46 protein-coding genes and 4 pseudogenes (2 of these 50 only partly in view) are annotated in these 57,671 nt (G+C 70.2%); 27 read left to right on the top strand and 23 right to left on the bottom strand.

Annotated features, from left to right (window positions below; translation table 11 throughout):
* From lysA to ACFMQL_RS21415, 3 genes are all read right to left on the bottom strand, one after another.
* Positions 1 to 198: the start of a diaminopimelate decarboxylase gene (lysA, locus tag ACFMQL_RS21425; RefSeq protein ID WP_364060908.1), read on the bottom strand. 1,185 nt of this gene lie to the left of the window's left edge; the window shows 198 of its 1,383 coding nt (coding positions 1-198); it begins with the start codon at positions 196 to 198; its stop codon lies beyond the left edge, outside the window.
* Between the two features lie 120 nt (positions 199 to 318).
* Positions 319 to 930, bottom strand: coding sequence for an anticodon-binding protein (locus ACFMQL_RS21420; protein ID WP_364060905.1), 612 nt, complete (start codon positions 928 to 930; stop codon positions 319 to 321).
* Positions 931 to 1,204: 274 nt separating this feature from the next.
* Entirely contained in the window at positions 1,205 to 3,055 is a 1,851-nt protein-coding gene (locus tag ACFMQL_RS21415; RefSeq protein WP_364060902.1) for a glycosyltransferase family A protein, read from the bottom strand.
* Positions 3,056 to 3,127: 72 nt separating this feature from the next.
* On the opposite strand from ACFMQL_RS21415, the gene ACFMQL_RS21410 reads away from it, so the two are divergent.
* Both ACFMQL_RS21410 and treS read left to right on the top strand, forming a co-directional pair.
* On the top strand, positions 3,128 to 4,765 hold the full coding sequence (locus ACFMQL_RS21410; RefSeq protein ID WP_378786764.1) for an asparagine synthetase B family protein: 1,638 nt from the start codon (positions 3,128 to 3,130) through the stop codon (positions 4,763 to 4,765).
* 264 nt (positions 4,766 to 5,029) lie between these two features.
* Entirely contained in the window at positions 5,030 to 6,793 is a 1,764-nt protein-coding gene (gene treS, locus ACFMQL_RS21405; protein ID WP_378790190.1) for a maltose alpha-D-glucosyltransferase, read from the top strand.
* Here treS and ACFMQL_RS21400 read toward each other — a convergent pair.
* Genes ACFMQL_RS21400 through ACFMQL_RS21390 form a run of 3 tightly spaced genes read right to left on the bottom strand, consistent with a single transcriptional unit; the run spans position 6,780 to position 10,275 of the window.
* Positions 6,780 to 9,047: an FtsX-like permease family protein gene (locus tag ACFMQL_RS21400; RefSeq protein ID WP_378786763.1), complete on the bottom strand. Its 2,268-nt coding sequence runs from the start codon at positions 9,045 to 9,047 to the stop codon at positions 6,780 to 6,782. The two genes, treS and ACFMQL_RS21400, sit on opposite strands and share 14 nt — an antisense overlap.
* Positions 9,044 to 9,772, bottom strand: coding sequence for an ABC transporter ATP-binding protein (locus ACFMQL_RS21395; protein ID WP_364060892.1), 729 nt, complete (start codon positions 9,770 to 9,772; stop codon positions 9,044 to 9,046). Before ACFMQL_RS21395 ends, ACFMQL_RS21400 begins: the two co-directional genes overlap by 4 nt.
* Complete coding sequence (locus ACFMQL_RS21390) at positions 9,769 to 10,275, bottom strand: PadR family transcriptional regulator (protein ID WP_364060889.1); 507 nt, start codon at positions 10,273 to 10,275, stop codon at positions 9,769 to 9,771. Before ACFMQL_RS21390 ends, ACFMQL_RS21395 begins: the two co-directional genes overlap by 4 nt.
* A gap of 130 nt (positions 10,276 to 10,405) precedes the next feature.
* On the opposite strand from ACFMQL_RS21390, the gene ACFMQL_RS21385 reads away from it, so the two are divergent.
* The 9 genes and pseudogenes from ACFMQL_RS21385 to ACFMQL_RS21345 all read left to right on the top strand — a co-directional run bounded on the left by ACFMQL_RS21385 (position 10,406) and on the right by ACFMQL_RS21345 (position 20,683).
* Positions 10,406 to 11,653: an ABC transporter substrate-binding protein gene (locus ACFMQL_RS21385; protein WP_364060886.1), complete on the top strand. Its 1,248-nt coding sequence runs from the start codon at positions 10,406 to 10,408 to the stop codon at positions 11,651 to 11,653.
* Positions 11,654 to 11,660: 7 nt separating this feature from the next.
* Positions 11,661 to 12,985: pseudogene (locus ACFMQL_RS21380) on the top strand (ABC transporter substrate-binding protein).
* A gap of 12 nt (positions 12,986 to 12,997) precedes the next feature.
* Positions 12,998 to 14,374 carry a carbohydrate ABC transporter permease gene (locus ACFMQL_RS21375; protein ID WP_378786760.1) on the top strand — a complete coding sequence of 459 codons (1,377 nt, stop codon included), beginning with the start codon at positions 12,998 to 13,000 and terminating at the stop codon, positions 14,372 to 14,374.
* Positions 14,371 to 15,282 (top strand): carbohydrate ABC transporter permease, encoded by a 912-nt coding sequence (locus tag ACFMQL_RS21370; protein ID WP_364060882.1) that lies wholly within the window; start codon positions 14,371 to 14,373, stop codon positions 15,280 to 15,282. Before ACFMQL_RS21375 ends, ACFMQL_RS21370 begins: the two co-directional genes overlap by 4 nt.
* Positions 15,283 to 15,751: 469 nt before the next feature.
* Positions 15,752 to 16,429, top strand: coding sequence for a uracil-DNA glycosylase (locus tag ACFMQL_RS21365; protein ID WP_364060879.1), 678 nt, complete (start codon positions 15,752 to 15,754; stop codon positions 16,427 to 16,429).
* A gap of 10 nt (positions 16,430 to 16,439) precedes the next feature.
* Positions 16,440 to 16,766, top strand: coding sequence for a hypothetical protein (locus ACFMQL_RS21360; protein WP_364060876.1), 327 nt, complete (start codon positions 16,440 to 16,442; stop codon positions 16,764 to 16,766).
* 655 nt (positions 16,767 to 17,421) lie between these two features.
* A complete protein-coding gene (locus ACFMQL_RS21355; protein WP_364060873.1) occupies positions 17,422 to 17,712 on the top strand; it encodes an MTH1187 family thiamine-binding protein in 291 nt (96 codons plus the stop codon).
* A gap of 1,377 nt (positions 17,713 to 19,089) precedes the next feature.
* A pseudogene (locus tag ACFMQL_RS21350) lies at positions 19,090 to 19,656 on the top strand (FAD-dependent monooxygenase); the annotation flags it as partial.
* 19 nt (positions 19,657 to 19,675) lie between these two features.
* Positions 19,676 to 20,683 carry an FAD-dependent monooxygenase gene (locus ACFMQL_RS21345; RefSeq protein WP_378790189.1) on the top strand — a complete coding sequence of 336 codons (1,008 nt, stop codon included), beginning with the start codon at positions 19,676 to 19,678 and terminating at the stop codon, positions 20,681 to 20,683.
* 92 nt (positions 20,684 to 20,775) lie between these two features.
* On the opposite strand, the gene ACFMQL_RS21340 is transcribed toward ACFMQL_RS21345, so the two are convergent.
* From ACFMQL_RS21340 to glgX, 4 genes are all read right to left on the bottom strand, one after another.
* The gene (locus ACFMQL_RS21340) at positions 20,776 to 22,137 is read right to left on the bottom strand and encodes a hypothetical protein (RefSeq protein ID WP_378786757.1); all 1,362 of its coding nucleotides are present in this window, start codon (positions 22,135 to 22,137) and stop codon (positions 20,776 to 20,778) included.
* 191 nt (positions 22,138 to 22,328) lie between these two features.
* Positions 22,329 to 24,092, bottom strand: a complete 1,764-nt coding sequence (gene treZ / locus ACFMQL_RS21335; protein WP_378786755.1) for a malto-oligosyltrehalose trehalohydrolase — start codon at positions 24,090 to 24,092, stop codon at positions 22,329 to 22,331.
* A gap of 25 nt (positions 24,093 to 24,117) precedes the next feature.
* Complete coding sequence (gene treY, locus ACFMQL_RS21330; RefSeq protein ID WP_378786753.1) at positions 24,118 to 26,265, bottom strand: malto-oligosyltrehalose synthase; 2,148 nt, start codon at positions 26,263 to 26,265, stop codon at positions 24,118 to 24,120.
* A complete protein-coding gene (glgX, locus tag ACFMQL_RS21325; protein WP_364060858.1) occupies positions 26,258 to 28,351 on the bottom strand; it encodes a glycogen debranching protein GlgX in 2,094 nt (697 codons plus the stop codon). Before glgX ends, treY begins: the two co-directional genes overlap by 8 nt.
* Before the next feature lie 875 nt (positions 28,352 to 29,226).
* On the opposite strand from glgX, the gene pip reads away from it, so the two are divergent.
* Positions 29,227 to 30,192 carry a prolyl aminopeptidase gene (pip, locus tag ACFMQL_RS21320; protein ID WP_364060852.1) on the top strand — a complete coding sequence of 322 codons (966 nt, stop codon included), beginning with the start codon at positions 29,227 to 29,229 and terminating at the stop codon, positions 30,190 to 30,192.
* Here pip and ACFMQL_RS21315 read toward each other — a convergent pair.
* A complete protein-coding gene (locus tag ACFMQL_RS21315) occupies positions 30,123 to 30,734 on the bottom strand; it encodes a phosphatase PAP2 family protein (RefSeq protein ID WP_364060849.1) in 612 nt (203 codons plus the stop codon). The two genes, pip and ACFMQL_RS21315, sit on opposite strands and share 70 nt — an antisense overlap.
* Positions 30,735 to 30,817: 83 nt before the next feature.
* The gene (locus ACFMQL_RS21310; protein ID WP_364060846.1) at positions 30,818 to 31,075 is read right to left on the bottom strand and encodes a hypothetical protein; all 258 of its coding nucleotides are present in this window, start codon (positions 31,073 to 31,075) and stop codon (positions 30,818 to 30,820) included.
* Positions 31,076 to 31,199: 124 nt separating this feature from the next.
* Between ACFMQL_RS21310 and ACFMQL_RS21305 the strand changes: the two genes are divergently transcribed.
* Complete coding sequence (locus ACFMQL_RS21305) at positions 31,200 to 31,994, top strand: universal stress protein (RefSeq protein ID WP_364060843.1); 795 nt, start codon at positions 31,200 to 31,202, stop codon at positions 31,992 to 31,994.
* Here ACFMQL_RS21305 and ACFMQL_RS21300 read toward each other — a convergent pair.
* Both ACFMQL_RS21300 and ACFMQL_RS21295 read right to left on the bottom strand, forming a co-directional pair.
* Entirely contained in the window at positions 31,991 to 33,109 is a 1,119-nt protein-coding gene (locus ACFMQL_RS21300) for a glycosyltransferase (protein WP_378786750.1), read from the bottom strand. The genes ACFMQL_RS21305 and ACFMQL_RS21300 overlap by 4 nt on opposite strands.
* A gap of 152 nt (positions 33,110 to 33,261) precedes the next feature.
* Entirely contained in the window at positions 33,262 to 33,516 is a 255-nt protein-coding gene (locus tag ACFMQL_RS21295) for a hypothetical protein (protein ID WP_364061404.1), read from the bottom strand.
* Here ACFMQL_RS21295 and ACFMQL_RS21290 point away from each other — a divergent pair.
* Both ACFMQL_RS21290 and ACFMQL_RS21285 read left to right on the top strand, forming a co-directional pair.
* On the top strand, positions 33,412 to 34,299 hold the full coding sequence (locus ACFMQL_RS21290) for a Gfo/Idh/MocA family oxidoreductase (RefSeq protein WP_364061379.1): 888 nt from the start codon (positions 33,412 to 33,414) through the stop codon (positions 34,297 to 34,299). The genes ACFMQL_RS21295 and ACFMQL_RS21290 overlap by 105 nt on opposite strands.
* Positions 34,289 to 35,395, top strand: a complete 1,107-nt coding sequence (locus ACFMQL_RS21285; protein ID WP_378786748.1) for a zinc-binding alcohol dehydrogenase — start codon at positions 34,289 to 34,291, stop codon at positions 35,393 to 35,395. Before ACFMQL_RS21290 ends, ACFMQL_RS21285 begins: the two co-directional genes overlap by 11 nt.
* Before the next feature lie 9 nt (positions 35,396 to 35,404).
* Here ACFMQL_RS21285 and ACFMQL_RS21280 read toward each other — a convergent pair.
* The 3 genes and pseudogenes from ACFMQL_RS21280 to ACFMQL_RS21270 form a co-directional block, all read right to left on the bottom strand.
* Positions 35,405 to 36,583: pseudogene (locus tag ACFMQL_RS21280) on the bottom strand (hypothetical protein); the annotation flags it as partial.
* Positions 36,580 to 37,365, bottom strand: coding sequence for a sugar phosphate isomerase/epimerase family protein (locus ACFMQL_RS21275; RefSeq protein ID WP_364060834.1), 786 nt, complete (start codon positions 37,363 to 37,365; stop codon positions 36,580 to 36,582). The pseudogene ACFMQL_RS21280 and the gene ACFMQL_RS21275, both read right to left, overlap by 4 nt.
* Before the next feature lie 2 nt (positions 37,366 to 37,367).
* Complete coding sequence (locus ACFMQL_RS21270) at positions 37,368 to 38,396, bottom strand: zinc-binding alcohol dehydrogenase (protein ID WP_364060831.1); 1,029 nt, start codon at positions 38,394 to 38,396, stop codon at positions 37,368 to 37,370.
* Positions 38,397 to 38,640: 244 nt separating this feature from the next.
* Here ACFMQL_RS21270 and ACFMQL_RS21265 point away from each other — a divergent pair, with 244 nt between their 5' ends.
* The 5 genes from ACFMQL_RS21265 to ACFMQL_RS21245 are packed head-to-tail and all read left to right on the top strand — an operon-like array spanning position 38,641 to position 43,739.
* A complete protein-coding gene (locus ACFMQL_RS21265; protein ID WP_378790188.1) occupies positions 38,641 to 39,399 on the top strand; it encodes a sugar phosphate isomerase/epimerase family protein in 759 nt (252 codons plus the stop codon).
* A 32-nt stretch (positions 39,400 to 39,431) separates the two neighbouring features.
* Entirely contained in the window at positions 39,432 to 40,799 is a 1,368-nt protein-coding gene (locus ACFMQL_RS21260; protein ID WP_364060825.1) for an extracellular solute-binding protein, read from the top strand.
* Positions 40,796 to 41,755: a carbohydrate ABC transporter permease gene (locus ACFMQL_RS21255; RefSeq protein WP_378786746.1), complete on the top strand. Its 960-nt coding sequence runs from the start codon at positions 40,796 to 40,798 to the stop codon at positions 41,753 to 41,755. The genes ACFMQL_RS21260 and ACFMQL_RS21255 overlap by 4 nt, the downstream gene beginning before the upstream one ends.
* Positions 41,742 to 42,587, top strand: a complete 846-nt coding sequence (locus ACFMQL_RS21250) for a carbohydrate ABC transporter permease (RefSeq protein WP_364060819.1) — start codon at positions 41,742 to 41,744, stop codon at positions 42,585 to 42,587. The genes ACFMQL_RS21255 and ACFMQL_RS21250 overlap by 14 nt, the downstream gene beginning before the upstream one ends.
* A gap of 3 nt (positions 42,588 to 42,590) precedes the next feature.
* Positions 42,591 to 43,739, top strand: a complete 1,149-nt coding sequence (locus tag ACFMQL_RS21245) for an ROK family transcriptional regulator (protein ID WP_364060816.1) — start codon at positions 42,591 to 42,593, stop codon at positions 43,737 to 43,739.
* A 79-nt stretch (positions 43,740 to 43,818) separates the two neighbouring features.
* Here the strand turns inward: ACFMQL_RS21245 and ACFMQL_RS21240 are convergent, their stop codons facing one another.
* A complete protein-coding gene (locus tag ACFMQL_RS21240; RefSeq protein ID WP_378786744.1) occupies positions 43,819 to 44,571 on the bottom strand; it encodes a helical backbone metal receptor in 753 nt (250 codons plus the stop codon).
* 98 nt (positions 44,572 to 44,669) lie between these two features.
* Here ACFMQL_RS21240 and ACFMQL_RS21235 point away from each other — a divergent pair, with 98 nt between their 5' ends.
* Complete coding sequence (locus ACFMQL_RS21235) at positions 44,670 to 45,473, top strand: SAM-dependent methyltransferase (protein ID WP_364060810.1); 804 nt, start codon at positions 44,670 to 44,672, stop codon at positions 45,471 to 45,473.
* Between the two features lie 4 nt (positions 45,474 to 45,477).
* The gene (locus tag ACFMQL_RS21230; protein ID WP_364060807.1) at positions 45,478 to 46,383 is read left to right on the top strand and encodes a TIGR03619 family F420-dependent LLM class oxidoreductase; all 906 of its coding nucleotides are present in this window, start codon (positions 45,478 to 45,480) and stop codon (positions 46,381 to 46,383) included.
* A gap of 319 nt (positions 46,384 to 46,702) precedes the next feature.
* Here the strand turns inward: ACFMQL_RS21230 and tpx are convergent, their stop codons facing one another.
* Both tpx and icmF read right to left on the bottom strand, forming a co-directional pair.
* Positions 46,703 to 47,203, bottom strand: coding sequence for a thiol peroxidase (gene tpx / locus ACFMQL_RS21225; protein WP_364060804.1), 501 nt, complete (start codon positions 47,201 to 47,203; stop codon positions 46,703 to 46,705).
* Positions 47,204 to 47,555: 352 nt separating this feature from the next.
* On the bottom strand, positions 47,556 to 50,768 hold the full coding sequence (gene icmF / locus ACFMQL_RS21220) for a fused isobutyryl-CoA mutase/GTPase IcmF (protein ID WP_364060801.1): 3,213 nt from the start codon (positions 50,766 to 50,768) through the stop codon (positions 47,556 to 47,558).
* Between the two features lie 123 nt (positions 50,769 to 50,891).
* On the opposite strand from icmF, the gene ACFMQL_RS21215 reads away from it, so the two are divergent.
* Positions 50,892 to 51,941: a glucose 1-dehydrogenase gene (locus ACFMQL_RS21215; RefSeq protein ID WP_364060798.1), complete on the top strand. Its 1,050-nt coding sequence runs from the start codon at positions 50,892 to 50,894 to the stop codon at positions 51,939 to 51,941.
* Between the two features lie 22 nt (positions 51,942 to 51,963).
* Here the strand turns inward: ACFMQL_RS21215 and ACFMQL_RS21210 are convergent, their stop codons facing one another.
* Positions 51,964 to 52,254, bottom strand: a complete 291-nt coding sequence (locus ACFMQL_RS21210; protein WP_378786740.1) for a hypothetical protein — start codon at positions 52,252 to 52,254, stop codon at positions 51,964 to 51,966.
* Between the two features lie 63 nt (positions 52,255 to 52,317).
* On the opposite strand from ACFMQL_RS21210, the gene ACFMQL_RS21205 reads away from it, so the two are divergent.
* A complete protein-coding gene (locus ACFMQL_RS21205; RefSeq protein WP_378786738.1) occupies positions 52,318 to 52,476 on the top strand; it encodes a hypothetical protein in 159 nt (52 codons plus the stop codon).
* Between the two features lie 65 nt (positions 52,477 to 52,541).
* Here ACFMQL_RS21205 and ACFMQL_RS21200 read toward each other — a convergent pair.
* Together ACFMQL_RS21200 and ACFMQL_RS21195 are read right to left on the bottom strand one after the other, a co-directional pair.
* Positions 52,542 to 52,883: pseudogene (locus tag ACFMQL_RS21200) on the bottom strand (CHAP domain-containing protein); the annotation flags it as partial.
* A 172-nt stretch (positions 52,884 to 53,055) separates the two neighbouring features.
* Entirely contained in the window at positions 53,056 to 53,826 is a 771-nt protein-coding gene (locus tag ACFMQL_RS21195) for a protein phosphatase 2C domain-containing protein (protein WP_364060795.1), read from the bottom strand.
* A gap of 76 nt (positions 53,827 to 53,902) precedes the next feature.
* Here ACFMQL_RS21195 and ACFMQL_RS21190 point away from each other — a divergent pair, with 76 nt between their 5' ends.
* The 3 genes from ACFMQL_RS21190 to ACFMQL_RS21180 form a co-directional block, all read left to right on the top strand.
* A complete protein-coding gene (locus tag ACFMQL_RS21190) occupies positions 53,903 to 55,732 on the top strand; it encodes a class I SAM-dependent DNA methyltransferase (RefSeq protein WP_378786736.1) in 1,830 nt (609 codons plus the stop codon).
* A gap of 40 nt (positions 55,733 to 55,772) precedes the next feature.
* Positions 55,773 to 56,663 (top strand): serine/threonine-protein kinase, encoded by an 891-nt coding sequence (locus ACFMQL_RS21185; RefSeq protein WP_364060789.1) that lies wholly within the window; start codon positions 55,773 to 55,775, stop codon positions 56,661 to 56,663.
* 173 nt (positions 56,664 to 56,836) lie between these two features.
* Positions 56,837 to 57,671 carry the 5' portion of an extracellular solute-binding protein gene (locus ACFMQL_RS21180; protein ID WP_378786734.1) on the top strand. Its footprint extends 461 nt past the window's final position, so only the first 835 of its 1,296 coding nucleotides appear in the window; the start codon lies at positions 56,837 to 56,839; its stop codon lies beyond the right edge, outside the window.

The following is a 57,671-nucleotide window of genomic DNA, read 5'->3' as shown; positions in this document are numbered from 1 at the left end:
GTAGAGCGGGGTGCCGTGCTCGCGGGCCAGGTCGCGTACGTCCACCCCGCCAACGGTCAGCGCCCCGTCGGTCCGGCTCGACGTTCGGGGCCAGATCGCGGGGTTGATCCGGTTGAGGTCGGCGGGCGCCTGCGGCGGGCGCTCCTGGGGCAGCATCTCGGCGTGCCGGTCCCCTGCGGGATGGGCGAATCGACTCACCCGATCGAGGCTATCGGAAGCGCAAGTAAGCCATGACCCTGTGACCACGTATCGAGACGCGATCAAGCTCTGGCAGGGTAATTTTTACTCTTTTTCGCCGTTTTACCGGATATCTTCTGCTCAGAGGCGGTCGGGGCCGGGAAGCACGATCCGTACCACATCCGCGACCCGCACCCTCGCGGCGTGCTCGGGCCCGGGCGCCTCGTCCCCCACGGGCACCGCCGGCGCGCGCTCATGCGCGTCGTGGTAGGCCAGCGCCAGCCGCGGCAGGTACGCCTCCCACCCCGGATCCCTGCTTCCCCGCCGCCCCGGCAGCTCGGCCAGCACCCTGAGCACCTGCCGATGCGCCGGATCGCCTGGCACGCCCGCCTGGCTCCTCGGCACCCCGAGATCGGCGGCCCACCGCAGCACGGCGCAGGCGCGCGCACGTGCGTAGCGCACGACGAAGCCCGGGTTGTCCCAGGTGCGGGGAAAGTCGGGCCAGGACGGCTCGTACGGCACGGGCGCGGCCTCGACCAGCTCGAACGGGTCGTCCACGACGATGCGCAGGAACCCGTTCCGCCGCACCTCGACGGAGACCACGCCGTCGATCCCGCGCACCCTGCCGGCCAGGTCCTCGGGCGGCATCCGGCGGCGCAGCGCGGCCGCGGAGACGTAGCCGAACTCGCGCTCCCACGTGCCGTCGGGCACGGGCGGCTCGCCCAGCGCGGCGGCCAGCTCATCGAGCGTCATCGCGACGACCTTACGCGAGGGAACTGCGGCATGCGGGCGGATCGTCTCCCTCTGCAGGGGAAAGCGGGGTAAAGGGGGACGGCTTGGCGGCCGAGATCGATCTGGGCGTGGCTGCTCATCGCGTGGAGTCCGTGGCTCGCGCTCGCCGTCGTCGCCGAAGCCCTCGCCCAGGCGAGGTTCCGCCTCGGCACGGCGGCCAGGACCGGGGCCGGAGTGGTCGGCGGCTTCGCGTTGACGGCCCTGGCGCTGGTGCTCTGGCTCGGCTGAGTGCGGCTCAGATGAGGGCGTGCGGCTCGGCGGAGCCGTACTCGACGAGCTGGGCCGCGCCGAGCAGCCAGCGGTCCTCGTCGCGCACCCGCACGTACCCGAACCTGTCGGCGGAGAAGACCTTGACGCCGTCGGCGCGGCACTGCCGCATGAGCACCTCGTCCCAGCCCTCGGTCAGGTCGGCGAAGCCCAGCTCGCGCATCGCGTTGCGGCGGGCGAGCAGGGTGCCGCCGGCGATCTCGGGCAGGTAGGTGTACTCGGCCTCCGGCTGCTTGAGCAGCGTGGCCTGCGGCTTGCGCAGGTGGGCGTAGAAGGCGGCCTTGCCGACGATGTCGGCGGTGGTGAACAGGAACGCCCTGCGCAGGTCGGACAGGTAGTGGGGGCCGTAGACGTCGCGCGGGTCCATGACCGCGACGAGATCGGCCTCGCACAGGTCGAGCCCGGCGTTGAGCATCGCGCCCTCGGTCATGGACGGCGACGGGCGGCGGTAGACGACCTCCACGTCCGGCAGCACGTCGCGGGCCCGCAGCTCGGCCTCCGGCGGCCCGATGATGATGAGCTGGTCGACGCCCGACTGCCGGGCGACCTGCGCGAGCGCGTGCTCCATCGAGTACGGGTCGCGGATCGGCAGCAGCACCGAGGTGTTGAGCGTGGGCCGCGCGCTGGGCAGGCCGATCGCGTCCAGCATCTCGTCGATGCGCTCGCTCATCGTGCCCATCGAGTACGCCCGCCGCAGCGCCACGTGCGCCCGCCGCGAGTCCGGCTCGGTGCCGATGGGCGTGCCGCAGGCGGCGATCTCGGCGAGCCGCCACTGCGGGGTGCCCGGCGGGCAGTCGGCGGCGGCAGGCCAGCGGTAGGAGGTCAGCACGTCCGGGTACGACAGGTGCTCGGGCAGGAGCTGGTCGAGCGTGAGCACCCGGTCGATGCGGCCGCCGGACAGCGGCAGCGGGTTGTGCACCCTGGGCTGCACACCGAACTGCAGGCGCGGCCAGGCCACGGTCAGGTCGGCGGTGAAGCGGTGCTCGAACAGGTCGGCCGCCGCCGCGTACGCCGACACGTCGCCCTTGGTGTGCCAGAAGACCGTGCGGATGCCGCGCTCGGCGCACCAGGCGAGCAACGCCTTGAGCCCTTCGCCGGGCTCGCCGATGATCTCCTCGGCCCACGGGCCCTGCGTGACCGACTCCACGACCAGCAGGTGCGGCACCTCCAGCGGGAGCACCCTGGCGAAGTCGCGGGGCGTGAAGCCGGTGGTCTGCCGCCACTCGTAGCGCAGCAGCGCCTCGGCGTGCGGGTCGGCGATCACCGCGGCGGTCAGGTGCGGCCGGGTGTTGGGGCCGGTCGGGACGCGGAACGGCTTGAGCTTGAACGAGGTGCCTTCGAGCGTCCTGGTCGACGTGGTCGCCTGGTAGGCGGCGCCGGGACGCTCCTCCTTGGGCTTGTTCGCGGTGGTGGCCACCGGCTTGCGCTTGGGCGCCGTCGGGCGCTTGACCGGCTTGGCCGCGCCCTTGATGCCCTTGGCCAGGCGCACCGGGTTGCTCTTGCCGCTCTTGATGGCGTCGCCCAGCCGGTTCCAGCGGGCGACCTTGATCGACGAGAGCTTCCAGTTGGCCACCTCGGCCTGGAAGCGCTGCTCGGCCAGCTCCTTGCGGAGCTTGTCGGCGGCGGCCTGCTCGGCCGCCAGCCGTTCCTCCGTCTCGCTGAGCTTCTCGGCCAGCGCGTCGGCCTGCGCGGCGCGCTCCTCGGCCGCGGCCAGCTTGGCCTGGGCGTCGTCCAGCAGCCTGGCCAGCTCGGCGGCACGCTCGGCATGCGCGATCGCGTCGCGCAACGCCCGGCGCGTACTCTCCAGCTCAGTCGACAAACCGGACCTCCACTCTCTCAGCCCGGCAAAGGATACTCTTTTGCGGGAAGCGTCTCGAAGGGATGAGATCCGGTGCAGTTCAACGTACGGCCCTACGTCTGCGGCGCTCTCGGCCGGATCGATACCGCCCTGCTCGGCAAGCTGACCGCCGCGGGGCCGAAGGTCTGGCCGGCGTTGCAGTCGGACGAGGCCGCGCTGTTCAGCTCCACCCCGCTGCCGCCGTACCACAGGTCCGGTGACGCGTACGCGTTCGCCTGGGGCGAGCGCCTGCCGAAGACGGCCGAGGAGGACTGGATCACGGTCGCCGAGACGTACGAGACGCCCGGACTGATCGGCGACGGCCGCCGGGTGGCGCTGCACACGGGCGGGCTCGGCCTGGTGGACGTCTACTACGTGCGCCTGGACGACGCGGTCTACTTCTCGTCGCTCATCCAGCCGCTGCTCACCCTGGTGCCCATCGAGATCGACTGGTCGGCGTGGGCCTCGATCCTGCAGGTGACGTTCCCGCTGGGCGAGGCGACGCCGTACACCGAGGTCAAACGGCTGCCGGGGGCGAGCGCGCTGGTGTGGGAGCACGGCAGGCTCACCACCGAGCGGAGGCTGCCGCGCTGGCTGCGCACGGAGCCGTACGAGCGGTGGATCAGCCCGCAGGAGATCGTCGACCTGCTCGACCACGTCTACTCCGAGTACGACGGCCTGCCGCTGCTGGTGCCGGTCAGCGGCGGCTACGACTCGCGGCTGCTGGCCAGCGTGGCCAAGGCCAGGGGCGCGGACGTCGAGTCGTGGACGACCAGCCCCGACGACGGCACCGACACCGACATCGACTTCGCCAGGGCGATCACCAGGGAGCTGGGCATCCCGCACCGGGTGATCCCGCAGGACCCCGCCTCCTATCCGTCCGACGCGATGGAGGTGGCGCGCAGGCTGGAGTACCTGACGCCGCACCACGCCTGGTACGCCCCCTTCGCCAAGGAGGTGCACGGCGCGGGCCGGATCCTGGTGGACGGCCTGGCGGGCGGGCCGCTGCTGAAGAACTTCATGGTCAGCGGGGCCGCGCTGGAGGCGAGGACGCAGGCCGAGCGGTCGGCGGCGGTGCTGGGCTCGCTCTCGCTCGGACGGCCGTCGCAGCCGTTCCTGTCGAAGTCGGCGGCGGAGTGGATGGAGGAGACCGTACGCGAGCAGTTCCTCGCGACGACCTCCATGTTCCACGGCCACCGGGCGGAGCTGCCGCTGTCGGTGCTGCACACCAGGACCGTGCGGGGCATCGCGCGCTCGGCGGTGAACCTCGTGGGGCCCGAGGCGTCGTTCCTGGCGCCGTTCATCCACCCGGAGTTCTTCGACGCGGCGCTGTCGGTGGGGGTGGCCCGCAAGCACCAGGGCAAGTTCTACCGCGAGGTGCTGCACGCCGCCAACCCGAGGGTGGCCGCTCTGCCCTCGACGAACGTGATCAAGCAGCCGCTCAGGAGGGTGCCGCTGCGATCGACGGCGGCTCCCGCCCGGAGCTACTCGCATCGGATGCTGGAGATTCTGGCCGACCGGATACCGGCCCTGCTGTCGGACGAGATGCACGAGGTGATCGCCGGTGGTCCCGACGCTCTGACCAGGTTCAACGGCTGGAACGACCGGTTCTGGGTGCGCGGTCTTGTGCTGTTCGGCCTGTGGCTGAGCGACTTCGAGAACGACCTCTCGGACCTCGCGCCACCTTTTTAGTGAACTCTGGGTAACAGGGCGATTACATACGGATCTCTCGGGTATTAACGGTCGCACAGCAGAAGCGGGTTCCGGAAAGCCAACGGGCTGGTAGTGTTCGGCCCGTAAGCGCCGCAACAAACGGGCACCAGATCACAAATCCGGTCCCGTCCAGGGCAGTGGGGTTCGCAGGGATGACGACCCCACGCGGCGCGGTCACCAATCAACAACGCCGGGGTAACCGGTGACTTCGTCCTGCCCACATCTCTTCCTGTGAGCGACATCATGATCAACGCATCCCCAACGCCGGAGCCGGTCTCCGAGGACTTCATCTCGGAGGATCCGCTCTGGTACAAGCGGGCGGTGTTTTACGAGGTTCTCGTCCGGGGGTTCAAGGACTCCAACGGCGACGGGACCGGTGACCTTCGCGGTCTCATCGAGAAGCTTGACTACCTCAAGTGGCTCGGTGTCGACTGCCTGTGGTTGCTGCCGTTGTACGAGTCGCCGCTGCGCGACGGCGGTTATGACATCTCGGACTACATGAAGATCCTTCCGGACTTCGGGGACCTGGGGGACTTCGTACAGCTGGTCGAGGCCGCCCACAGCCGCGGCCTGCGGATCATCACGGACCTCGTGATGAATCACACCAGCGACCGGCATCCCTGGTTCCAGGCATCCCGGCATGACCCCGAAGGGCCGTACGGCGACTTCTACGTGTGGGCCGACCACCCCGGCGGCTACCCTGACGCGCCGATCATCTTCGTCGGCGCCGAGGAGTCCAACTGGACGTACGACCCGGTGCGTAAGCAGTACTACTGGCACCGTTTCTTCCACCACCAGCCGGACCTGAACTATGACAACCCGGCGGTGCAGGAGGCCATGCTCGAGGTCTTGCGGTTCTGGCTGGACCTGGGCATCGACGGGTTCCGCCTGGACGCGGTGCCGTACCTGTTCGAGCGTGAGGGCACGGCCTGCGCCGGGCTGCCGGAGACGCACGCGTACCTGAAGAAGATCCGGGCCGAGGTCGACCGCCTCTACCCCGACCGCGTGCTGCTGGCCGAGGCCAACGGCTGGCCTGAGGACGTTGTGGAGTACTTCGGCGACCCGACGACGGGCGGCGACGAGTGCCACATGGCGTTCCACTTCCCGTTGATGCCGCGTATCTACATGGCGGTGAAGAAGGAGACCCGCGAGCCGATCTCCGAGATCATGTCCCGCACCCCCAAGCTGCCCGAGAACGGCCAGTGGGGCATCTTCCTGCGCAACCACGACGAGCTGACGCTCGAGACGGTGACCGAGGAAGAGCGCGACTACATGCACAAGGAGTACGCCAAGGACCCGCGCATGCGGGCCTACCTCGGCATCCGGCGGCGTCTCGCCCCGTTGCTCGACAACGACCGGGACCGGATCGAGCTGTTCACGGCGCTGCTGCTGTCGCTGCCCGGCTCGCCGATCATCTACTACGGCGACGAGATCGGCATGGGCGACAACATCTGGCTGGAGGACCGCGACTCGGTCCGCACGCCGATGCAGTGGAGCCCCGACCGCAACGCCGGCTTCTCCACGGCCGACCCTGGCCGCCTCTACCTGCCCGCGGTCATGGACCCGATCTACGGGTACCAGGCGGTCAACGTGGAGGCCCAGCAGCGGCACGAGGGGTCGCTGCTGCACTTCACCCGCAGGATGCTGGCCATCAGGCGGCAGCACCCGGTGTTCGGCGTGGGGGCGTATACGGAGATGTGGTCGTCCAACCCGTGCGTGCTGACGTACGTGCGCGAGGACGGCGACGACGTGATGCTGTGCGTCAACAACCTGTCGAAGTTCCCGCAGCCGGTGGAGCTGGACCTGCGCCGCTTCGAGGGCTGGATCCCGGTCGAGGCGCGCGGCGGCGTGCAGTTCCCGCGCATCGGGGAGCTGCCCTACCTGCTCACGCTGCCGGGGCACGGCTTCTACTGGTTCGCGCTCAAGAAGGACGAGCAGACGGCGCAGTCAGGGCAGTCCGCGTCTGAGGCGCGTGAGGGCGAGCTGGAGACGGTCAGCGGGAAGTGACCGGCACCTGGGCACGGGCCGCGCGGCGCGCAGGGATCAGCGCGACCGCAAGGGCCGTGCCCACGGCCACCAGTACGGTGACCGCCAGCGTCAGCGGCGACGGCGCGCGGCCGATGCCCGCGCCGACGCCGCTGTTGTGGCCCTGAAGGTCGATCAGACCGGTGACGACGCTGACCCCCGCCGCCGCGCCCACGCCCACGCCGAGCACGACCAGCAGGCCCGTGCCGGTCACGAGCGTGGCCATGACCTGGCGCGGGGTCAGCCCCATGGCCTTGAGCACGGCCAGGTCGAAGGCGTGGTCGCGCAGGCCGAGCGCGCTGGCGGTGAGGAGGTTGGCCAGGCCGATGAGGGCCAGCACGGCGATCATCGCCACGATCACCACGCGGATGATCGACAGCCGGTCCGCCGGGTTGACGGCCACCTGCACGTCGAGGCTCTCCCCCGACTCCGCGAGCAGCCTCCCCCGCACCTCGCCGGGGTCGGCGCCGGGCTTGAGCGCCAGCGCGTAGTACTCGGGCGGCACGGAGTCCTTGGCCGCCAGGCTGTCGATGCCGACGGAGAGCACCTCGCCGTCCTGTTCGGGCTCGACGGTCCTGCCGACGATCCTGACGATCAGCGGGGTGCCGCCCACCGTGAGCCGCACCCGGTCGCCGATCTTGACCCCCAGCAGGTCGAGCAGGCCCTGACCGGCCACGGCCTCGCCCTGGCGGTCGTACATGCGGCCCTCGACCACCGGGAACGGGTAGGGGTCGGTGGAGCTGCCGATCGCCCGCACCCTGACCGAGCGGGCCTCTCCGGGGGCGAGCGCGTTGACGTCGGTGCCCGCGTAGACGGCGCTGACGTCGCGGTCCTGCTGCGCCAGCCGCTCGGCCGCGGCGGGCTCCATCTTCCCGGGGCGTACGTAGAGCGCGGCGTGCTGGCCCACCTGCTCGGGGTGCGCGAGGAAGTTGTCCAGCGTGGCCCACACGCCCAGCCCGATGGTGATCATCATCATCGGCACGGCGAGCCCGAACGCCGTCAGGAACGCGGGCACCCTGCGGGTGAAGGCGTCACGGGTGCCGAGCACGAGGGCGGGCGGGAGGCGTACGAGGAGGGCCAGGCGGGCCAGCCTGGACAGGTGGCCCTGGGGCGGTGCCGCGGGCGCGGCGGGGATCGGCGGCGTACGGCCGCCCCGCCAGGCGGGCACGCCGACGGCGGCCAGCACGAGCAGGGCCGTGCCCGCCACGATGGCCAGCACGGGGACGGGCGCGACGGAGGTGGGGCCGAGCAGGGCGACCATCAGCGCCCAGCCCGCCACCGTGCCGACGGCCACGCCGAGCAGGCCGAGCGCGCCGTGCTCGACCATGAGCAGCAGCGCGATCTGGCCCCTGGTGAAGCCCATGGACTTGAGCGTGGCGAGGTCGCGGAGCTGCCCGAGCACCCGGCCGCCGGCGGCGTTGGCCAGCGCGAGCGCGGCGGCCACGATGCCCACCACGCCGAAGAGCGCGAGCAGCGTGCCCAGCAGGCGGTTGTCCAGCTCCATGGCGGCGCGTACCTCGCGCCAGGTGTAGACGCGCTGGAGGCGGTCCTCCAGCATGACCACGACGCGCTGGGAGACCACCTGGGAGGCTTCAGGGTCGTCCAGGCGCAGCCCGGTCACCCATTCGCTGCGGCCCAGCATGGGCTCGATGCGGTCCAGCATGAGCGGCAGCACGTACGCCAGGCCCGGCGTCCACTCGGGGTAGAAGCCCTGCTCGGCGGAGTCGGCGATGCCGCGTACGTACAGGGTGTGCCGCTCGCCGCTGAGCGCGATGATCGTGAACGGGGCGCCGATGCGCAACCCCAGCGACTCGGCGAAGGAGCGCTCGACCACCACCCCGTCGGGCTGGGACGGATCGAGCCACCTGCCCTCGGAGACCACGGGATGCGCGACAGCGGGCGGGGTGGCCGGCATGGCGCGCAGCGCGGCCGGCTCCTTCTTGCCGTTCTGCGCCACGGTGACGGGAGCCGACCGGTAGGGGCCCGCGATCTGGGTGACGCCGTCGATGCCGCCCAGGGCGACCTGGGGGCTGTCCTTGGTGTAGAGCCACACGTGCGCGCCGTCGGTCTGGGCGAACAGGCTGCGCCACGGGTTCGTGCCCTCTTCGAGCAGGGTCGCCGCGGTGATCAGCGCGGCGACGATGCCGGCCACGACCAGCACGGTCAGCGCGGCCTGGCCCTTCCTCGCCCGTAGATCGGCCCTGATCCACCGGCTTCCGGCCAGTGACGCGCTCATCGGAGGTCGATCACCTCGCCCGCGGTGCGGGTACGGCGGCGGGCGATGCGGCCGTCGTCGACGATCTCGCCGTCGAACAGCGACACCACCCGGTCGGCGAGGCTCGCCACGCGGGCGTCGTGGGTGACCATGACGATGGTCTGTCCCTCCTTGTGGACCTTGCTGAGCAGGTTGAGCACGTCACGGGTGTTGCGGCTGTCGAGGTTGCCCGTGGGCTCGTCGGCCAGCAGCAGGCTGGGCTGGTTGGCCAGCGCTCTGGCGAGGGCCACCCGCTGCTGCTCGCCGCCGGAGAGCTGGGCGGGCGCGGCGTCGGCCTTGTCGCTGAGGTTGAGCGCGGTCAGCAGGGTCTCGCGGCGCTCGCGCGCGACCTTGGGCGAGGCCCCGGCCAGCAGCGCGGGCAGCTCGACGTTGTCGCCGACGGTCATGTTGGCGACCAGGTTGAAGAACTGGAAGACGAAGCCGATCTTCTTGCGGCGCAGCAGCGCCCAGGCGCTCTCCGACAGCGTGTCGACGCGCTTGCCGTCGAGCCAGATCTCCCCGCTCGTACGCGCGTCGAGCCCGCCCAGCATGTGGACGAGCGTGGACTTCCCCGAGCCCGACGGCCCCATGATGGCGACGAACTCGCCCGGCTCGACCTGGAGGTCCACCCCGCGCACCGCGGGAACCGGCACCGCGCCATCCTGGTAGATTTTGACCAGATTGACCGTTTTCACAACCGAGCTCATGCCAGATCCTCCTGGCACCTCTCGAGCCAGTCAAGATCCGCCTGCAGATGCAGCATGGCTCCTTCGATGAGCAGCATCGCCACGCGGTCCGTCGGCGAGGTGGCGGCCAGGAGGTCGTTGAGATCGCTCATGAGTGACAGATAGTGGCGGCGCTGGCGGTTGATCAGGACCATCCGGTCGGCGATGCCGGTGAGGGGGGCGAGCACGAGCTTCATGAAGAACTCGTCGCGCACCCGGGGACCCTCGGTCGGCTCGTCGACCCAGGCCTCCAGCACCTCCCGGCCCTTGGCGGTCAGATAGTAGACCTTTTTGTTGGGCCGGTTGGACTGCTCGACGTCGACCGACCGGACCAGGCCGTCCTTCTCCAGCCTGCCGAGGGTGACGTAGATCTGGCCGATGTTGGGGGAGGGATAGGCACTGCCGAAGGTCTGCTCCAGTGCCTGTTTGAGCTCGTAGCCGTGAGCCGGCTCTTTGGCCAGGAGCGCCAGCAGGTGAAGCCGCACCGCCACCTCCCCGCGTCCTGTTACGTAGGCGTTACGAAGCAATCCGTTGACCTACAGATTACAGGTGTGCATAACATGAATCCATCTACCTAACACGTATGTAAAACACTCTGAACACGGAGGAAACAGGGTGCTTCGTCCGCTGCCGCTGCTCCTGGCCGTGCTCCTGGCGGCCGGCTGCGCGGCGACGGGCGATGCGGGCGGCGGCGAAAAGGGAACGAGCGGAACAGGCCCGATCACCTTCGCCACCGGACGCGACACCACGGCGTACCTGCAACCCCTGCTGGATCGCTGGAACCAGGCCCACCCGGCCGAGAAGGTGACGCTGCTGGAGCTGCCCGAAGCCGCCGACGAGCAACGCGCTCAGATGGCGGCGAACCTCCAGGCCCAGAGCAGCCGGTACGACGTGCTCGGGCTTGACGTCTTCTGGACCGCCGAATTCGCGGAGAACGGCTGGATCATCCCCCTGGAGCGCGGGTTGTTCCCGCTCGACAGGTTCCTGCCGCCCGTCGTGGAGACGGCGATCTATAAGGACAAGCTGTGGGCCGTCCCGTTCACCAGTAACGCGGGGCTGCTCTATTACCGGAAGGACCTGGTCAAGAAGCCGCCCAGGACATGGGCCGAGCTACGCGACCAGGCCCGCCAAATCACGAAAAAGCACAACATAGGAGGCTATGCCGGGCAGTTCCTGGCCTACGAGGGGCTCACGGTCAACTTCTCCGAAGCCGTCCAGTCGGCCGGCGGCGAGATCGTCAACCGCGACGGCACCGAGGTGACCCTCGATCCGGCCAAGGGCGCGACCGCGATCGAGTTCCTGCTCCAGGGCCTGCGCGAGGGATGGATCCCCCGGGAGTCGCTGAGCTACAAGGAAGAGGAGTCCCGCCTGGCGTTCCAGGAGGGACGGCTGGCCTTCGCCCGCAACTGGCCGCACGCGTACGGACCGGCCAGGGCCAAGCTGGGCGACAAGCTGGGCGTGACCCGGCTGCCCGGGCTGAACGGCCCCGGCTCCAGCACGCTGGGCGGCGCGAACCTGGCGGTCAGCGCCTTCTCCAAGCACCAGCAGACCGCGCAGGAGTTCATCCGCTACTTCACGAGCCTGGAGAACGAGCGCCGGGTCCTCACCGAGGGCTCGTTCCCGCCCGTGTGGGCCGAGCTCTACGACGACCCCGCGCTGATCAAGCGCTTCCCCTACCTGCCCGTGCTCAAAGAGAGCATTCTCGCCGCCCGGCCACGGCCGGTGAGCGCCAACTACAACCAGCTGAGCCTCGTGATCGCCAGTTCGGTCGCCGAAGCGCTCAGCAATCCCTCCCCCGGGGCCGCAGACGACGTGGCGGCCTCCATGAAATCCGAACTCGAAGAGATCATCAGAACCCAGTGAGGCAGCCATGCGAAAAGGCAGAGCAGCAGCGATCCTGGCCGGGCTCGCGGTAGCCGTCGCCGCCTGCGGCAACGCGCCGACCACCACGGAGCCCACGGCGTCGGAGTCGGCCTCCGCGTCCGACGGCGGCGCCAAGCCGCTCCAGGGCGTGAAGCTCGAAGTCGCCGCCAAGTGGACCGGGGCGGAGCAGAAGAACTTCGAGCAGGTGCTCAAGGCCTTCTCCGACAAGACCGGCGCCGAGGTCACCTACGCCTCCACCGGTGAGGACACCGGCGCCTACCTCGGCCCGCGCATCCAGGGCGGCAGCCCGCCCGACGTGGCCATCCTGCCGCAGCCGGGCCTGGTCCAGCAGTACGCCGAGCAGGGCGCGCTCAAGCCGCTCACCGACGACGTCATCAAGGAGATCGACGCCAACTACACGCCGTACTGGAAGGAGCTCGGCTCCGTCGACGGCAAGGTGTACGGCGTGCTGGTCAAGGCCGCGCACAAGTCGCTGGTCTGGTACCGCTCGCAGGCGTTCGAGGACGCCGGCGTGCAGCCGCCCACCAACTGGGACGAGATGGTCAAGGCCGCGCAGACGCTGGCCGACTCCGGCACCCCGCCGTTCTCGTTCTGCGGCGCCTCCGGCTGGACGCTCACCGACCTCTTCGAGAACGTCTACCTGTCCACCGCCGGCCGGAGAACTACGACAAGCTCTCCAAGCACGAGATCCCGTGGACCGACGACTCCGTCAAGACCGCCCTGGAGAAGATCCAGCAGATCGTCTCCAAGAGCGAGTTCCTGGTCGACGGCACCTCCGGCACCATGCAGACCGACTTCCCCACCTGCGTCAGCAAGGTGTACGGCACCGACAAGGCCGCCATGGTCATCGAGGCCGACTTCGTGGCCGTCGAGGCCGACCAGTCGGGCGCCAAGGTCGGCGAGGAGGCGAAGTACTTCCCGTTCCCCAAGGCCGGTGACACCACCCCGGTCGTGCTCGGCGGCGACGTCGCCGTGGCGATGAAGGACAGCCCCGGCGCGATGGCGCTGGTGCAGTTCCTCGCCTCCAAGGAGGGCGGCGAGGTCTGGGCCAAGCTCCCCGGCTACCTGTCGCCCAACAAGAACGTCTCCCCCGACAACTACCCCGACCCGCTGACCAAGCAGCTCGGCCAGACCATCGTCTCCGCCGGTGACGCGGTCCGCTACGACATGTCCGACCTCGCCCCCAGCGCGTTCGGTGGCACGGACGGCAAGGGCGAGTGGAAGGTCCTGCAGGACTTCCTGCGCAACCCCAGCGATGTCAAGGGCACCCAGGAGGCGCTCGAAGCCGAGGCCAAGAAGGCCTGGAAGTAAAGAGGTAAGGCCGTGACCGAACGGTTGGACGGCCGGCAGGACTCGCCCGTGGCCACCGCGGGCGAGCCTCCCACCGGACCGGCTGAAACCCCCCGCACGAGACAACGCCTCGGCCCCTCCCCGGCGGTCGCCATCGCCTTCCTCCTCCCAGCGGCGCTGCTACTGGGCATCTGGGTGGTCTATCCGATCGTCTACTCCATCTTCCGGAGCCTCTTCGACGCCGCGGGCACCGGATTCGTGGGCCTGGGCAACTACGCCACGATCTTCACCGATTCGGGCATGCTCACCACGATCCGCAACAACCTCATCTGGGTCGTCGTCGCACCGATCATCGTCACCACGCTGGGACTGATCTTCGCGGTGCTGACCGAGCGGATCAAGTGGGCCACCGCGTTCAAGCTGATCGTGTTCATGCCCATGGCCGTCTCCCTGATGGCCGCGGGCGTCATCTTCCGCCTCGTCTACGAGGAGAACCCCGACAAGGGCCTGGCCAACGCCATCCTCACCACCGTCCACGACACGTTCTCCTCCTCGCAGGGCTACCCCGAGGCCCGTCCGCGCGAGGGCGACCAGTCGCCCGTCGCCGCCGACAACGGCGCGGTCGTCACCAAGCAGCCCGTCCAGACCGGGCAGCCGGTGCTGATCCCGATCGTCGGCGTCAAGCCGGACGTGCTGCCCGCCGACGCCGAGCCCGCCAAGGCCGCCACGGCCGGACCGGGATTGTCCGGAACGGTGTGGTTCGACTTCACGCCGGGCGGCGGCGGCCAGACCAACGTCGTGGACGGCACCGAGAAGGGCCTGCCCGGCATGACCGTCGAGGCCGTGCAGAACGGCGAGGTCAAGGCCACCGCCACGACCGCCGCCGACGGCACCTTCCGCTTCGAGGGCCTGGCCGACGGCGCCTACACCGTACGGCTGCCGAAGGACAACTTCGAGGCCGCCTACAACGGCCTGACCTGGCTCGGCCCGACGCTCATCACCCCGGCGATCATCGGCGCGTTCGTCTGGGTCTGGGCCGGCTTCGCCATGGTGCTCATCGCCGCCGGCCTCGCGGGCATCCCGCGTGACGCGCTGGAGGCCGCCCGCATCGACGGCGCCACGGAGTGGCAGGTGTTCCGCAAGATCACCGTGCCGCTGCTGTCGCCGGTCCTGCTCGTCGTCTTCGTGACGATGATCATCAATACCCTGAAGGTGTTCGACCTGGTGTTCATCATCGCCCCGTCCTCGGTGCAGCCGCAGGCGAACGTGGTCGCGCTCGAGATGTGGCGCGTGTCGTTCGGCGGCGGTAACAACCAGGGGCTGGGCAGCGCACTGGCCGTCTTCCTGCTCATCCTGGTCCTTCCCTTCATGATCATGAACATCCGACGGTTCCGGAGGGGAGAGTCATGACCACCGCGACCGCCACCGCATCCTCCGGCGCGCCGTCGGGGGTGGCCTCGGGCGCGCCGCAGCGGGGCACGCTGGGCAAGATCGTCGATCGCGTGGGCGGCGGAGTCGTCCAGGTCGTCATGATCCTGCTCGGCCTGTTCTGGCTGGTGCCGACCCTCGGCCTGCTCGTCGTCTCGCTGCGTACGACGCAGGTCAACAACGCCGAAGGCTGGTGGACGATCTTCACCAAGCCGGCCGAGCTGACCCTGCAGAACTACGCCAACCTGCTCGGCAGCGGGTTCACCGCCTCGTTCTGGAACACCGTCCTCATCACGGTGCCCAGCACGATCCTGGTGATCGGCATCGCGGCCATGGCGGCGTACGCCTTCGCCTGGGTCGACTTCCCCGGCCGCGACCTCGCCTTCCTCGTCGTGGTCGGCCTGCTCATCGTGCCGATCCAGATCGCGCTGATCCCCATCGCGTCCTTCTACGGCGCCACCGGGATCTTCGGCTCGATCCCCGGCGTGGTGCTGTTCCACGTCGCGTTCGGCCTGCCGTTCGCGATCTTCCTGCTGCGGAACTTCTTCGTCGGCATCCCCGCCTCGCTGCTGGAGGCCGCCCGCATGGACGGCGCCTCCGAGTGGAAGATCTTCCGCTCGGTCGTCTTCCCGCTGGGCAAGCCCGCCATCGCCTCGCTGGGCATCTTCCAGTTCCTGTGGGTGTGGAATGACATGCTCATCGCGCTGGTCTTCGCCAACACCGGCAACCAGCCGATGACCAAGTATCTGCAGTCTCAGATGCGGCAGTTCGGATCGAACGTCGACATCCTGTCGTCGGGCGCGTTCATGTCGCTGATCATTCCGCTGATCTTGTTCTTCGCGTTCCAGCGGTACTTCGTCCAGGGCATGATGGCCGGCTCCGTGAAGTGACGGGCCACGCCGGCTGACGGAGGCGCCCGCCCACCCGCTCGGGGTGGGCGGGCGCTCGCACGTTTCGAGGGCTGTGGGCGCGCGACTTGGGCGCGCTCGACGCGTGGACGCGTCTTAGGCACGTTCGGCAAGTGGGCGTTCGTGCGCCTCGGGCGCGTGGGCGCCTCTTGGCGCGTTCGGCGCGTCTTGGTGCGTCTTGGCGCGTTCGCATACGGACGCTCGCTCGTCTCGGGACGTCGGCACGTCACCGGCACCCACCGCTGGGACGTCAGTACGTCACCGGCACCCGCCGCCCGCGCCCCTCGCAGGACCTCCTCCACCCTCGTCTTCGCCCCCAGCACGGGATGTGCCGCCTGCGAGGATGGGCCGGCGCCCAGGACGGTGCAGGGCTCCCTTGTGATCATTCTGGTACGGCCAGGGCAGACGTTTCGGCGGCAAGCCGTACCAGACCTGACTAAGCTCAACCTTCATGGCCGGTCGTCCACTGCACGAAGTCGTCGAAGCCGGATGGGCCCGCGCGCTGGAGCCCGTCGCAGATCGGATCGCCCAGATGGGCGACTTCCTCCGCAAGGAGCTCGCCGAAGGCAGGCAGTACCTGCCCGCCGGCGCGAACGTCCTGCGCGCCTTCAACCAGCCCTTCGATGACGTCAAGGTGCTGATCGTGGGGCAGGACCCCTACCCCACGCCAGGACACCCCGTCGGGCTGTCGTTCTCCGTCGCCCCCGACGTCAGGCCGCTGCCGGGCAGCCTGGTCAACATCTTCAAGGAGATGGAGAGCGACCTCGGCCTGCCCCGCCCCTCCAACGGCGACCTCACCCCGTGGGCCGAGCAGGGTGTGCTGCTGCTCAACAGGGTGCTCACCGTCATGCCGGGCAAGCCCGCCTCCCACCGCGGCAAGGGCTGGGAAGAGGTCACCGAGCAGGCCATCCGCGCCCTCGTCGCCCGGGGCAAGCCCCTGGTCGCCATCCTGTGGGGCCGCGACGCCCGCAACCTGGCCCCCATGCTCGGCGACGTCCCGCGCATCGAGTCCGCCCACCCCTCCCCGCTCTCCGCACGCAGCGGCTTCTTCGGCTCGCGGCCCTTCAGCCGTGCCAATGAGCTCCTCATCCAGCAAGGCGCCGCGCCTGTCGAGTGGAAGCTGCCCTAGCATCGTCGCCATGAGTGATGAAGAACCGAAGTTCCTGCGCCTCACGGTCGAGCTGACCGTCGAAGTGCTCGACATGGACGCGCTTCAGGCGGCGGCGCTGCGTGAGATCAGGCACCCCGACGCCGACCTGACCGAGGAGGAGCGCACGGAGCAGGCCGAACTGGTCGCATCCGACGACAGCGGCGCCTCCGCCCTGCAGTGGCTGATCGAACCCGATCACGTGCTGCAGCTCGTCGACCACATCGACGAGATCGAACCTCGCGAAGCCGTCCTCGGCGTCGAGCCGTCCGAGGGGCCGAGCGAGGAAGAGGACGAGGAAGAGCACGACCACGCGTGACCGTACGGCGGCGGCCACGGCGTTTTCCGAGCGTCGTGGCTCTTCGCTCGATCACCCTCCCCCCACTCCCCCCTTCCCGACTCGAACGCCCCCGGCATAGGCAAGACGGCCGGCTGAGGACAGGTGTCGGCTTCACCCGTCTGACCTTGGTGCGCTTCTCCAGCCGAGCTCAAGATTCACGGGAGCGCCGGCCACGGCCCGCGGTCCACACAAGCACGACCCAGGCGAGCACAGCCCGTCCAGCACCACCCACGCGAGCACGACCCGCACCAGCGCGATCCACGCGAGCACGACCGCACTAACGCCATCCACGCGAACACAGCCCACAGGAGCACGGCCCAGGCCCGCGGCGACCCACCCGAGACGGCCTACAGGAGCGCAATTCGAGGGAGCGTGGTCTGCGAAGGAGGCGTTAGCAAGGGGAGTGCGGAGGAGGCGGTATCGGAAGACGGGTTGGCGGAAAGAGGGTCTGCGGCGACGCAACGGCCTTCCCACGTCGCCCACAGGAACGCCTCAGCCCATAGAAGCACCTCACCCCACAGAGGCACCTCGGCCCACAGAGGCACCTCGGCCCGCAAGAAGGACTCGGCCCCAGGAAGGGCATGGGCGCTCGCTGGTTAGGATCTGCTTCTGAGATCGCCGAGAGGAAGCTCCCATGATCGTCGCATTCTCCATCACCCCGCTGGGCGTCGGCGAGGGAGTCGCCGAGCACGTCGCCCGCGCCGTCAAGGTCGTCCGCGACAGCGGGCTGCCCAACCGTACGGACGCGATGTTCACCACCATCGAAGGCGAGTGGGACGAGGTCATGGACGTCGTCAAGCGCGCCGTGGACGCGGTGGCCGAGGTGGCGCCGCGGGTCAGCCTCGTACTGAAGGCCGACATCAGGGAAGGCGTCACGGACGGCATGACGTCCAAGCTTGAATCCCTCGAACGCCACCTCTCCTGATCTCCGGCCTCGCACTCAGCCCTGCTCGGTACGGCCATCGCCGCCTTCCTCGGCCGGCTGGCCCCTGAGCACCGGGACTGCGCTGACCTGCACCGCCGCCATCTAAGGGCTCGCCATCCTCGCGCCGGCCTCCGCGCCGAACGCATACGTGGCCGGGGCTCGCGCCCGCCGTCTGCCCCCTCAGCCCACCTCAACCGCCCAGCGTTCCCTCCGAGCGCTCGGACCGGCCGTTCAGCCCGACCGCTCGGACCGGTCGTAGCCTGAGCGCTCAGACCGGACCACCGACCTGATCGCAAGGCCGACGGCGCAGGACAAGCAGGGGCGCACACACGCCGTTGAGCAGACCCGCTCTGTGGTGGTGATCGTGGCGTCCCGATCATGATGGCGCGCCGTCACGCCAGAGCCGGCTGGCCATGCCCTCGCGTCACGGTGGGCCTGCCGCACCGACACACCGCGATCGGCCGGCCCCACCATCGCGTCACCGTCGGCTGACCTCACCATCACGCCACGATCGGCCGGCCGCACCGACACACCGCGATCGGCCGGCCCCACCATCGCGTCACCGTCGGCTGACCTCACCATCACGCCACGATCGGCCGGCCGCGCCGCCATGCCGTCGTCGGCTGACCCCGCCACCACACCCCCGTGGACTAAACGCACCGACACCACACCGCGGTGGACTAAACGCACCGCCACGCCCCAGTCGGCTGACCGCACCGCCGCGCCGCCGCAGTCGGCTGACCGCGTCGTCGTGCCGCGGGCGTCGAAGGAGGAGGCGGCCAAGGTCCCTTGTACGAAGACCGGAACGTCGAGCCTGCCGGCGTGAGGTTCGACCGGACGCTGCCGTTCCGCAATCGGATGGCGTTCTTCACCGCCGTCGCCTCCCGTTGTACCGCCCGGACGCGCTGCGGTGACTCGCGCCGCCGGGCACCCCTCCGCGACCGCTGCGACCGACCTTCGAGATGGAAGCCGTCGATGGGTCATGCCCCGCACCAGGCACCCCGCGACCTCCGAGATGGAAGCCGTCGATGGGTCAACTGCTGCGAACCGGGCACCCTGCGACCTCCGAGGCGGAACCGTCGGTGAGCCCCTGACGCGAACAGGGCAGCCGCGACTTTCGAGGTGAAGCCGCCGGTGGGCTCCCGTCTCGAACGGGAGGGCCGACCGCCACCTCCTCCGCTCGGCTCGGGAACGCTGTGCGCCGCTCGCTCCGCCCAGGGACTGGCTAGAACGCCAGGGCCGTACGGCACGTACGACACCGAGCAGTCCCCAAAGATCGCAGAGACCGAAGTCGAGATATATCTTGACTGTCGCGATGCACGCGACATATCGTGACTCGCGTAAACGCGATAGTACGCGACTCGGAGGTAGCGGGCAATGGAGCAAGAGCGAGTGCCGGTCCTGGTGGTCGGCGGCGGGTACGCGGGCTTGAGCGCGGCGACGCTCCTGGCCTGGCGCGAGATCCCCGTCATGCTGGTCGAGCGGCACGCGAGCACGTCCGTGCAGCCCAAGGCGTTCGGGGTGGGGCCGCAGGCGCTCGAACTCCTGCGCATCGTACCGGGCATCAAGGAGGAGCTGAACGCCGTCTGGGCGGGCATCGGGGACGACATGCTCATCGCGATCGCCTCGAGCCTGGCCGACCCGCAGCCCCACATGATCATCCACGAGGATGAGGATCTCGCCTTCCTGTCCGACCTCAGCCCCGCCCCCAGGGTGGGCGCGCCGCAGGCGGAGGTCGAGCGCATCCTGCGCAGGAAGGCCGAAGACCTCGGCGCCGACCTGCGCTTCTCCACCGAGCTGATCTCCCTCGAGCAGGACGGCACCGGCGTGACCGCGCGGATCAGGGACAAGGACGGCGACCGCCTCGTACGGGCCGACTACGTGGTGGCCGCCGACGGCTCCCGCAGCCCGCTCCGCAAGGCGCTGAACGTCCCGACCTCCGGCAAGGGCCCGCTCGAGCCGGCTGTGCTCGATCATGTTCGACGCCGACCTGTCCGGCCTGGTCAGGGACCGCGAGGTCACCCTCTGGTACCTGCAGAACGACGTCTTCACCGGCGTGATCGTCACCGGCACCGGGACCGGGTGCCACGTGCTCGGCGTCAACCTCAAGGAGGGCGAGACCGAGGCCGACTTCACCGACGAACGCTGCGTCGAGCTGGTACGCCTGGCCACCGGGCGGCCGGACCTCGACGTACGCGTCCTCGACCGGCCCGTGTTCAGCATCTCCCACGTGCTGGCCGACACCTATCGCGTCGGGCGGGTGTTCTTCGCCGGCGACGCCGCCCACACCATGCCGCCCACCGGCGGGCAGGGCGGCAGCACCGCCCTCGAGGACGGCTGCGACCTGGCCTGGCGGCTCTGGCTCGTGCTCACCGGGCAGGCGGGACCGGACTTCCTGGACACCTACGACGCCGAGCGCCGTCCCATCGGCGAGCTGATGGCCGACGCGCAGCTCGCCAACCTCGGCGTCCGCATGCCGCCCGAGGCCCGCGTCGGCTACCCCGAGCCCTTGAAGGACCCGGTCGGCGTGCTCCTCGGCCGCCGCTACCACTCCACGGCCATCATCGACGAGCCCGGCGACGACGGCTCGCTTCTTGAGGACCCGCGCGTCCCGACCGGGCGGCCCGGCAGCCGCGCCCCGCACGTCGTGCTCGACTGGGCCGGCCAGCGGATCTCCACCATCGACCTGTTCGGCTCCGGGTTCGTCCTGCTGGCCGCCAAGCCCGGCGGTCAGGCGTGGATGGACGCTGGGCGGCTGGTCAAGGAGCGGCTCGGGATCCGCCTCACCCGGCTGCTCGTGGGTGACGAGCTGATCGACGTGGAAGGGCGCTTCACCGAGCGGTACGGCGTGACCGAGAGCGGGGCCGTCCTCGTCCGGCCGGACGGGTACGTGGCCTGGCGCTCCCCCGAGGCCGGCCCCGACCCGATGGGCACTCTGGAACGCGTCCTCCGCCGCATCCTCAGCCGCTGAGTCCGGACTCGCCCGGCCTCTGATCGAGGAGACTCTGCGGGGTCCTGCGCGGGCGGGTGCCGACCGGCAGGTTCGGGCCCTCACCAAGGGGGTCATGCGGCCATGGCGGCGTCGAAGTCGCCAGGATCCAGCCTGCTCAGGTCGCATGCGATCTCTGCGGCGTGCTCGCCTGGACCAGTTGTTCTGCGCGCAGCTCGGGTAGCGGGGGTGAGCGAGGTGACGGTGGCCGAGTCGGCAGGATCCTCCTCCGCAGGAACGGTGGTGCGGGCATCGGAAGCGAGCACTGTCACGGGGGCCGAGGTGAAAGAGCCCTCGGCAGCAACGGCGCTGTGGCTTTCGGGTGTGACGGAGGGGGCCGAGGCCGGAGCGCCGGAATCTCCCGTGGCAGCAGCCGTACCGGTGGCGGGCGTGAGCGAGGCGACGGTTGCCGTTGCGGCGGCAGGGGCCGGGGTGCCTGAGGTCTCTGCGGTCGCGGCTGTGCGGGGGTCGGGGGCGGGGGTGGTGATGGTGGCCTGAGAGCGAGCCACGGGGGCGTGGCGGCCAGCTTGGGTGGCGCAGAGCCAGGAGTTGAGTGAGCCGCTGAAGCCCGAGGGCGGGCCGACCTTGAGGCAGGTGATCCGGCCGGCGCCGGGGGCCGGGCCGATCTTGAGGCGGCGGATGCTGCCAGTGCGGCCCAGCTCGCCCGCGTCGGCGTCGTACGGCGTGAGCTGAACGCCGAAGGGCAGGCCGCCGTCCGGCAGGTCAGAGGGGTGGATGCGGAGAAAGTCGTCGATCTTGCGGGCGGCGGCTCCCGGGTGGGCGTTGAGGTAGGACAGGTGGTCGGTCACCAGGCGGCTGGCGACCGTGCGCAGGAGGTTGGTCGCGCAGAGGCTGTGGGCGCAGGAGGCGCCGTCGAGCGTGATCTCGGGGAGGGCGAAGCGGCGCAGGCCCCTCGACGTGACCCGCAGGCAGTCGCAGGCGCCCGGGTCGGCGGGGTCCCAGGGCGGGCAGGTGGCGGCGTCGTGGACCTGGACGTCCCAGGACAGCCAGTCGTCGGTGAGGCGGAAGTGGGTGGGCTCGCCCGAGCAGCGGCCGCAGGTGAGGATGGTCGTAGCGGTCAGCGGGTCGATCAGGATGCCGTCGCACTCCTTGGCCAGGGCTCTGGCCGCCGCTCTCGCCACCTGCGCGGCGGTGGGCAGCCGGTGCGGTGGTGCCGTCGAGGTGACCACGAGGTGCTGCTTGGTACGGCGCAGGCGGCGTCTGTCGTCATCGGTGAGGCCGGTGCCCGCCGGTCTCCACGGCGTGGGGTGGTGGGTCACCGTGAGCATGCCGGTGGACGCGGCGGTGATCGCCGCACGCCGGTAGGGGGCGCCTATTCGCCACGGGATGAAGGACGTGGGATCGAACGGCAGGCGCTCCATGGCGACGACGAAGCGGCAGGTCGTCGTCGCAGGCAGAGGGAGAGTGATCTTCATTGGTCGTGCCTTCGCGGAAACGTGGGTGAACGGGCTGCGACGATCCGGCCAAGGGAGCCGAGCTCCGGATCAGGAGGCACCCAGGATCGGCGAAGGCGGGTGGGGCCCGAGGATCCGAACCCCATTCTGTGGACAGGTACTTGCGGGGCGGCGCGGTCTGTGGACAGTCCTCTGGCCCGTGCGTACGAGGGTCAGGCGGGGCGGGTGATCGCTAGTGACTGGCCGGGGAGGCGCAGGCCGTTCTCGTCGTACTTCACCGGCTCGTCCGACGCGAGCAGCACCGTCCCCTTCCCCACCGGTCCCCTCCCCACCGGCCCTCTCCCCACCGGCCCTCTCCCCACCGGCCCTCTCCCCACCGGCCCTCTCCCCACCGGCCCTCTCCCCACCGGCACCGTCACCGTCTCGTCCGCGAAGTTCACCGCCACCGCCAGCGTCCCCCGCCACATGAGCAGCCACCGCGACAAAGGATCGATCTCCACCCGCACCCGGTCGAGCCGCGGGTCGGACAGCTCGGGCATGGCCTTGCGCAACGCGATCAGGTCGCGGTACCAGCACAGCAGCGACCAGTGCGCCTCCTCCTTCACCTCGCTCCAGTCGAGCTTGGAGCGCAGGAACGTCTCCTCGTCGGACGGATCGGGCGCGTCCCACCGGTAGCCGAAGCCGACGAACTCCCGCTCGCGCCGCGTCCCCTCGCTCTCCCGCAGCTCGGGGTCCACGTGGTCGGAGAAGAACAGGAACGGCGAGCGCGCGCCCCACTCCTCCCCCATGAACAGCATCGGCGTGAACGGCGAGGTGAGCAGCAGCCCGGCGCCGAGTTTGAGCGCCGTCAACGAGAGCCGGTCGCCGAGCGGGCGGTTGCCGATCTGGTCGTGGTTCTGCAGGCAGGCGACGAGCCGATGACCGGGGACGCCGGCGAAGGAGGCGCCGTGGGAGCGGGCGCGGAAGCTGGAGTACGTACCGTCGTGCACGACCCCCTGCGTGAGCACCTTGGCGAGCGCGGAGAGATCGGCGAAGTCCTGGTAGTAGCCGTGGCTCTCGCCGGAGACCGCGCAGTGCAGGGCGTGGTGGACGTCGTCGTTCCACTGCGCTGTCATGCCGAGGCCGCCCGCGTCGAGCGAGCGGACCATGCGGGGGTCGTTGAGGTCGGACTCGGCGATCAGCGCCAGGGGACGCCCGACGGCGCAGGCCAGCGCGTCCACCTCGGCGGACAGCTCGGCCAGCAGATGGGTGGCGCGCCGGTCGTGGAGCGCGTGCACGGCGTCGAGGCGCAGCCCGTCGATGTGGTAGTCGCGCAGCCACTGCAGGGCGTTGCCGATGAAGTAGCGGCGCACCTCGTCGGAGCCGGGCCCGTCGAGGTTGACCGCCTCGCCCCAGTAGCTGCCCTCGAACCCGGCGAAGTACGGCCCGAACGGCCGCAGGAAGTTGCCGGACGGCCCGAGGTGGTTGTAGACGACGTCGAGGATGACGCCGATCCCGGCCCGGTGGCAGGCGTCCACGAACATCTTGAGCCCGTCGGGCCCGCCGTACGTCTCGTTCACCGCGTACAGATCGACCCCGTCGTAGCCCCAGTTGCGCGTGCCGGGCACGGGCGCGACCGGCATGATCTCGACGAAGTCCACGGCCAGCTCGACGAGGTGCGGCAGCTTCTCGATGGCGGCGGCGAACGTCCCCTCCTGAGTGAACGTGCCGATGTGCAGCTCGTAGATCACGCCGCCGCGCAGGTCGCGGCCCTTCCAGTCGTGGTCGGACCAGGTGAAGCGGTCGTGCTCGTAGACGGCGCTCGGCCCGAAGACGCCCTCGGGCTGGCGGCGGGAGCGCGGGTCGGGGAAGGGGCCGTCGCCGTCCACCAGGTACGCGTACCGGGTGCCGTGGCCGGCCTCCGCGACCTCCAGCGACCACCACCCTCCTTCGCCGCGTTCCATCGCCCGGCGGGAGCCCAGGGTCTCGACTTCCACCGCCGTCGCCTTCGGTGCCCAGACCTCAAAGATCATGTCTCTCCAGGAGTGCGACCGGGTACTGACCGAGCAGGTGAGCGAGCGGGATGCGACCGGTGTGCAGGCAGCCGGTGAGCAGGTCCCTCCAGGTGCCGGAGGGCAGCGTCAGCGTGGTGGCCCCCCATCCGCCGGCGGCGGCCAGGCGTACGGGGAGCCGCGTCGCCACCGCGACGGCGCGCGGCCGGTCGCCCCTGGCGAAGGCGATCACGTGCCCGGCGCGTTCGCCCTCGGCCCGCAGCGGCAGGTACGCGGCCTCGCCGCCGAGCCGCCGCCGCAGCCGCAGCGCCTGGGTGGTGACGAGCAGCTTGGCGGAGTCCCATGCGGTCTCGGGCTTGCGCGGGTACGTCACCGGCCGCCGGTTGTCGGGATCGACCAGCGAGAAGTCGGTGGTCTCGTTGCCCTGGTAGACGTCGGGGACGCCGGGCATCATGAGCTGCACCAGCTTGGCCCCGAGCGAGTTGGACATCGCGTACGGGTCGATGCGCTCGGTGAACCCGCCGACCGGCAGGCGCACGGCGGCCTCGGCGAAGGCCCGCAGCCGCCGCTCGTAGGCGGGGTCGGGGCTGACCCAGGAGATCGCGGTCTTGGCCTCGCGCGCCGCCTTGAGCAGGTAGTCGGTGAAGCGCTCGACGGAGATCGGCCAGGCCGCCATGAGGTTCTGCCAGGCCAGGTAGTCGAGGTGCGGGTCGAAGCTGACCTGCGCCGACCACTCGGCCACGGCCGCCGCCCACTCCCCCGGCATCTCCGACAGCACGGCGAGCCGCGCCCGTACGTCCTCCGAGCGCTTGGTGTCGTGAGTGGACAGCGTGGTCATCGCGTACGGCGGCATCCGCGCGCAGAACTCGTGGAACTCCTCCACCGGGATTCCGAAGACGTCCGGCTCGCCGCCCACCTCGTTGAGGCAGGCCAGCGGAAACCACCGGTAGAGCGCGGTGTCCTCGACCCCCTTGGCCATGACGGGGCCGCACGCCTGCTGGAAGCGCACGATCGACTCGGCGGAGCCGTACAGGACCTCCTGGACGAGCGGGCGGACGGCGGGCGAGCAGGTCGCGGCGGCCCGCTCGACGATTTCGACGGACTCGGGCGGCGGCGGCTCGCCCGGCACCACGTACGCGCGGTAGACCGGCATCGCGGCGAGCAGCTCCCGCACGGCCTCGGGCGCGCACGAGGTGACCCTGGCCAGCCGCTCCACCTCGGCACCGAAGAACAGGTCGATCACCTCGCGCTTGGCCTGCGCCATCACCTGCCGGTAGTCGGCCGGCTGGCCGGTCAGCCGGGTGAACAGCTCGATCAGCGGCTCCTTGCCCTCGGGATCGACGAACAGGCCGCCCACCCGGTTGAGCACGTCGTAGCCGGTGGTGCCGTCGCACGCCCAGTCGGCGGGCAGCCGCTCGGGTCCGATGAGGATCTTCTCGACCACCGTCCATGCGTTGCCCGCGCGGGCGCGCAGGCGTTCGAGGTAGCCGCGCGGGTCGGCGAGGCCGTCGGGGTGATCGACGCGCAGCCCGTCCACCAGCCCCTCGTCCAGCAGCCAGAAGATCACCTCGTGGGTCGCGAACATCACCGCCGGGTCCTCGACGCGCAGCCCGATCAGCGACGACACGTCGAAGAAGCGCCGGTAGCCGGGGCCCTCGCGCCAGTCGACCAGCCGGTAGTGGCCCGGGTACGGGAACGCGTGCTCGTGGTAGCGCAGCACGTCGCCGTCCACGACGGGCTCCACGTCGTCGCCGAGCACGGGCAGCGCGACCTTCCCGTCCACCCAGTCGATGTCGAACCAGTTCGCGTACGGCGACTCCGGCCCGTCCTTCAGCACCGACCAGAACGCGGCGTTCATCGTGTTCATGTGGTTGGGCACGATGTCCAGCACGATGCCGAGATCGTGCGCGGCGAGCTGCTGCGCCATCTCTCTGAAGCCGGTCGCGCCGCCGAACTCCTCCCTGATGCGGGAGTGGTCGGTCACGTCGTAGCCGTGCCGCGACTCGGGCGTGGCCTGCAGGATCGGCGACAGGTAGACGTGGCTGACGCCGAGGTCGCGCAGCTGGCCGGCGATCTCGGCCACCTCCGCGAAACCGAAGTCGGGGGTGAGCTGCACCCGGTACGTGGACGTGGGCTTCACCACGGCGGGCTCAGGCACGGCGCAGCACCCGTACGCTGCGGCCCGGCACGTCGATGGCGTCCCCCGCCTTCACCATGCGAGCGTCGAGCCTGATCGGCATGGCCGTGTCGATCTCGGTGTGCCACATCTCGCCATAGTCCTTGGGGATCGTGAACGTGATCGTGTCGTGGTGCGCGTTGAACAGCAGCAGGAACGAGTCGTCCCTGATCGGCCGGCCGCGCCGGTCGGGCTCGGTGATGGCGTCGCCGTTGAGGAAGACGGCCAGCGACTTGGCGTAGCCGACGTTCCAGTCGCTGTCGGTCATCTCCTCCCCTGCCGGGGTGAGCCAGGCGATGTCGCTCAGGCCGCGTACGGGCTTGCCGTAGAAGAAGCGGCGGCGGCGGAAGACCGGATGCTTCTTGCGCAGCGCCGCCAGGCTCTGGGTGAACTCCAGCAGCAGCCAGTTCTCCCTGACGTCGGACCAGTCCACCCAGGTCAGCTCGTTGTCCTGGCAGTAGCCGTTGTTGTTGCCTTTCTGGGTGCGGCCCAGCTCGTCGCCGTGGGAGAGCATCGGCACGCCCTGCGACAGGAACAGCGTGGTGAGGAAGTTGCGCTTCTGCTGCTCGCGCAGCGACTCGACGGCGATGCCCGCCGGGCCCTCCTCGCCGCAGTTCCACGACCGGTTGTCGTCGGTGCCGTCGCGGTTGCCCTCCTTGTTCGCCTCGTTGTGCTTGTGGTTGTACGACACCAGGTCCTGAAGCGTGAACCCGTCGTGGCAGGTGACGAAGTTGATCGAGGCGGCGGGGCGGCGGCTGTCGTCCTTGTAGAGGTCGCTGGAGCCGGTGAAGCGGGAGCCGAACTCCGGCAGCGTGGCCGGCTGGCCGCGCCACAGGTCGCGGATGGTGTCGCGGTAGCGGCCGTTCCACTCCGTCCAGCGCGAGGGGAAGTTGCCGACCTGGTAGCCGCCGGGGCCGACGTCCCACGGCTCGGCGATGAGCTTGACCTGCGACAGCACCGGGTCCTGCTGCACCAGGTCGAAGAACGCGCTCAGCCGGTCCACCTCGTGCAGCTCCCTGGCCAGCGTCGAGGCCAGGTCGAAGCGGAACCCGTCGACATGCATCTCGATGACCCAGTAGCGGAGCGAGTCCATGATCATCTGCAGCACGTGGGGCGAGCGCATGAGCAGGCTGTTGCCGGTGCCCGTGGTGTCGACGTAATAGCGCGGGTCGTCCTCGACCAGCCGGTAGTAGTTGATGTTGTCGATGCCGCGGAAGCTCAGCGTCGGCCCGAGATGGTTGCCCTCGGCGGTGTGGTTGTAGACGACGTCGAGGATCACCTCGATGCCCGCCTCGTGCAGCGAGCGCACCATCGCCTTGAACTCCAGCACCTGCCCGCCGCGCTGCCCCTGGCTGGAGTAGCGGTTGTGCGGGGCGAAGAACCCGATCGAGTTGTAGCCCCAGTAGTTGGACAGGCCGCGCTGCTCCAGGATGTGATCGGTGACGAACTGGTGCACCGGCATCAGCTCGATCGCCGTCACGCCCAGCTTGGTGAGGTGGTCGAGGATCTCCGGGTGGCCGAGCGCCGCGTACGTGCCGCGCAGATGCTTCGGGATCTTGGGGTGGCTGATCGTCAGCCCCCGCACGTGGGCCTCGTAGATCACCGTGTCGTGGTACGGCGTCGCCGGCGGCCGATCATGACCCCACCCGAAGAACGGGTTGATGACGATCGAGCGCGGCACGTACGGCGCCGAGTCGAGATCGTTCCTGGAGTCGGGCTGGCCGAAGCGGTAACCGTAGACCGCCTCGTGCCACTGCACGCCGCCCTCGATGGCCATCGCGTACGGGTCCAGCAGCAGCTTGGCCGGGTTGCAGCGCAGCCCGCGCGCCGGGTCGTACGGCCCGTGCACGCGGTAGCCGTAACGCTGGCCGGGCCCGATGCCCGGCAGGTAGCCGTGCCAGATGAAGCCGTCCACCTCGGTCAGCGGCACCCGCGACTCGACGTTGTCGTCGTCGAACAGGCACAGCTCGACCTTGTCCGCGACCTCGGTGTAAAGCGAGAAGTTCGTGCCGGCCCCGTCGTACGTGGCCCCGAGCGGATAGGGGTCTCCCGGCCAGATCTCGATCATCGAGGCTCCCTTGCGGTCTTTCCCCATGTTCCGTTCCCCCGCTCCACGCGACAAGCCCGCCCCCCGGACGACCCTGTTCCTTCCCACGCCACGCCCGTGATCACTCCGCCGGGCCCCAGGTCAACGGGGTGGGCCGTCCCCGACGGCGCGAAAGCCGCCGATCGGCCCCGAGTGCCTGCCCCGAGGCGCGCCAATGCACGGCCCACCTGGTGCCGGATTAGGAAAAACCCAGGTAGTGACACACGGCACGGGTGCGGGTCCGTCAAGATGGACCGATGAGCGTTGAGTTGATGGTCTGGGACGAACCGGTGCCGATCAGCAGGGACCAGGCGCGCGCGACGTACCTGGCGGTCAAGCGGACCGAACCCGGCGGCGGCCCCGTACCCGACGTCGCCAAGGAGCTCCCGGGGGAGATCACGCTCTACCCCGGGCACGTGCTGGTGACGATGGACCTCGACACGATGGACGAGGTCTCCGCGCAGGTCTTCACCGTGGCCCGCGCGCACGGCATGGTCTGCTACGACCCGCAGCGCGACCTGGTGCACAACGTCGCGCCGCTCGGCGTCTACGAGGGCATGCAGCTCCACACCGGAGACGGCATGATCGTGCACGATCCGGACCTCGGGCTCGTGCACGACGTGCTGGGCACGATGTCGGCGCAGAACCCGTTCGTGGCGCTGGTCAACTTCGGCCTGGCACTTCATCCAGGTGTCACCGGGGTACGAGCTGGAGTACAAGGAGGGGACGCTGGTGCGCACGACGGTGGAGGAGCTGGCGGAGGTGCGGCAGGCGTTCCACGAGTACGCGACCGGCGAACGGGGCTTCCTCAACCGGCACACGTGGTCTCAGTGACCGATGCGGCAGGATCTGGGCTTATGAGAACTCTGTACCCGCCCATCGACCCGTACGACTCCGGCCTGCTCGACGTGGGCGACGGCAACCAGATCTACTACGAGGTCTGCGGCAACCCCGAAGGCAAGCCCGCGGTCATGCTGCACGGCGGTCCCGGCGGCGGGTGCAGCGCGAGCCACCGGCGCCAGTGGGACCCTGAGCGTTACCGCATCGTCCTGTTCGACCAGCGCAACTGCGGACGCAGTCTGCCGCACGCCTCCGACCCCGCCACCGACCTGAGCACGAACACGACCTGGCACCTGGTGGCCGACATGGAGCGGCTGCGCGAGCACCTGGGCATCGAGCGGTGGCAGGTGTTCGGCGGGTCGTGGGGCAGCGCGCTGGCCCTGGCCTACGCCCAGACGCACCCCGGCAGGGTGACCGAGCTGATCCTGCGCGGCATCTTCACGCTGCGCCCGCAGGAGCTGCACTGGTTCTACCAGGAAGGCGCCTCGTACGTCTTCCCCGACCTGTGGGAGCGATTCCTGGAGCCGATTCCCGAGGACGAGCGGGGCGACCTCATGGCCGCCTACCGCAGGCGGCTGGAGGGCGACGACGACGCGGCCCGGCTGGCCGCGGCCAGGGCGTGGTCACAGTGGGAGGGCGGCACGGTCACGCTGCTGCCCGATCCTGAGCTGGTGGACGACTTCGGCGAGGCGCGCAAGGCCGTCGCCTTCGCGAGGATCGAGAACCACTACTTCACCCACGGCGGCTGGTTCGAGCCCGAGCAGCTCATCCGCGACGTGCACAAGATCCGCCACATCCCCGCGGTGATCGTCCAGGGCCGCCAGGACATGTGCACGCCCGTGGCCACGGCCTGGGACCTGCACAAGGCGTGGCCCGAGGCGGAGTTCCACCTGGTGGCCGGGGCCGGGCACGCCTATTCGGAGCCGGGCATCCTCGACCGGTTGATCGCCGCCACGGACGGGTTCGCGGACTCGGGGAAGTAGCGGGGCAGCCGGGCGCGCAACAGCCGTACGGCGGGGGTGACCGCCCCCACCACGAGCAGCGCGAACAGCGGCGCCAAGGTCACGCCGAGCAGGAAGCCGGCGGCCACGTCGTGCGGGTAGTGCACGCCCACGAAGACCCGCGAGAACGCCATGACGGCGGCCAGCGGGAACACCACCCAGGCCAGGGCGCGCCAGCACAGCATCAGGGTGGCCGCGGCGCCGGCGGCGATCACGGAGTGGTTGCTGGGGAAGGACCAGTCGTCCGGCGGCGGGCAGGCGGCGATCGTCGCGATCCCGCCCCGGCACGGCCGGTCCTCCTTCACGAACACCTTGATGACCTCGCTCAGCACGTACGCGAGCACGATCCCGGCCGGCCCGGCGACGACGAGCGCCAGGTCACGCGCGGGCCCGCGCCAGGCCCGCACCGCGGCCACGACGAAGAGCAACGCGAACACGAAGAGTCCCGCGTCCGTGCCTATCTCGGCGACGGTGTGCAGCCATGCGGGGGTGCTGAGAGCGAAGTCGACGATGTCCTGGTACACGCCTGTCCAATCGATGAATATCCGATGGACAGCACCTTACGAACAGGAAGCCGCCGACGCCTCCACCATAAGGGTGAATGTCGTCAAGTGAGGAGCTGACGCGCCAGAGCCTCCTGTTTCGCCTCCAGCTCGGCGCGGGTGATCAGCCCGCGGTCGAACGCCTCGGTGGCGGCGTCGCGCTCGGCGACGTAGTAGGCGGCCATGATCTCGCTGCGCAGCGGGGTGAAGCCGCGCTCGACACAGTCGGCGAAGACGGTGGCCTTCTTGTCGACCTCGTCGGCGGCGACCGTGCAGGCCAGATCCCGTTCCCTGAGCTGCTGAACCGCTTCACGAAGGGTCACGGGGCCAAGAGACCCGTTGAAACGGGTATCAAGAGTGATCTTCACGTTCTTTACGCCTCCGAATGTGTGAAACATTCGGATCAAGGTCGCGTATTCCCAGGTGAGAGCGGGTAAGAGGGCCTTCGTGATCGGAGCGCACGTGATCGTCGGATATGCGAACGACCCGGGCGGGCGGGACGCGCTCGCCCTGTCCGCCGCGATCACCCGTGTCACCGGTGGCGAGCTGACGGTCGCCACGATCTACCCGCCGAACAGCCCGGGCCTGGCGGTCGAGGCGCAGGCCAACCTGGCGCACGCGGCCGAGGAGCTGGGGCCGGTGCCGGCCGAGTTCATCACGTTCGAGAGCCGGGGCACGGGACGCGGGCTCGCGGTGCTGGCCAGCAGGATCAGGGCCGACTTGATCGTGGTCGGGTCGGCGGACGGCGGGCAGCACGGCCGCATCTCGATCGGTTCGACCGCCGACCACCTGCTGCACATGTCGCCCGAGGCGGTGATGCTGGCGCCCGCGGGTTACCTGCCGCCCGAGGAGCCGGCCAGGCTCACGCTGGCCTACGTTCATCGGCCGCAGTGCGACGCGGCGGTCGAGCAGGTGGCGCAGGCCGCGCTGCGGCTCGGCGTGCGGCTGCGGCTGATCACGCTCGACCTGCGTACCGACGACCAGGGCAGGCTCCGCGACGATCTCGCGCTGGCCGTACGGCTGGCCTGGGAGAGCACCGGCATCGAGGCGGAGGCCGAGGTGGCCGAGGGCCACGACGTCGCCGCCGCGCTCGCCGGCGTGGAGTGGCTGGACGGCGAGCTGCTGGTATGCGCGGCGAGCGAGGACGCCCAGCCGCACCGGGTGTTCCTGGGCGAGCTGGCGATGAAGGTGCTGCGCGCCTCCCCGCGCCCGGTCGCCGTCCTGCCGCGCGGGTTCGGCTAACGGCGTCCGATCACCTGCTCGTACAGCTCCAGGTACCGGTCGGCCATGACGGACGGCGAGAAGCGGCGGCGGGCCTCGCGGCGGCACTCCTCAGGGTCGATCTCGTCGGCCCGCAGGATCCACTCCGCCAGCTCCTCCTCGGTGCCGGCGAGGAAGCCGGTACGCCCGTGGTCGATGAGCTCCGGCAGGCAGCCGCGGCGCAGCCCGATCGGCGGCACGCCGAGTGCCAGGGCCTCGACGACGGCGGTGCCGCCGGGCTCGTCCCACTGGATGGGGAAGAGCGCGGCGCGGGCGGAGCCGTACAGCTCGTCGCGCTCCTGCCCGCCCACCGCGCCGGCCCAGCGGACGACCTCGCCGTCGAGGTAGGGGGCGACCTGGTCGAGGTGGTAGCGGACGTCGGGGTGGCCGTGCAGCGGCTGGTAGGGGTTCTGGGCGACGTCGTCCAGCTCGGCCTGCGAGTCGCGGGCGCTCACGGGGCCGGCGAGCACCAGCGGCAGGCCCAGCTTCTGGCAGATCCTGGCGGCCACGTGCTGGCCCTTCAAGGGGCAGATGCGGCCCATCACGACCAGGTGCTCGCCACGCGGGACGCGGACGTCGCGGCCGGCGAGCGGGGTGGCGAGGTGGATCGCGCCCAGTGAGGCGGCGCGCAGGGCCTCGGGGGCGCGGGCGAGCTGCGACCGCGACACGCCGTTGACGGCGATCGAGGAGGGGAACGCGCCGTAGAAGGCCGGGTGCTTGCACAGGTCCCAGTGCAGGGTGTGCAGGACGGGCGGCCCGCCGCACGCCGACAGCACCGCGGGGCCGACCACCTCCACGTGGTCGTGCACGAGGTCGATGTCGTCGCGCCCGCGCAGCTCGGACACGACCCTGGCGAGATGGGCGTGCGTGATGCCCATGACCTGGTTGTACGGCTTCTGCAGCTCACCGAACTGACCCTCGTCGTAGGCGTGGATCAGCTCGTCCGCCTCCAGGGTGCTTGAGCCGACGGAGGCGAGCACGACGCCGACCCCGCGCTCGCGCAGCGCGGGCACCAGCGTGGCCACGACGTTCTCGATGCCGCCGTAGCCCGCGGGCGGGACCTCCAGCCACGGTCCGGCGTTCACCAGGACTTTCATCGAAACCTCCGAGGAAACCCCGGCACGAGCGTGCCGGTCGCCGCAGGCCGGCCGTCGACCGGCCATTTCGCGGCCGTGCTCGAATGCGGCCCGTACCATTCACGGACCCTGGCGAAGGCGCGCGGATCTTCTCCATGCATCAGCCCCGAATCTCAAAGAGGTCCAAGCCTCTGCCCGAGCCCCAGGCCCTCGAACATGTCCGTTTGATTCGGGCCACAGGTGGCATATGCCGGATCGTGTCCCCGAAAACGCGTGTCGGCATCATCGGTGCCGGAAATGTCGCCGCTCGCCATGCCGATGTCCTGTCCGGCCTCCCCGATGTCACGATCGCCGGAATCGCCGACACCGATTCCCGCAGGGCCGGGGCCCTCGCCGCCAAGCACGGCTCCCCCGCTTATGGCGGCCATGCCGACCTGCTCGACGCGGGCGGTCTCGACGCCGTGTACGTCTGCGTGCCGCCTTTCGCGCACGGCGACCCAGAACTCGATGTTTTGTCGTGCAATATCCCGGTTTTCGTGGAAAAGCCACTATCTCTTGACCTGCGGACCGCCGAAAACATCGCAGCAGAAATACAGCGGAGATCTCTGCCCTCCGCCGTAGGACATCATTGGAGATATCTAGACATAGTCGGGCAAGCGCATGACCTGCTCGCCGGACGTCCCGTACACCTGGCGCTCGGCCATTGGCTGGACAAGGTGCCGCCCGTCTCCTGGTGGCTCGACCCCGTCCGATCGGGCGGCCAGATCATCGAGCAGGCCGTGCACGTGCTCGACCTCGCTCGGGCGCTGGTCGGCGAGGTGTCGATGGTGCACGCGGTGCCGGGCGGCGCCCGCGAGGACGGCGAGATCGACCGGGCCACCTCCGCCGTCATGCGCTTCGCCGGGGGCGCGGCCGGGCTGCTCGCCACGTCCTGCCTGCTCACCCGCAAGCACCGGGTCGGCCTCGAGGTGTGCGCGGACGGCATCGCGCTGGAGCTGAGCGAGACCAGGCTGCTGGTGGACGGCCACCGCGCCATCGAGGACGACGGGCGGGCCAAGGTCCGGGTGGACCGCGAGTTCATCAACGCGGTGCAGGGCAAGGCGGCCGACGTGCGCGTACCGTACGAGGAGGCGCTGCGCACCCACCGCCTGGCGCTGGCACTCGCCCGATCCGCAGCCGAGCAGAGGCCGGTGACGCTCGATGACCAGTGAGACGCTCAGCATCGAGGCGCCCGGCGAGGTGTGCCTGGTCGAGGAGAAGCTGCCCGACCTGCCGGAGGGCGGCTTCATGGTCGCGACCACCCACAGCGGCGTCTCGGCCGGCACCGAGCTGACCTACGTCAAGGGCACCAACCCCTACCTCGGCGCGAGCTGGGACCCGGCGCTCGGGCTGTTCCGCGACGGCGCGCCGTCGGTGACGTACCCGGTGCGCGGCATCGGCTACATGCAGGTGGGGCTGGTGGTCGAGACACGTACGCGGGCGGTGCGCGAAGGCGCGCTGCTCGCGATGGCGTACGGCCACCGCACCGCGTACGTGGCCGACCCGATGACCGACAGGTTCGTGGAGCTGCCCGACGACCTCGACCCGCTGCTCGGCATCTACGTCGCCCACATGGGCCCGATCTGCGCCAACGGCCTGCTGCACGCCGCACACGACCTGCACGGCCCGGCGGTGCGCGAGCTGGGCGACGGCGTGCGCGGCCGGCGCGTGGCGGTGGCCGGCGCGGGGGTGGTCGGGCTGCTGACGGCCTGCTTCGCCATGTCGGCGGGCGCGGCCGAGGTCGTGGTGGTGGACGAGACCCCGTCGCGGCTGGAGATCGCCGCCGCGCTCGGCGCGGAGACGCTGCACGCGGGCGAGGACCCGGCCGTGGTTCTGAAGCGCCGCTGGCGGCACGGCCCGAACGATCGCGGCGCCGACGTGGTCTTCCAGTGCCGTGGCCAGGCCAGGGCGCTGGCGCTCGGCCTGCGCCTGCTGCGCCCCCAGGGCACGCTGATCGACCTGGCCTTCTACACCGGCGGCGCGGAGGAGGTGCGGCTCGGCGAGGAGTTCCACCACAACGGGCTGAGCGTGCGCTGCGCCCAGATCGGGCGGGTGCCGCGCGGCCTGGCGCACGCCTGGGACAGGGAGCGGCTCTCGCACGAGACGATCGAGCTGCTCAGGCAGCGCGGTACGGCGCTACGCCGGCACCTGGTGACCCACCTCGTCGCGTTCGGCGAAGCTCCAGGCCTGTTCACAGAGCTCGCGGCCGGCCGGCTCGGCTGCGTGCAGGCTGTGCTCTGCGACGAGGTCGAGGATGAGGGCGGCTGACCAGCTGAAGTCGCGGGAGCCGTGGCCGCGCAGGGTGAACGGGTCGAAGTACTCGCGAAAGCCCGACCGGCACACCGTGCGCCGCATCGCGTCGGCGAGCGAGGCGGCGAGGTCGGGGCGGCGGTCCTTGAGCCCGTGCCAGACGAGCCAGCTCAGGTTGATCCAGCTCGGGCCGCGCCAGTAGCGGGCGGGGTCGAACTCGGTCGCGTCGAGGGCGTAGCTGGGCAGCGGCATGTCCTTCAGCCGGAACCGGTCGAGCGCGGTCGTGATCAGCGCGTCGGCCACCTCGCCGGGCAGATCTGGCAGCACGAGCGGGGTCAGCCCGGCCGCGCTCGCGGACTCGACCCGCTTGCCGGTGCGCACGTCGCGGGCCTGGAAGAGCCCGCCGTCCCACAGGTGCTCGACCATGGCGGAGGTGACGGCGGCGGCCTCGCGCTCGTGCGGCCCGGGATCGAGCCCGAGCACCCGCGCGATGTCGGCGAGCGCCGACTCGGCCAGCCCGTACGCGGCGTTGAACAGCGGATCCTCGACCTGGAACGCCCCGGGGTCGGTGTAGCCGGACTCGCGGTAGGACTCGGCCAGCGCGATGTAGCGGGCGTAGTCGCGGTCGGTCGGCCGCTCGTCGGCGCTGACCGCCTCCAGGTCTCTGCGCACGAAGCCGCCGGACGGCGCGTCCACCGCGGCCAGCGGCACGTCCCAGGCCGGGCTGTTGTCCATGCCCGACTCCCAGGGGTGCACGATCGCGATCAGCCCGTCAGCCGAGCGCCGCTGGGCCCGCAGAAACTCCTGCTGGGCCACCAGCCGCGGGTAGATGCGCCGCAGGAAGGCGTGGTCGGGCTCGGCGAGATACGTCTTCCACGCGGCCAGCGCGTGCACGGGAGGCTGCACGATGCCCGAGGTGCGCACGCCGGACGGCGCCCGCGCGGCCCAGAAGGCGGGACCGGGGAAGTAGGCGCCTTCGGGCACCTCGGGGTTGAACACGATGTGCGGCACCCGGCCGTCGCTCCACTGCGCACCGAACAGGGTCAGCAGCTCCGCCCTGGCCCTGCGCGGCGACAGGCGGGCGTTGCCGATCGCCACGAACGCGGAGTCCCAGCTCCACTGGTGGGGGTAGAGGCGACGGGAAGGGACCGTGTAGCTGCCGTCCCAGTTGCTGACCAGGACGCGCACGGCGTCGCGGAGGATCATAGGTATTTCCTGATGAAGGCGGCGGTCTGGGGCAGGACGATCTCGGGTTCGCCGCGCAGGCGGCATTCGAGCGCGAGATAACCGTCGTAGCCCACGGCGTCGAGGGTCGCGAGCTGGGCGCCCCAGTCGAGGTGGCCGGTGCCCGGCTGGTTCCTGTTGGACTCGCTGATCTGCATGTGCGCGAGATAGGGCGCGGCGTCGATGAGGGCCCGGCAGGGGTCGTCCTCTTCGATGTTCATGTGGTACGTGTCGCCGACGATCCTGATCGAGTCCATCGAGCAGTACGAGACGGCCTCGGCCAGGGTGTTGACCATGTGGTTCTCGTACCGGTTGAGCGGCTCCAGCATGATCAGCACGCCGTTGCGGTGCGCGTGCTCGCCGAGGATGCCGAGCGCCTCGGCCAGCACCTCGCGGTCCTCATCGGGGCTGCGCGGCGGCTCGAACGGCGGCAGCCTGCGGGAGAACTGCCCCCAGGAGGCCGGGGTCATGACGCCGATGCCGCCCAGCTCGGCGATGACCGTGAGCTGCGATCTGAGCTGCTGGATGGCGTCCTTGCGCTTGGCCGGGTCGAAGTCGCCGATGAAGTGGGGCATGTCCACGCAGACCGTCGGCATGACGACGCCGTCGGCCCGCGCGCGCTTGAGCTCGGTGAGCCTGCCGGCGAAGTGGAAATCGCCCTTGCCGCGCAGTTCGATCGCGTCGAAGCCGGCGTCGAGGGCGAAGGCGAACTTCTCCTGCAGGCTGCGGCCGGGCAGCAGCTGCTCCTGTACGGCGAGCTTCACGGTCACTCCTTGAATTCGAAGACGAGCTGAAGCACCTCGGACTGGTGCTTGTCGAGCAGGTCGAAGGCCGCGGGCGCCGCGTCGACGGGCACGACGTGGCTGACCAGGGCCCGCGCGTCCACCTCGCCGCGGTGAACGAGCTCCATGAACGTGCGCTGCAGCCGCTCGACGTCCCACCGGTGCGCCAGCCACGAGGCGACGCCGCCGATCTGCGCGGAGACGAGCTGGACCTGGTTGTGGTGGAACTCCTCGCCGAGCCGCAGGCCGACGCCGTCGCCCTGGTAGAACCCGGCGGCGACCACCCTGCCGCCCCTGCGCACGGTCCTGATCGCCTCGTGCAGGCCGGCGTTGCTGCCGCTCAGCTCGATGACGCTGTCGGCGCCCTCGACCCGCTTGCGCATGAACTCGGCCACCGAGCCCGAGGCGATGTCGAAGGTCTCGGCGGCGCCGAACCGCCTGGCCAGCTCAAGGCGGCCGGGGATGGCGTCGGCGGCGACCACGCGGGCGCCGCTGAGCACGGCGAGCCGGGTGGCGAGCAGCCCGATGACACCCTGCCCGAAGATCGCGATCTGGTCGCCGAGGTGCAGGTCGGCGGCGTGCACGGCGTTGAGCGCGATGGCGCCGACGCGGGCGAAGACGCCGGTCAGCGGGTCAGCGCCGGGCGGCAGCAGGTGACCTTCGAGCTTGGCGGCGGGGACGACGGCCTCGGCGCGGTGGCCCCAGATGCCCCAGACCATGCTGCCGATGGGCGGGCCGGCCACATCGGGTGCGGCCTCGACGACCTCGCCGACCTCCTGGTAGCCCCATCCGGCCAGCGGGTAGGCGAACGTCTGTCCCTCGACGAAGAGCCGGCGCTCGGTGTCCCACTTGCGAGTGAGGTAGGGGTTGGTGCCGCGGTAGGCGGTGAGCTCGGTGCCCGCGGAGACTCCCGAATAGAGCGTGCGTACCCGCACGGTGCCCGGGACGAGATCGGCGGGCTCCTCCAGGCTGACGCGGACACGGCCTGGCTCTTCGAAGGTGATGACGCGCATTCCCCAACACTTACGCTTAATGATCAAACAAAAGACAAAGATTTAGTGATTGTTTGCAAGCACTAGTTGCGCCGGAAACACGCTTAAGTCTACGACTTCCATCGGGGGTTACTGATGAAATTGGGGTTTCTGACTGCGTGTCTTCCGGAAAGCGGTCTTACCGACATAGCCCGCTGGGCGGCCCGGCAGGGCTACGAAGCCCTGGAAGTAGCGGGTTGGCCGGGCATCCGATGATCGCAATCACATCAAGGTAGATTCTTTTGACGAAGCCGAGAACGAGCGCGTGCGAAGAATCTTCGCGGAGACCGGACTGACGCTTTCCTCGATCGCGTACTACGAGAACAATCTCCACCCCGAGCGAGGGCCGGAGGTGAACGCGCATGTACGGCGCTGCGTGGACGCCGCCGCCGCGCTGGGCTGCCCCACGGTCGGCACGTTCATCGGCCGCGACCCCGGGCTGACGGTCCGCGACAACCTCAAGCGCGCCGAGGACGTCTTCGGCCCGCTCGTCGAATACGCCACCGCCCGCGGCGTCGAGCTGGTCATCGAGAACTGCGTGATGAAGAGCTGGCACCCAGACGGCTATCCGGGCAACCTGGCCTACTCCCCCGAGCTGTGGGAGTGGATGTTCGGGCTCGGGCTGAAGCTCAACTACGACCCCTCCCACCTGGTGGCGCTGGGCATCGACCCGGTGGCCGCGCTGACCCCGTACATCCCGCATATCGCGCACGTACAGGCCAAGGACACCCAGATCCTGCCCGGCGCGATCGACAGGTACGGCTACCACGGCCCGATCAGCGGCGAGAAGGGCTGGTACCGCTTCCGCGTGCCCGGACTCGGCCAGGTGGACTGGACGCGCGTGATCGACGCGCTGTACGAGGGCGGCTACGACGGCGTGGTCTCCGTCGAGCACGAGGATCCGGTGTGGAGCGGAAGCCCGGAAAAAGTGCAGGCCGGGCTCTGTATCGCTTACCGCACGTTGCGTCATCTCGTGCAGGGGTAAGTGCGGCTTATCCCCGATCAGAGGAGCGTGCCATGCCGACGAAGGTGACCGCCGTCCTCTCCGTCGCCCTGCTGGCCGCCGTCTCGCTCGCGGCCTGCGGCGACGACGGTGGGCGATCGGCGGGCGACGAGATCACGGTCTGGACCGAGGAGAACCTCGAGGACCGGATGGCCGTGCAGAACGCCATCGCCACCGAGTTCACCAGGAAGACCGGGATCAAGGTGAAGCTGGTCGGCGTGGCCGAGGACCAGTTCAGCCAGACCATCACGGCTGCCGCCGCGGCGGGCGACCTGCCGGACGTGATCGGGGCGCTGCCTCTGGCTTCCGTACGCGAGCTGGAGGCCAACGACCTGCTCGACACCGAGACCCCGGGGAAGATCGTCGACCGGCTGGGCCGCGATGCGTTCTCACCGCGCGCACTGGAGCTGGACAGCTCGGGACGGACGCTGCTCGCGGTGCCCAGCGACGGCTGGGCGCAGCTCATCCTCTACCGCAAGGACCTCTTCGAGGCGGCCGGGCTGAAGCCGCCCGACACCTACGAGACGCTGCAGGAGGCCGCCACCAAGCTCAACACCGGCGGGGTCGCCGGCATCACGCTCGCCATCGCGCCCAAGGACACCTTCACCGCGCAGAGCTTCGAGCACATCGCCCAGGCCAACGGCTGCGAGCTCGTGGACGGCTCCGGCAACGTCACGCTCGACTCGCCGCAGTGCACCAGGGCGTTCGCGTTCTACGCCGGCCTGGCGAGGAACCTGTCGGTCAAGGGCAAGCAGGACGTCGACTCCACCAGGGCCACGTACTTCTCCGGCAAGGCGGCCATGACGATCTGGTCGTCGTTCATCCTCGACGAGCTCGCGGGCCTGCGTAAGGACGCGCTGCCGAGCTGCCCACAGTGCCGTGAGAACCCCCAGTGGCTGGCCGAGAACACCGGCGTGGTCACCGCGCTCAAGGGTCCCGACGGCAGTGCCCCCGCCCAGTACGGCGAGATCGTCTCCTGGGCCATCACCCGCGACGCCGCCAAGGAACCGGCGAGCGCGTTCGTGACGTACATGATGAACGAGGGCTACGAGCGCTGGATCGGCATGGCACCCGAGGGCAAGGTCCCCACCCGCAAGGGCTTCGAGGAGAAGTGGGACGCGCTGCCCGCCGGCGTCGACACCAAAAAGCCGCTCTCCGACGTCTACCCCGACGACGTGCTCGACGCCCTGCGCAAGAGCCCCGACACCATCGCCCGCTGGGGCATCTCGCAGGGCCAGGGCAAGCTGGTCGGCGCCACCATGGGAGAGCTGCCCGTGCCCAAGGCGCTCAGCATGCTCGTCGACGGGTCGCTGACCCCGCAGCAGGCCGCCGCGCAGGCCAAGCGCGAGGTCGAGAGCATCAAGCGCGGGATCCGCGAGTGACCGCCGCCCGCGTCGAGGAGCCGCCCGGCTCCCCCGCTCCCCGGCCCCGCGGGCGCACGCTGCGGCAGCAGGAGGGCCGCGCCGGGGCCGCGCTCATCTCGCCGACGCTGATCATCACGCTGGTCGTGGTGGTGCTGCCGCTGCTGTGGGCGATCATGCTGGCGTTCCAGGACGTGCGGCTGATCAACATCAGGCAGGCGGGCCTGTTCGGGAACTACACGCTGGAGAACTTCGCGTACGTGGTCTCCGAGCCGGGCTTCTGGTCGTCGCTGGTCAACACGCTCGTCTACACCGTCGCGGGCACGGCGCTGTCGATCGCCATCGGGCTGGTCACGGCGCTGGCGCTGCGCGACAGGTTCAGGGGCCGCACGCTGGTCAGGGCCGCGATCCTCATCCCGTACGTGGCCCCGGTGGTGGCCGTCACGTTCCTGTGGGAGACGATGCTCAACCCGCAGTACGGCATCGTCAACACCTGGCTGGCCGAGCCGATCGCGTTCCTCACCCAGGCCAGGGGCGAGTTCCTCGGCGTGCGGGTGCCGGTCGCGCTGCTCACCGTCATCGCCTTCGAGGCGTGGCGGTACTTCCCGTTCGCGTTCCTGTTCATCCTGGCCCGCCTGCAGGCGCTGCCGAAGGAGCTGGACGAGGCCGCCATCGTGGACGGCGCGACCCCCACCCAGCGCTTCCGCTACGTGATCATGCCGCAACTGTGGCGCATCATCGCGCTGCTGTCGGTGCTGCGGTTCGTCTTCACCTTCACCAAGTTCGACGACGTCTACCTGCTGACCGGCGGCGGCGCCGGCACCGAGGTGGTCAGCGTGCGTGTCTACAACTTCCTCACCTCGCGCGACGACATCGGCGCCGCCGCCGCGCAGGCGATCGTGCTGGCCGTGTTCCTGGTCGTCTTCCTGGCGATCTACCTCAGGTTCTTCGCGGGAGGCGAGCGTGAGCAGGGATAGGTTCGAACGGGCGCTGCTGCGGGCGCTCAGGCCGCTGGTGATCGCGTTCCTCTTCCTGATCACCGCGTTCCCGTTCCTCTACATGGTGATGCTCTCGGTACGCGACATCCAGGAGCTGATCCTGGAGCCCGGCTCGCTCTGGCCGTCCGCCTTCACCCTCGACGCGTACGTGGACGTGCTCACCCGGCAGGGCTTCCTGACGTTCCTCAAGAACAGCACGATCGTCGCGGTCGTCTCGGTGGCGGTCACGCTGCTGGTCTCGATACCCGGCGCGTACGCGGTGGCGCGGCTGCGCTTCTTCGGCCGCCGCCAGGTGCACTTCCTCTTCCTCGCGGTCTACCTGTTTCCCGCGATCGTGCTGGCCATCCCGCTGTTCGTGTTCTTCACCATGATCGGCCTGCGCGGATCCCTCGTGGGCTTGATCCTCGTCTATATCGCGCAGACGGTGCCGGTCACGGTATACATGCTCCGCAACTACTTCGAGACCGTGCCGCAGAGCGTGGAGGAAGCGGCCGCGATCGACGGATGTTCGAGGCTGTCGACCATCTGGCGGGTGGTGCTGCCCCTGTCCAAGCCCGCCCTGATGGCCACCGGCCTCTACGCGTTCATGATCGCGTGGAACGAGTTCCTGTTCGCCCTGCTCTTCCTCGTGGACCATAGGGAGAGCTGGACGGTGTCCCTGGGGCTTTCGCAGCTCGCCGGGAGCATCGAGATCCCCACCACGGTCTTGATGGCAGGGTCGGTGGTGCTCACGCTGCCCATCGTGATCGTGTTCTTCGCCAGTGAGCGGCTGCTGACGGAGGGCCTCACCGCAGGAGCGGAGAAGGGATAGACCATGCTGACGGCAGGGCAGATCCTCCAGCTCATCCGCCATGGCTCCTGCCGCACCCGCAAAGAGCTCATCGAGCACACCGGCCTGTCACGCTCGACCATCACCGAGCGGGTCGACCGGCTGATCGCCGCCGGATACATCCACGAGTCGGGCGTCGGCGCCTCCGGCGGCGGGCGGCCACCGTCGGTGCTCGAGGTGCACGCCGCCAGGCGGCTGATCCTGGTGGCCGACCTGGGCGCCGCCCACGCCACGGTGGCGCTCACCGACCTGGCCGCCCGCCCCATGGCGGAAGAGCACGCCGAGATGCGCATCGAGCTGGGGCCCGACGCGGTGCTGTCATGGGTGCGCGAGGCGTTCCAGCGCATGCTCGACAGGGCCGGGCGGCCCGCCCGCGACGTATGCGGCATCGGGCTCGACGTGCCCGGCTCGGTCGACCACGCCACCGGGCACGTCATCAGGTCGTTCCTCATGCCCGGCTGGGACGACCATCCGGTGCGCGAGGCCATCAAGGAGTCGTACGACGTGCCCATCCTGGTCGAGAACGACGCCAACGCGATGGCGCTCGGCGAATGGTGGTCGTCATGGCGCGACACCGCGGCGCTCGTCCTGGTCAAGGTCTCCACCGGCATCGGCGCCGGCATCGTCCTCGACGGCCGGATCCACCGAGGCGTCGAGGACGCGGCGGGCAACATCGGCCACGTGCGCCTCAGCGAGACCGACGACCGGGTCTGCACCTGCGGCTCGCGCGGCTGCGTGGCCTCACTGGCCAGCGGCCGCGCCCTGGCCGCCGACCTCGGCGTGGGCTCCAGCCGCGAGGTGGTCAAGCTCGTGCAGGCGGGCGACCCGGCCGCCATCGCCCGCGTGCAGGAGGCCGGGCGCACGCTCGGCGTCGTCCTCGCCACGGCGGTCAGCCTGCTCAACCCCGCCGTGCTCGTGCTGTCCGGCGACATGGCGCGCACCGGCGAGCACTACCTGACCGGCATCCGCGAGAGCGTCTACCGGCGCAGCCTGCCGTACACGACCCGCAACCTGCCGATCGTCACCGGCTCGCTGGGCGAGCGGGCCGGCATCGTGGGCATGGCGGTGCTCGTCATGGAGCACGTCCTGTCGGCGGCCGCCGTGGACACCGCGCTGGCCGCCGCGGCCGGTTAGGCCCGCCGAGATCGGTCAGCCACCGAGGCCGGTCAGCCGCCGAGGCGCGTCGCCCTTGAGATCGGCGGCCGCCGGGGCGTCAGGCGGCCGCAAGGGTGCGGCGCAGCTCCCCCGCGGCCTCCACCAGCGACGGGCCGTACCACGTGAGCAGCCGGCCGCTCACCGGCACGCACCTCAGGCCGGGGAACGACTCCGGGCCGTCGGTCTCGCTGAAGGCGTAGGGCTCATCGGGCAGCACCACGAGGTCGGGGCGGCGGGCGTTCAGCTCGTCGAGCGGGATCTTGGGGTAGCGCTCGGAGTGGCCGGCGTACAGGTTGTCCACGCCGAGGTGCCTGAGCACGTCGCCGGTGAACGTGTCGCGGCCCACCACCATCCAGGGCCGCCGCCAGATGGGGACGATCGCCGTACGCCTCGGGCCGTCCCAGGGCTCCCGCCACGCCTCGCGCGCTTGAGCCAGCCAGTCCGGCGGGTCTGTACGGCAGGCGTGCACGAACATCCGCTCAAGCGACGCGAACGCCTCCTCCAGCGTCGCGATCTTCGTCACCCAGACCGCGATGCCCGACTCCCGCAGCGCCTCGATGTCGGACGGGCGGTTCTCCTCGGCGTTGGCGAGCACCACGTCGGGCCGCAGCCGCCTGATCGCGTCGAGGTCGGGGTTCTTGGTGCCGCGCACCCTCGCCACGTCGAGATCCGCCGGGTGCGTGCACCACTTCGTGGCCCCGACCAGAGCGTGCGGCACCGTGGCCGCCACCGACTCGGTCAGCGACGGCACCAGCGAGACGATTCGCCGTACTTCGCCGGGAATCTTGACGACCGTGCCGGTGTCATCCACATTGACAGCCTAGATCCATGGCTTCGTGATCAATTTGTCGGCTGTGGGCCGTAGACTCAAGCTGAAGATCTTCCACTCGATGATCGGGGGGACGACGGTTGGAGCACGAGTCGCTCGGTTTCGACCCCAACACGCCAAGCGTGGCCCGGCTCTATGACTACTACCTCGGCGGCAAGGACAACTTCCCCGCCGATCGCGAGGCTGCCGAGCGCATCCTCAAGGTCGCCCCCGAGCTGCGGGCCGCCGCCAGGGCCAATCGCGCTTTCCTCGGCCGCGCCGTGCGCCATCTCGCCGAGGCCGGCATCACGCAGTTCCTCGACATCGGCACCGGCCTGCCCACCCAGGGCAACGTCCACGAGGTGGCGAAGAAGGTCGTGCCCGACGCCAAGGTGGTCTACGTCGATCGCGACCCGGTGGTGCTCGTGCACGCCAGGGCGCTGCTCGCGGGCCAGGGCGACACCACGGTCATCGAGGGCGACCTGCGCGAGCCCGCGGCCATCCTCTCCCACCCCGAGGTGCGCGCCACCATCGACTTCAGCAAGCCCGTCGGCCTGCTGCTGGTGGCGATCATGCACTTCATCAAGGAGGAGGAGCGGCCCGACGAGATCATGGCGACGCTGCGCGAGGCGCTCGCGCCCGGCAGCTACCTCGTGATGTCCCACGGCACGAGCGAGGCCAGAGCCGAGGCCGTCGATCGCGGCACCGAGGTCTACCAGAGCGCCAGCGCCCCGCTCGTGCTGCGCGACAGGGAGCGCATCCGCGAGCTGTTCTCCGGGTTCACGCTCATCGACCCCGGCCTGGTGTGGCTGCCCGAGTGGCGGCCCGAGCAGGCCGACGTCATCGACTTCATGGACAACCCCGCCTCGTCGCTCATCCTGTGCGGCGTCGGCAGGAAGGGCTGAGAACATGCGCGTCGGGCTGGCCGTCCCGCAGTACGGCAGGTTCGCCTCGCTCTCCAGCGTGCTGGAGGTGGCGCGGGCGGCCGAGGCGATGGGCTTCCACAGCCTGTGGGCAGGCGACCGGCTGCTCACCCCCGTCCAGCCGAAGGACCGCTATCCCGGCGGCGACGGCTCCATCCCCGAGGCGCACCGGACCTTCCTCGACCCGTTCTCGGTGCTGTCGGTCGCCGCGTCCGTCACCACGTCCGTACGCCTCGGCACCAGCGCTCTGAACGCCTGCTGGTACGCCCCCGCGGTGCTGGCCCGCTCCCTCACCACCATCGACCACCTGAGCGGCGGCCGGCTCGACGCGGGGCTCGGGCTCGGCTGGTCCTCCGACGAGTACGCCGCCGCCGGCGTGCCGTGGAAGGACCGCGCCCGCCGCTACGAGGCCACCCTCGACGCGCTCGAGGCCATCTGGACCACCGACCCGGTGTCGTTCGACCACGACCTGTGGTCTATCCCGCCCAGCCACATCGAGCCCAAGCCGGCCCGCCGCCCGCCGCTCTACCTCGCGGGCTTCGCCGGGCCCGCGCTGCGCCGCATCGGCAGGCGCGGCGACGGCTGGCTGACCGCCACGCTGCCCATCCCCGTGCTGACCTCGATGTGGCAGACCGTGTGCCAGGCCGCCGAGGAGGCCGGGCGCGACCCCGGCGCGCTGCGCATGATCCTGCGCGCCAACCCGATCATCACCGACGACGGCAGGCCGCCCCGGAGCGGCACGGTGGCCGAGATCAGCGCCTACCTCGCCGAGGCCGTGGAGGCGGGGGCGCACGAGCTGATCATCGACCTCCAGCACACCGCCACCGACGACCGGCACATGCTCGACCTCGCCAAGTCCTTCCAGGACGAACTCACCGCCCGCCTCGGCTGACCCCGCGCGCGCTCGCCCCTGCCGGCCCCGCGCGGCCGCCCCGGCTGCCTCGCGCGCATGAGCTGACCCGCCGCGCTCGGCCTCCCAGCCGCCCCACACGATTGCGTCGGCCGACCCGTGCATCGGCCGAGCTCCGCGCTCGCCCTCTCCTGCCGGAAGGGCCGGGGAAGGAGCCGGGCAGAAGGTACCGGAGGCTGGATAGAAGAGGCGAAGACCGGACGGTGAGGGGCCGGAAGGCCCGGCGGGAAGGCTGGGGTGTGGAAAGCCCGCCTGCTTCTCTCAAACGGGCAGGCGGGCTCGGGTGGTTACCGCGACGGGGTCACTTGAGGGCGGCGAGGGCGCCGTCGTAGTCAGGCTCCTGAGTGATCTCCGGCACGAGCTGGGAGTAGACGACCTTGTTGTCGCCGTCGAGCACGATCACCGCGCGGGCGGCGAGACCGGCCAGCGGGCCGGACTCCTGCGCCACGCCGTAGTCGGTGAGGAACTCACGGCCGCGCATCAGCGAGAGCGTGGTGACGTTCTCCAGCCCCTCGGCGCCGCAGAAGCGGCCCTGGGCGAACGGCAGGTCGGCCGAGATGCACAGCACGGCCACGTCGGGGTGCTCGGCGGCGATCTCGTTGAAGCGGCGCACGGAGGCCGCGCAGACGCCCGTGTCGATGCTCGGGAAGATGTTGAGCACCTTGGTCTTCTGGCCGAAGTCGTCGAGCGTGCGCTCGGACAGGTCCTTGCCCACCAGGCGGAACGCGGGCGCGGTGTCGCCGGCCTGCGGGAAGGTGCCGCCGACCGTGATCGGGGTGCCCTTGAACGTGACGTCGGACATGAAAACCTCCTGTTAGCGATGGTGCCGAGATCGTGCCCAGCAGCGCGATCCTATCGGCGCCCGTCGTCGGTGATCCCGCCGCAGCCCGCCACCGCCCGCCGATGATTGCGCCGCCGCCCCTCGCGCCGCCCGGCGGGGCCACCGCGAACGCCGCGAATTCGACCCTACGCGCACCACCCTTTCCGGCCCGCGCCAACGCCGCAAACCGGTCCACGCGAACGCCCCTGATCAGAGCCCGCGCACCGCCCCGGTCGGCGCGGGCGGCGCTGACAGGGGCGGGCGGACCTGGCGGCGCAAGCCGGGCGGCGCAAGCCGGGCAGGGGTGGGCCGGGCCGGGCCGGGGTGGGTGCGGTCAGACGTTGCGGCGGTACTGGCCGCCGGCTTCGAAGAGGGCGTCGGTGATCTGGCCGAGCGAGCAGTGCCTGACCGCCTCCATCAGCACCTCGAAGACGTTGCCGTCCGACATGGCGGCCTCGCGCAGCCGGGCGAGGTGGGCGGGCGCCTCGGAGCGGTGCCGCTCGTGGAAGGCGCGCAGCCGTTCGAGCTGGGAGCGCTTCTCCTCCTCGGTGCCGCGCGCCAGCTCCAGCTTGTGCGGATCGGAGTCGTCGGAGCCGGCGGGGTTGCGGAAGGTGTTGACGCCGATGATGGGCAGCGAGCCGTCGTGCTTGCGGGTCTCGTACAGCATGGACTCGTCCTGGATGCGGCCGCGCTGGTAGCCGGTCTCCATGGCGCCGAGCACGCCGCCGCGGTCGGACAGCCGCTCGAACTCGGCCAGCACCGCCTCCTCGACCAGGTCGGTCAGCTCGTCGATGATGTACGAGCCCTGCAGCGGGTTCTCGTTCTTGGCCAGGCCCCATTCGCGGTTGATGATGAGCTGGATGGCCATGGCGCGGCGCACGGACTCGGCCGACGGCGTGGTGACGGCCTCGTCGTAGGCGTTGGTGTGCAGGCTGTTGCAGTTGTCGTAGATGGCGATGAGCGCCTGCAGCGTGGTGCGGATGTCGTTGAAGTTCATCTCCTGGGCGTGCAGGGACCGCCCGGAGGTCTGGATGTGGTACTTCAGCTTCTGCGAGCGCTCGCCCGCGCCGTACCGCTCGCGCATGGCGATGGCCCAGATGCGGCGGGCCACCCGGCCGAGCACGCTGTACTCGGGGTCCATGCCGTTGGAGAAGAAGAACGACAGGTTGGGCGCGAAGTCGTCCACCTTCATGCCCCTGGCCAGGTACGCCTCCACGTACGTGAACCCGTTGGCCAGCGTGAACGCGAGCTGGCTGATCGGGTTGGCCCCCGCCTCGGCGATGTGGTAGCCGGAGATGGAGACCGAGTAGAAGTTCCTGACGCTGTTGCGGATGAACCACTCCTGGATGTCGGCCATCATCCGCAGCGAGAACTCGGTGGAGAAGATGCAGGTGTTCTGCCCCTGGTCCTCCTTGAGGATGTCGGCCTGCACGGTGCCCCTGACGGTGGCGAGGGTGCGGGCGCGCAGCTCACGGTCCTCGCGCTCGTCGGGCTCGCGGCCGTGCTCGGCGCGGAAGCGGTCTCTGGCCTGGTCGATGGCGGTGTTGAGGAAGAAGGCGAGGATGGTCGGCGCGGGGCCGTTGATCGTCATCGACACCGACGTGTTGGGCGCGGACAGGTCGAACCCGTCGTAGAGCACCTTCATGTCGTCGAGGGTGGCGATGGAGACGCCGGAGGTGCCGACCTTGCCGTAGATGTCGGGCCGCGGGTCGGGGTCGTGGCCGTACAGGGTGACGGAGTCGAACGCGGTGGACAGCCGGGTCGCGGGCTGGCCCTCCGAGAGCAGCTTGAAGCGCCTGTTGGTGCGGAACGGGTCGCCCTCGCCGGCGAACATCCTGGTCGGATCCTCGTCGTCGCGCTTGAACGGGAACACGCCGGCGGTGAACGGGAACATGCCCGGAAGGTTCTCGCCGCGCAGGAACCGCAGCAGCTCGCCGTGGTCGGTGTAGCGCGGCAGGGCGACCCGGGGGATGCGGTTGCCGGAGAGCGTCTCGCGCCACAGCGGCGTGCGGATCTCCCGGTCGCGGATCTTCACCACCAGCTCGTCGTTGGAGTAGCGCTCCTTGATGCCCGGCCAGGCGTCGAGCAGCGCGCGGCTCTCGTCGCTCAGCTCGCGCTCGGCCTGCTCGGCCAGCTCGGCGAGCCGGCCCGACTCGGGGGCGTCCTCGCCCAGCAGTTCGCGTACGGCGGCGAGCTGCTGCCTGCGCCTAGCCACCTCGGCCTGCGCCCGCGTCTCCGCGTGGTACGCGCGCACGGTCTCGGCGATCTCGGCCAGGTAGCGGCTCCTGGACGGCGGCACGATGGCCTCGGCGACCTTCGAGGTGCGCCCCTCGACCTTGGGCAGCAGCCCGGGGCCGGAGGCGCCGGTCGGCAGCAGCGGCTTGAGGTGGTGGTAGAGGGCGGTGACGCCGGTGTCGTTGTAGCGGGCGGCGATGGTGCCGAAGACCGGCATGTCCTCGGGCGAGACGCCGAACGCCTCGCGGTTGCGTACGAGCTGGCGGCGCACGTCGCGCAGGGCGTCCTCGGCGCCGCGCCGCTCGAACTTGTTGATCACCACGGCCTCGGCGAAGTCGAGCATGTCGATCTTCTCGAGCTGCGAGGCCGCCCCGAACTCGGGCGTCATGACGTAGATCGGCACGTCCACGTGCGGCACGATGCCCGCGTCGCCCTGGCCGATGCCGGGCGTCTCGACGATCACCAGGTCATAGCCGGCGGCCCGGCAGGCGGCGATGACGTCGTCGATGCAGGCGGGCACCTCGTTGGCGGCGCCCCTGGTGGCCAGCGAGCGGAAGTAGGTCTGCGGGCCCAGGCTGTTCATCCTGATGCGGTCGCCGAGCAGCGCGCCGCCGCCGCGCCTGCGGGTGGGGTCGATGGCGATGATCGCGATGCGCAGCTTGTCGTCGTGGTCGATGCGGAAGCGGCGGACCAGCTCGTCGGTGAGCGAGGACTTGCCGGAGCCGCCCGTACCGGTGATGCCGAGGACGGGCGCGCGGCGGTCGGTGGCGTTCCTGATGCCCTCCAGCAGCTCTGCGGGGGCCCTGCCGCTCTCGATGAGGGTGATGGCGCGGGCCAGCGCCGCCTGGTCGCCCGCCATCACGGCTTCGGCCTGCGGCGGGTCGCCCAGCTCGACGTCGCACTCCTGGATGAGCTGGTTGATCATGCCGGGCAGGCCGTAGCGCTGACCGTCCTCGGGCGAGAAGATACGCGCGACGCCGCGCGAGTGCAGCAGCTCGATCTCCTCGGGGACGATGACGCCACCGCCGCCGCCGTACACCTTGATGTGGCCCGCGCCGCGCTCGCGCAGCAGCTCGACCAGGTAGGTGAAGAACTCGACGTGCCCGCCCTGGTAGGAGCTGATCGCCACGCCCTGGACGTCCTCCTGGATGGCGGCCGTGACGATCTCGTCGACCGAGCGGTTGTGCCCGAGGTGGATGACCTCGGCCCCCTGGGCCTGGAGGATGCGCCGCATGATGTTGATCGCCGCGTCGTGCCCGTCGAACAGGGCCGCGGCGGTCACGAAGCGGACGGGGTGTACCGGGACGTGCACGCCTGATCACTCCTTCGTGGAGGCTTCTCCCCCAGATAATTGGACGTCCTACTTTCTTGATACTAGGACGTCCTACTATTTCCCGACAGTGTCCGGGGTAAGGGGCTGGCAGGAGGTGACGCGATGCGCGCGCTGACGTTCGTGCCGGGGAGCAAGGGCACGCTGGAGGTGCGGGAGGTGCCCGACCCCGAGCCCGGCCAGGGCGAGCTGCTCGTCCAGGGTCTCGCCCTGGGCATCTGCGGGACCGACAGGGAGCTGGCAGAGGGCGACTACGGCTGGCCGCCGCCCGGCGAAGAGCGGATGGTCATCGGGCACGAGTCGCTCGGCCGGGTGCTGCGCGCGCCGGACGGCTCGGCGTTCTCGCCCGGCGACCTGGTGGTGGGCGTCGTACGCCGCCCCGACCCCGAGCCGTGCGGCGCGTGCCGGCGCGGCGAGTTCGACATGTGCCGTAACGGCCGCTACACCGAGCGGGGCATCAAGGAGCTCGACGGCTTCGGCAGCGAGCTGTGGACCATCGAGGCCGCCTACGCCGTCCGCGTCGATCCCGCCCTGGGCGAGCTCGGCGTGCTGGTGGAGCCCGCCTCCGTGGTGGCCAAGGCGTGGGAGCAGATCGAGCGGATCGGCTCGCGGGCCTGGTTCGAGCCGCGCACGCTGCTGGTGACGGGGGCCGGGCCGATCGGGCTGCTGGCGGCGCTGCTCGGGCGGCAGCGCGGCCTTGAGGTGCACGTGCTCGACCGTTCACCGCACGGGCTCAAGTCGAGCCTGGCAGAGGAGCTGGGCGCGATCTACCACTCGTCCTCGACGCTGGAGGACTTCCGAGAGGCCAAGCCGGACATCATCATCGAGTGCACCGGGGCCGGGCAGCTCGTCATCGACTCGCTCACGACCACGGCGGCGGCCGGCATCGTGTGCCTGTGCGGCCTGGCTCCCGGCGGGCGGGCGCACCGGGTGGACGCGGGCGTGATGAACCGGGAGATCGTGCTGGAGAACGACGTGGTCTTCGGGACGGTGAACGCGAACCTGCGGCACTTCCGGGCCGCGGCGGCGGCTCTGGCGGAGGCCGACAGGGAGTGGCTGGGACGGCTCATCACCCGGCGGGTGCCGCTGACGCGGGCGCTGGAGGCGTTCGAGCCGGCCGAGGACGTCAAGGCGGTGATCGATCTGACGGCCTGACGCGGGGCCTTCAGACCGGGCCTCAGCTCCGCTCGTACGGCCTGCGCCGCCTGGAGGCGGGCTCGGGCACGGATCCGGCGGCGACCCGCGTACGCGCGGGACGGGCGGCCTGCGGGGCGCTCTGCGGCTTGGGACGGGCGGCCTGGGCGGGCCGGACGATCTGGGACGTCTGGAAGGTCTGGGGCGGCGCCGCGGTCCTGGGCCGGGAGCCGGCGGGCCTGCGCTCGGGGGACTTTCGCCCGCGAAGGGATTCCTGGGAGTCGGGACGCGCCGTACGTCTTGAGCGGAGGAGGAGCGGGAACGCGCGAACCACGGCCAGGAGAGCCGGCGGTGTGCGCCGCGGCGGCGGGTCAGCCGCAGGGAGAGGACGATCGTGGTGAGCACCATCGCGGCCAGTAACGCGACCGGCGTGCCTAAGAAGTCGAGCGGCGAGCCCTGCCCCGTCTGCGATCTGGGCGGCGAGATGAAGGGCTGCTCGGTCGAGCGGATCTCGTTCAGATCGGCGTTGGCCTTGACCAAGCGCGGAATGCCGTAGCCGACGACCTTGTCGGTCTCTCTGACCTTGCGTTTGAGCCAGACGCGGTCGACGTTCGCCTCGATGGTGTGGATCTTCTTGCCGGCCACCCGTTCGACGATGCCGACGTGGTCGATGCCCTTGTAGCTCTTGCCGCCGCGCCAGTCGAAGAAGACGAGCGCGCCGGGCTCCGGCTTCTTGCTCCACGCGCCCTTCTGGATGAACCAGGCGGCGTGGGAGGGCGTCCAGGCGAACTCCCCGACGTACTCGGAGACGCCGGCCTTGTTCGCGGCCCAGGCGAGGAACATGTCGCACCACGGCGCGTCGCGGTATTGGCTGTCCTGGACGCGATCGGCGTACCACTGGCCGAACTTGGTGTACTGGCCCTTCTTCTCCTTGTATCCGAGTTCCTGCCGAACCGTCTTCAGCAGCTTGTCCGCGATCGGGTCCAGAGTGACTCCTCCCAGAAGACAGGCGAATCACGATGGACTGTAGTAGCGCCATCGCGGAAGCGCGCGGGTCACCTGGAAAGTGTCGTCCTATGAGCCGAAATTTCGGTTGTGTTGCTCCCGGGACGGATGTGACGGCCTACTACGTCTTTTAGGAGCCGGCGCCCACGCGGTAGACGTTCACATCGCCCGCGCCCGGCGCGACCACGTCGGCCACGATCACGGTCACGTTGTCGGGCGAGCCGCCCTCGTTGGCGAGATCGATGAGCCGCTGGACGGCCGCCGCAGGTTCTGCCACCGTGGTCAGGACCTCGTGCAGAACCTCGGGCCCGAGCACCGTCGTGAGCCCGTCGGAACAAAGGAGGTAGCGGTCATCAGGCTCGGCCTCGCGCAGCGCCATGTCCGGCTCCGCCCTGCCCTCGCTGCCCAGGACGCGCAGCACCATCGACCGGCGGGGGTGGACGGCGGCCTGGTCCTCCGTGATCCGCCCTTCGTCCACCATCGACTGCACGAGTGTGTGATCCTTGGTCATCTGGTAGAGAGCACCGTCGCGAAGCAGATATCCGCGGGAGTCACCGAGATGAGCCAGAGCGAAGCGGTAGCCGTCCCAGAGCATGGCGGTCACCGTGGTGCCCATCCCTCTGCGCGCCGGGTCGATGTCGGCCAGCTCGACCAGCCTGCGCCCCGCTTCGTGCACGGCGCCCTCAAGGGCCGCCTCAAGGTCGGAGCCCGTCTCGGGAAGCGTGGCATCCAGCTCGCGCATGACGGCGATCACCGCCGAGCTCGCCAGCTCGCCGGCCGCGTGTCCACCCATCCCGTCAGCCACCACGAGCAACCGGCCGCTCGCGTAGCCGGAGTCCTCGTTCTGCTCCCGGCGGCGGCCCACGTCTGATCCGGCGGCATAGCGGATGTTGTGCTTCATACCCTGCAGTAAATCATTGGTTGAAAGACTTCACAAGCAGATGCGCTGAAGACTCCTGTGAACTACTGTGGGCTCCATGAGCCACGACCCGACCGTCAACGCCGGGGACATCGCCCGGCTCGCCGGCGTCGGGCGGGCCGCGGTGAGCAACTGGCGCCGTCGCCACGACGACTTCCCCCAGCCCATCGGCGGCACCGCCAATCAGCCGCTGTTCTCGCTGCGGCAGGTCGAGTCATGGCTACGTCGCTATGGGAAGTCCTACCAGGTCTCCCTGGGAGATCGTGCCTGGCAACGCCTGAAAGCGGCGGGAGATTTGCATCTGGGCGAGCTGGTGGCCCAGGCCGGAGCGCTGCTGACCAGGGCGGCCCAGGTCGCGGGCGACGGCGAGAGCCCGTCGCCCGACGCCGGTCCCGGCGGTGAAAGCGCAGGTCACGACGGCCCCGTAACGCTCGATCCCGAGCTGACCGACCTCATACTCGAACTGGGCAGGGAGCTCGGGCCGCTGCGCGCGTACGAGTTCCTGTGTGAGCGTTATCTCGAAGCGCACTCGCGCCGGCTCTCGGTCACCCGCGACGACATCGCCGGGCTGATGGTCCGGCTGGTCGGCACCGAGGGCGCGACCGTGCTCGACCCCGCGTGCGGCGTGGGCACGCTGCTGCTGGCCTCCAGCCGCGCCTCGCGCATCCTCGGCCAGGAGCTCAGCGAGACCTCGGCCGCCATCGCCGCCTCCCGGCTGCGCCTGCGCGGCGTCGAGGCCACGATCGTGCCGGGCGATTCCATGCGGCGCGACGGCTTCGCCGGCGAGCGGGCCGACGCGGTGGTGTGCGACCCGCCGTTCGGCGAGCGGGCCTGGGGTTATGAGGAGCTGACCGGCGACCCGCGCTGGGAGTACGGCCTGCCGCCCAGGGGCGAGCCCGAGCTGGCCTGGGTCCAGCACTGCCTCACCCACGTCAAGCCGGGCGGCCTTGTGGCCATCTTGATGCCGCCGGCCGCCGCCAGCCGCAAGGCGGGCCGCCGCATCCGCGCCAACCTGCTGCGCGCGGGCGCGCTGCGGGCCGTCGTGGCGCTGCCGGGCAGCGACCTGTGGCTGCTGCGCCGCCCGGCGGCAGGTGAGCGCCCGCCGTCTGAGGTGCTGATCCTCGACGCCACGGCCGACCTGTCGGCGGTCGAGCCGGCCTGGCAGGCGTACATGGAGGACCGCTGCGACCAGACCGTGCGGATCATCGACCTGCTGGCCGACGAGGTCGACATGACCCCGGCCCGCCACCAGCGGCGCGACGACGTGGGCCGGGCCTTCGCCGAGGCGCGCGACCGCTTCCTCGCCGCCACGGCGGTGCCGCCGCCCGACCTCAAGGTGCTCGACCAGCCGCTCGACCAGCCCGCCACCACGCTCGGCGACCTCATCAAGGAGGGCCTGGTCACGGCCTCGCAGGCGCCGCCCAAGATGGCCGCCGACGGCGGTGACATCCCGGTGCTGACCTCCGACGACCTGCTCAACGGCGGCGCGCCGTCCGGCTCGACGACGATGCAGCAGGGCCTGGTCCCGATCAAGCCGGGCGACGTCGTGGCCTCCTACTCCGCCGTACGCGTGATGGCCGACGGCGGCGCGGTGCTAGGTCCCCATCTGACGCTCTACCGCGTGGACGGACGCAGGCTCGACCCCGACTTCCTCGCCGGGTTCCTGCGGGCCGCCGGCGGGCGGGTGACGACCGGCTCCAGCAGGTTCGACGTACGCCGCACCAAGCTGCCCCGGCTGTCGCTGCGCGAGCAGAAGGCGTACGGCGCGGCGTTCCGGCAACTGGCCGTGCTGGAGGACGCCATCCGCGAGACCTCCACGCTGGGGCACACGCTGATCCGGCTGGGTCTCGACGGCCTCGCCGACGGCCACCTGCACCCGCAGTCCTGACGGTGTAGTTTTCTCCGGAAGGCTGCGGGAGAGGGGGTTTATGGTCATCGGTGACCGCTACGAGCTCGACGACCTTCCTCTCGGTCAGGGCGGCATGGGCGCCGTCTACGCGGGCCATGACCGCCACCTCGACCGCAGGGTGGCGGTGAAGCTGCTGCGCCTGCCCAGCGGGCCCGACAACGAGCTGGAGCGCCGGTTCATCAGGGAGGCCAGGATCCTGGCCAGGCTGGAGCATCCCGGCGCCCCCGTGCTCTACGACTTCGGCACCCACGAGCAGCGGCTCTACCAGGTGATGCAGTTCATCGAGGGTGTCACCGTGGCCGACGTGGTGCACGAGCACGGGCCGCTGCCGGTGCCGTGGGCGGCGGCGATCGCGGCGCAGGCGTGCGCGGTGCTGTCGGCGGCGCATGCCCTGTCGATCTGCCACCGCGACCTCAAGCCGACCAACCTCATGCTCTGCCCCGACGGCAGCGTGAAGGTGCTGGACTTCGGCCTGGCGATGCTCAGGGAGCCCGACGTCACCACCTTCACCAGGATCGGGCAGATCCTCGGCACGCCGGCGTACATGGCGCCCGAGCAGATCCAGCACGGCATCACCGAGCCGCGCAGCGACCTGTACTCGCTGGGCTGCGTGCTGCACGAGATGCTCTCCGGCGAGCAGCTCTTCACCGGGCCGACCGACTACGTGGTCTTCGAAAAGCAGGTCAAGGAGCGCCCTCCGACCATTCCCGGGCTGCCCGAGCCACTGAGCGAGCTGCTCGCGCAACTGCTGGAGAAGAAGCCCGACGACCGCCCCGCCGACGCCGACGAGCTGTACGAGCGGCTCGACCCGTTCGCGGTCGGGCTGCCCATGCTGCCCGGCTTCCTCACCACCGACCCGAGCCCCGGCCGCATGTACGCCAGGATGGCCGGCCGCGCCCTCACCGGCTGAACCGGTTCCGTCGCACGCGAGCTGCGAAACCCCGCTGACCTCGCGAGATCGCGCTCTCTCGAATAACACCATCGTTATGTAACCTCCGTTGACAGAGCCATGTGAGCGCCGCGAATCTCTTGAGAGAGCGCTCTCTCAGTCACCATTTTGCACGGAGACCCAGGAGGGTTTCGATGGCCCCTCGCATCCGGCGGCTCGGCCTGCCCCTGCTCACCGCGTCCGTCCTCGCACTGGCGACGGCCTGCGGCGGCGGAGGCGAAGGCACCGCGGCCGAGTCGAGCGCCAAGCCCGGCGAGAAGATCAAGCTGACCGTCGACCTGTTCGGCGACTTCGGCTTCCAGCCTCTCTACGAGGAATACAAGAAGACGCATCCGAACATCGAGATCGTCGAGAACGTCACCCAGTTCAACGACCACCACAGCAACCTGGTCAAGCGACTGGCCACCAACGCGGGTGCGGGGGACGTCGTCGCGGTCGAGGTCGGCTACATCAGCACCTTCACCGCCCAGCCCGGCAAGTTCGTCGACCTCAAGCAGTACGGCCTCGACAAGCGCCAGTCCGAGTACCTCGACTGGAAGTGGCAGCAGGGCCTCAGCAAGGACGGGCAGCAGGTGCTCGGCCTCGGCACCGACGTCGGCGGCCTGGCCATGTGCTACCGCAAGGACCTGTTCAAGAAGGCCGGGCTGCCCGACGACCGCGACAAGGTCTCGGCGCTCTGGCCGACCTGGGAGGACTACATCGAGACCGGCAAGAAGTTCGCCGCGGCGAACGTGCCCGGCGCGAAGTTCGTGGACTCCCCCGGTGAGATCTTCCGCGCCATGGTCAACCAGGCCCCGGTCGGCCTGTACGACGAGCAGGACAACATCATCGTCGAGACCAACCCCGAGGTGAAGAAGGCCTGGGACCTGTCCAACCGGCTCACCCAGGAGGGCCTGACCGCCAAGCTGGCCGCCTTCTCCCCGCCGTGGAACACCGGCTTCGCCAAGGGCTCGTTCGCCACGATCATCT

Source organism: Nonomuraea fastidiosa (genome assembly GCF_042751225.1).
In the GTDB taxonomy this organism is placed as follows: domain Bacteria; phylum Actinomycetota; class Actinomycetes; order Streptosporangiales; family Streptosporangiaceae; genus Nonomuraea; species Nonomuraea fastidiosa.
This window is presented reverse-complemented; position numbering and strand designations above follow the sequence as displayed.

Excerpts from the sequence above, each read along its gene's own strand:
- treS (WP_378790190.1), top strand. The coding sequence starts at position 5,030 with ATGATCAACGCATCCCCAACGCCGGAGCCGGTCTCCGAGGACTTCATC.
- ACFMQL_RS21245 (WP_364060816.1), top strand. The coding sequence starts at position 42,591 with ATGCTGACGGCAGGGCAGATCCTCCAGCTCATCCGCCATGGCTCCTGC.
- ACFMQL_RS21340 (WP_378786757.1), bottom strand. The coding sequence starts at position 22,137 with ATGAAGATCACTCTCCCTCTGCCTGCGACGACGACCTGCCGCTTCGTC.
- tpx (WP_364060804.1), bottom strand. The coding sequence starts at position 47,203 with ATGTCCGACGTCACGTTCAAGGGCACCCCGATCACGGTCGGCGGCACC.
- pip (WP_364060852.1), top strand. The coding sequence starts at position 29,227 with ATGAGAACTCTGTACCCGCCCATCGACCCGTACGACTCCGGCCTGCTC.
- ACFMQL_RS21370 (WP_364060882.1), top strand. The coding sequence starts at position 14,371 with ATGACCACCGCGACCGCCACCGCATCCTCCGGCGCGCCGTCGGGGGTG.
- ACFMQL_RS21270 (WP_364060831.1), bottom strand. The coding sequence starts at position 38,396 with ATGCGCGTCATCACCTTCGAAGAGCCAGGCCGTGTCCGCGTCAGCCTG.
- ACFMQL_RS21360 (WP_364060876.1), top strand. The coding sequence starts at position 16,440 with ATGAGTGATGAAGAACCGAAGTTCCTGCGCCTCACGGTCGAGCTGACC.
- ACFMQL_RS21400 (WP_378786763.1), bottom strand. The coding sequence starts at position 9,047 with ATGAGCGCGTCACTGGCCGGAAGCCGGTGGATCAGGGCCGATCTACGG.
- ACFMQL_RS21295 (WP_364061404.1), bottom strand. The coding sequence starts at position 33,516 with ATGGCCGCCATAAGCGGGGGAGCCGTGCTTGGCGGCGAGGGCCCCGGC.
- ACFMQL_RS21395 (WP_364060892.1), bottom strand. The coding sequence starts at position 9,772 with ATGAGCTCGGTTGTGAAAACGGTCAATCTGGTCAAAATCTACCAGGAT.
- ACFMQL_RS21365 (WP_364060879.1), top strand. The coding sequence starts at position 15,752 with ATGGCCGGTCGTCCACTGCACGAAGTCGTCGAAGCCGGATGGGCCCGC.
- ACFMQL_RS21355 (WP_364060873.1), top strand. The coding sequence starts at position 17,422 with ATGATCGTCGCATTCTCCATCACCCCGCTGGGCGTCGGCGAGGGAGTC.
- ACFMQL_RS21260 (WP_364060825.1), top strand. The coding sequence starts at position 39,432 with ATGCCGACGAAGGTGACCGCCGTCCTCTCCGTCGCCCTGCTGGCCGCC.
- ACFMQL_RS21185 (WP_364060789.1), top strand. The coding sequence starts at position 55,773 with ATGGTCATCGGTGACCGCTACGAGCTCGACGACCTTCCTCTCGGTCAG.
- ACFMQL_RS21285 (WP_378786748.1), top strand. The coding sequence starts at position 34,289 with ATGACCAGTGAGACGCTCAGCATCGAGGCGCCCGGCGAGGTGTGCCTG.
- ACFMQL_RS21195 (WP_364060795.1), bottom strand. The coding sequence starts at position 53,826 with ATGAAGCACAACATCCGCTATGCCGCCGGATCAGACGTGGGCCGCCGC.
- ACFMQL_RS21420 (WP_364060905.1), bottom strand. The coding sequence starts at position 930 with ATGACGCTCGATGAGCTGGCCGCCGCGCTGGGCGAGCCGCCCGTGCCC.
- ACFMQL_RS21230 (WP_364060807.1), top strand. The coding sequence starts at position 45,478 with ATGCGCGTCGGGCTGGCCGTCCCGCAGTACGGCAGGTTCGCCTCGCTC.
- ACFMQL_RS21215 (WP_364060798.1), top strand. The coding sequence starts at position 50,892 with ATGCGCGCGCTGACGTTCGTGCCGGGGAGCAAGGGCACGCTGGAGGTG.
- glgX (WP_364060858.1), bottom strand. The coding sequence starts at position 28,351 with ATGATCGAGATCTGGCCGGGAGACCCCTATCCGCTCGGGGCCACGTAC.
- ACFMQL_RS21190 (WP_378786736.1), top strand. The coding sequence starts at position 53,903 with ATGAGCCACGACCCGACCGTCAACGCCGGGGACATCGCCCGGCTCGCC.
- ACFMQL_RS21300 (WP_378786750.1), bottom strand. The coding sequence starts at position 33,109 with ATGAAAGTCCTGGTGAACGCCGGACCGTGGCTGGAGGTCCCGCCCGCG.